The 43,702-nt window shown below is 70.8% G+C and carries 38 protein-coding genes and 2 pseudogenes; 19 read left to right on the top strand and 21 right to left on the bottom strand.

Going from position 1 to position 43,702, the window contains the following annotated elements:
- Nucleotides 1–81: 81 nt before the first annotated feature.
- Nucleotides 82–888: an SAM-dependent methyltransferase gene (locus tag UWG_RS0113385; RefSeq protein WP_016907723.1), complete on the bottom strand. Its 807-nt coding sequence runs from the start codon at nucleotides 886–888 to the stop codon at nucleotides 82–84.
- Between the two features lie 236 nt (nucleotides 889–1,124).
- Here UWG_RS0113385 and UWG_RS0113380 point away from each other — a divergent pair, with 236 nt between their 5' ends.
- The 5 genes from UWG_RS0113380 (at nucleotide 1,125) to UWG_RS0113360 (ending at nucleotide 4,683) form a co-directional block, all read left to right on the top strand.
- A complete protein-coding gene (locus UWG_RS0113380; protein ID WP_016907722.1) occupies nucleotides 1,125–1,577 on the top strand; it encodes a hypothetical protein in 453 nt (150 codons plus the stop codon).
- Nucleotides 1,578–1,587: 10 nt separating this feature from the next.
- Complete coding sequence (locus UWG_RS0113375; protein ID WP_016907721.1) at nucleotides 1,588–2,805, top strand: hypothetical protein; 1,218 nt, start codon at nucleotides 1,588–1,590, stop codon at nucleotides 2,803–2,805.
- A 108-nt stretch (nucleotides 2,806–2,913) separates the two neighbouring features.
- Complete coding sequence (locus tag UWG_RS0113370; protein WP_016907720.1) at nucleotides 2,914–3,615, top strand: hypothetical protein; 702 nt, start codon at nucleotides 2,914–2,916, stop codon at nucleotides 3,613–3,615.
- Nucleotides 3,602–4,060 (top strand): hypothetical protein, encoded by a 459-nt coding sequence (locus tag UWG_RS0113365; RefSeq protein ID WP_016907719.1) that lies wholly within the window; start codon nucleotides 3,602–3,604, stop codon nucleotides 4,058–4,060. Before UWG_RS0113370 ends, UWG_RS0113365 begins: the two co-directional genes overlap by 14 nt.
- Nucleotides 4,057–4,683: a hypothetical protein gene (locus UWG_RS0113360; protein ID WP_016907718.1), complete on the top strand. Its 627-nt coding sequence runs from the start codon at nucleotides 4,057–4,059 to the stop codon at nucleotides 4,681–4,683. The genes UWG_RS0113365 and UWG_RS0113360 overlap by 4 nt, the downstream gene beginning before the upstream one ends.
- Nucleotides 4,684–4,716: 33 nt before the next feature.
- Here the strand turns inward: UWG_RS0113360 and UWG_RS0113355 are convergent, their stop codons facing one another.
- Together UWG_RS0113355 and UWG_RS0113350 are read right to left on the bottom strand one after the other, a co-directional pair.
- On the bottom strand, nucleotides 4,717–4,908 hold the full coding sequence (locus tag UWG_RS0113355; RefSeq protein ID WP_016907717.1) for a hypothetical protein: 192 nt from the start codon (nucleotides 4,906–4,908) through the stop codon (nucleotides 4,717–4,719).
- 10 nt (nucleotides 4,909–4,918) lie between these two features.
- Nucleotides 4,919–5,770 (bottom strand): helix-turn-helix domain-containing protein, encoded by an 852-nt coding sequence (locus UWG_RS0113350; protein WP_029391420.1) that lies wholly within the window; start codon nucleotides 5,768–5,770, stop codon nucleotides 4,919–4,921.
- Nucleotides 5,771–6,057: 287 nt separating this feature from the next.
- On the opposite strand from UWG_RS0113350, the gene UWG_RS0113345 reads away from it, so the two are divergent.
- Nucleotides 6,058–6,597, top strand: a complete 540-nt coding sequence (locus tag UWG_RS0113345) for an ATP-binding protein (protein ID WP_157838557.1) — start codon at nucleotides 6,058–6,060, stop codon at nucleotides 6,595–6,597.
- On the opposite strand, the gene UWG_RS0113340 is transcribed toward UWG_RS0113345, so the two are convergent.
- The 4 genes from UWG_RS0113340 to UWG_RS0113325 form a co-directional block, all read right to left on the bottom strand.
- The gene (locus tag UWG_RS0113340) at nucleotides 6,594–7,406 is read right to left on the bottom strand and encodes an NPP1 family protein (protein WP_016907714.1); all 813 of its coding nucleotides are present in this window, start codon (nucleotides 7,404–7,406) and stop codon (nucleotides 6,594–6,596) included. The two genes, UWG_RS0113345 and UWG_RS0113340, sit on opposite strands and share 4 nt — an antisense overlap.
- Before the next feature lie 160 nt (nucleotides 7,407–7,566).
- Entirely contained in the window at nucleotides 7,567–10,827 is a 3,261-nt protein-coding gene (locus tag UWG_RS0113335) for an amidohydrolase family protein (protein WP_016907713.1), read from the bottom strand.
- A 145-nt stretch (nucleotides 10,828–10,972) separates the two neighbouring features.
- Nucleotides 10,973–12,133, bottom strand: a complete 1,161-nt coding sequence (locus UWG_RS0113330; RefSeq protein ID WP_016907712.1) for a PP2C family protein-serine/threonine phosphatase — start codon at nucleotides 12,131–12,133, stop codon at nucleotides 10,973–10,975.
- A gap of 138 nt (nucleotides 12,134–12,271) precedes the next feature.
- Nucleotides 12,272–13,210: a 2-hydroxyacid dehydrogenase gene (locus tag UWG_RS0113325; RefSeq protein ID WP_016907711.1), complete on the bottom strand. Its 939-nt coding sequence runs from the start codon at nucleotides 13,208–13,210 to the stop codon at nucleotides 12,272–12,274.
- A 206-nt stretch (nucleotides 13,211–13,416) separates the two neighbouring features.
- Here UWG_RS0113325 and UWG_RS31435 point away from each other — a divergent pair.
- A pseudogene (locus UWG_RS31435) lies at nucleotides 13,417–14,817 on the top strand (MFS transporter).
- Nucleotides 14,798–15,559, top strand: coding sequence for an IclR family transcriptional regulator (locus tag UWG_RS0113315; RefSeq protein WP_237720077.1), 762 nt, complete (start codon nucleotides 14,798–14,800; stop codon nucleotides 15,557–15,559). The pseudogene UWG_RS31435 and the gene UWG_RS0113315 overlap by 20 nt, the downstream one beginning before the upstream one ends.
- 25 nt (nucleotides 15,560–15,584) lie before the next feature.
- Here UWG_RS0113315 and UWG_RS0113310 read toward each other — a convergent pair whose 3' ends face one another.
- On the bottom strand, nucleotides 15,585–16,457 hold the full coding sequence (locus UWG_RS0113310; protein ID WP_016907707.1) for an SAM-dependent methyltransferase: 873 nt from the start codon (nucleotides 16,455–16,457) through the stop codon (nucleotides 15,585–15,587).
- Nucleotides 16,458–16,754: 297 nt separating this feature from the next.
- Between UWG_RS0113310 and UWG_RS0113305 the strand changes: the two genes are divergently transcribed.
- A complete protein-coding gene (locus UWG_RS0113305; RefSeq protein WP_016907706.1) occupies nucleotides 16,755–17,978 on the top strand; it encodes an MFS transporter in 1,224 nt (407 codons plus the stop codon).
- Nucleotides 17,979–17,986: 8 nt separating this feature from the next.
- Here UWG_RS0113305 and UWG_RS0113300 read toward each other — a convergent pair whose 3' ends face one another.
- From UWG_RS0113300 to UWG_RS0113280, 5 genes are all read right to left on the bottom strand, one after another.
- Nucleotides 17,987–18,814 (bottom strand): alpha/beta fold hydrolase, encoded by an 828-nt coding sequence (locus UWG_RS0113300; protein WP_016907705.1) that lies wholly within the window; start codon nucleotides 18,812–18,814, stop codon nucleotides 17,987–17,989.
- 273 nt (nucleotides 18,815–19,087) lie between these two features.
- A complete protein-coding gene (locus tag UWG_RS0113295) occupies nucleotides 19,088–19,786 on the bottom strand; it encodes a C39 family peptidase (protein ID WP_016907704.1) in 699 nt (232 codons plus the stop codon).
- Nucleotides 19,787–20,187: 401 nt separating this feature from the next.
- Complete coding sequence (locus tag UWG_RS0113290) at nucleotides 20,188–20,718, bottom strand: hypothetical protein (protein WP_016907703.1); 531 nt, start codon at nucleotides 20,716–20,718, stop codon at nucleotides 20,188–20,190.
- Between the two features lie 127 nt (nucleotides 20,719–20,845).
- Nucleotides 20,846–22,834: a DUF6571 family protein gene (locus UWG_RS0113285; RefSeq protein ID WP_157838556.1), complete on the bottom strand. Its 1,989-nt coding sequence runs from the start codon at nucleotides 22,832–22,834 to the stop codon at nucleotides 20,846–20,848.
- Nucleotides 22,835–22,977: 143 nt separating this feature from the next.
- Nucleotides 22,978–23,379, bottom strand: coding sequence for a hypothetical protein (locus UWG_RS0113280; RefSeq protein ID WP_016907701.1), 402 nt, complete (start codon nucleotides 23,377–23,379; stop codon nucleotides 22,978–22,980).
- A gap of 359 nt (nucleotides 23,380–23,738) precedes the next feature.
- Between UWG_RS0113280 and UWG_RS0113275 the strand changes: the two genes are divergently transcribed.
- Complete coding sequence (locus UWG_RS0113275; RefSeq protein WP_016907700.1) at nucleotides 23,739–24,380, top strand: hypothetical protein; 642 nt, start codon at nucleotides 23,739–23,741, stop codon at nucleotides 24,378–24,380.
- A 55-nt stretch (nucleotides 24,381–24,435) separates the two neighbouring features.
- Here UWG_RS0113275 and UWG_RS33040 read toward each other — a convergent pair whose 3' ends face one another.
- On the bottom strand, nucleotides 24,436–24,870 hold the full coding sequence (locus UWG_RS33040) for a hypothetical protein (protein WP_157838555.1): 435 nt from the start codon (nucleotides 24,868–24,870) through the stop codon (nucleotides 24,436–24,438).
- A 686-nt stretch (nucleotides 24,871–25,556) separates the two neighbouring features.
- Nucleotides 25,557–25,733: a hypothetical protein gene (locus tag UWG_RS33375; RefSeq protein ID WP_193386446.1), complete on the bottom strand. Its 177-nt coding sequence runs from the start codon at nucleotides 25,731–25,733 to the stop codon at nucleotides 25,557–25,559.
- 133 nt (nucleotides 25,734–25,866) lie between these two features.
- Between UWG_RS33375 and UWG_RS0113265 the strand changes: the two genes are divergently transcribed.
- Nucleotides 25,867–26,607, top strand: coding sequence for a prepilin peptidase (locus tag UWG_RS0113265; RefSeq protein ID WP_016907699.1), 741 nt, complete (start codon nucleotides 25,867–25,869; stop codon nucleotides 26,605–26,607).
- A 390-nt stretch (nucleotides 26,608–26,997) separates the two neighbouring features.
- Here the strand turns inward: UWG_RS0113265 and mgrA are convergent, their stop codons facing one another.
- Nucleotides 26,998–28,047 (bottom strand): L-glyceraldehyde 3-phosphate reductase, encoded by a 1,050-nt coding sequence (gene mgrA / locus UWG_RS0113260; RefSeq protein WP_016907698.1) that lies wholly within the window; start codon nucleotides 28,045–28,047, stop codon nucleotides 26,998–27,000.
- A 107-nt stretch (nucleotides 28,048–28,154) separates the two neighbouring features.
- Here mgrA and UWG_RS0113255 point away from each other — a divergent pair, with 107 nt between their 5' ends.
- The 4 genes from UWG_RS0113255 to UWG_RS0113240 all read left to right on the top strand — a co-directional run bounded on the left by UWG_RS0113255 (nucleotide 28,155) and on the right by UWG_RS0113240 (nucleotide 33,811).
- Nucleotides 28,155–28,916 (top strand): isoprenyl transferase, encoded by a 762-nt coding sequence (locus UWG_RS0113255; RefSeq protein WP_016907697.1) that lies wholly within the window; start codon nucleotides 28,155–28,157, stop codon nucleotides 28,914–28,916.
- A 363-nt stretch (nucleotides 28,917–29,279) separates the two neighbouring features.
- Entirely contained in the window at nucleotides 29,280–30,596 is a 1,317-nt protein-coding gene (locus UWG_RS0113250) for a PhoH family protein (RefSeq protein WP_016907696.1), read from the top strand.
- 723 nt (nucleotides 30,597–31,319) lie between these two features.
- Nucleotides 31,320–32,066, top strand: coding sequence for an aggregation-promoting factor C-terminal-like domain-containing protein (locus tag UWG_RS0113245; RefSeq protein WP_033196117.1), 747 nt, complete (start codon nucleotides 31,320–31,322; stop codon nucleotides 32,064–32,066).
- Nucleotides 32,067–32,371: 305 nt separating this feature from the next.
- Nucleotides 32,372–33,811 (top strand): AI-2E family transporter, encoded by a 1,440-nt coding sequence (locus tag UWG_RS0113240; protein ID WP_016907694.1) that lies wholly within the window; start codon nucleotides 32,372–32,374, stop codon nucleotides 33,809–33,811.
- Nucleotides 33,812–33,833: 22 nt separating this feature from the next.
- On the opposite strand, the gene UWG_RS0113235 is transcribed toward UWG_RS0113240, so the two are convergent.
- A complete protein-coding gene (locus tag UWG_RS0113235; protein WP_016907693.1) occupies nucleotides 33,834–35,558 on the bottom strand; it encodes an alpha/beta hydrolase in 1,725 nt (574 codons plus the stop codon).
- Between the two features lie 426 nt (nucleotides 35,559–35,984).
- Here UWG_RS0113235 and UWG_RS0113230 point away from each other — a divergent pair, with 426 nt between their 5' ends.
- Nucleotides 35,985–36,950 (top strand): SPFH domain-containing protein, encoded by a 966-nt coding sequence (locus UWG_RS0113230; RefSeq protein ID WP_016907692.1) that lies wholly within the window; start codon nucleotides 35,985–35,987, stop codon nucleotides 36,948–36,950.
- Entirely contained in the window at nucleotides 36,947–37,201 is a 255-nt protein-coding gene (locus UWG_RS0113225; RefSeq protein WP_016907691.1) for a type II toxin-antitoxin system antitoxin, read from the top strand. The genes UWG_RS0113230 and UWG_RS0113225 overlap by 4 nt, the downstream gene beginning before the upstream one ends.
- 138 nt (nucleotides 37,202–37,339) lie before the next feature.
- Here the strand turns inward: UWG_RS0113225 and UWG_RS30010 are convergent, their stop codons facing one another.
- A complete protein-coding gene (locus UWG_RS30010) occupies nucleotides 37,340–38,341 on the bottom strand; it encodes a hydrogen peroxide-inducible genes activator (RefSeq protein WP_078495650.1) in 1,002 nt (333 codons plus the stop codon).
- Nucleotides 38,342–38,523: 182 nt separating this feature from the next.
- Between UWG_RS30010 and UWG_RS0113215 the strand changes: the two genes are divergently transcribed.
- Together UWG_RS0113215 and UWG_RS0113210 are read left to right on the top strand one after the other, a co-directional pair.
- Nucleotides 38,524–39,078: a peroxiredoxin gene (locus UWG_RS0113215; protein WP_019545326.1), complete on the top strand. Its 555-nt coding sequence runs from the start codon at nucleotides 38,524–38,526 to the stop codon at nucleotides 39,076–39,078.
- A 6-nt stretch (nucleotides 39,079–39,084) separates the two neighbouring features.
- On the top strand, nucleotides 39,085–39,615 hold the full coding sequence (locus UWG_RS0113210) for an alkyl hydroperoxide reductase (protein WP_016907688.1): 531 nt from the start codon (nucleotides 39,085–39,087) through the stop codon (nucleotides 39,613–39,615).
- 66 nt (nucleotides 39,616–39,681) lie between these two features.
- Here UWG_RS0113210 and UWG_RS0113205 read toward each other — a convergent pair whose 3' ends face one another.
- The 3 genes and pseudogenes from UWG_RS0113205 to UWG_RS30005 all read right to left on the bottom strand — a co-directional run.
- Nucleotides 39,682–41,973, bottom strand: a complete 2,292-nt coding sequence (locus tag UWG_RS0113205) for a SpoIIE family protein phosphatase (RefSeq protein ID WP_016907687.1) — start codon at nucleotides 41,971–41,973, stop codon at nucleotides 39,682–39,684.
- A gap of 29 nt (nucleotides 41,974–42,002) precedes the next feature.
- Nucleotides 42,003–42,632 carry a class I SAM-dependent DNA methyltransferase gene (locus UWG_RS0113200; RefSeq protein WP_050988566.1) on the bottom strand — a complete coding sequence of 210 codons (630 nt, stop codon included), beginning with the start codon at nucleotides 42,630–42,632 and terminating at the stop codon, nucleotides 42,003–42,005.
- 414 nt (nucleotides 42,633–43,046) lie between these two features.
- Nucleotides 43,047–43,702 (bottom strand): annotated as a pseudogene (locus tag UWG_RS30005) (ribonuclease FAU-1 family protein); the annotation flags it as partial.

Here is a 43,702-nt window from a genome sequence, read left to right as displayed (position 1 = left end):
CGGCGGGCACGGACCGGCCGACGCACACGGCGCGGGCTGCCACGTCCGCCGACCGCAACGACAGCCCGGCGCCGTACCGGGTCAGGGCTTGCGCGCGACGAGGCCGAACTGGGCCACCTCCGCGCCCTGTTCGCCCTCGGGGCGCCAGGCCGAGCAGGAGACGATGCCGGGGGAGAGGAGTTCGAGCCCCTCGGTGAAGCTCTCGATCTCGGCGCGGCTGCGCGCCGTGATGGGCGGCTCGGCGTTCTCGTTCCAGAAGGCCATGGCGTCCGCGTTGCCCTCGCCGCCCAACTCCTGGGTCGGGTGCGAGAGGGCGAGGTAACTCCCCGACGGCACCGCCGACACGAGGCGCCGCACGATGCCGCGCGCCTCGTCGGTGTCGAGCACGAAGTTGAGGACGCCGAGCAGTATCACGCCGACGGGGCGGTCGAAGCGGAGCGTCTCGGAGGCGGCTTCCAGGATGGCGTCCGGGCAGTGCGCGTCCGCGTCCGCGTAGGCCGTCGCGCCCTCCGGCGTGCTGGTGAGGAGTGCGCGGGCGTGGGTGAGGACGGTGGGATCGTTGTCGACGTAGACGATGCGCGCCTCCGGCGCGTGGCGCTGGGCGACCTCGTGGGTGTTCTCGGCGGTTGGCAGCCCGGTCCCGATGTCGAGGAACTGCCGCACGCCTGCCTCCTCGGTGAGGAAGCGGACGACGTGCCCGAGGAACCGCCGGTCGGCGCGGGCGACTTCGCCGATCGCGGGGTAGACGCCCGTGACGTGGTCCCCGACGGCTCGGTCGACGTCGTAGTAGTCCTTGCCGCCGAGCCAGTAGTTCCACACGCGCGCGTTGTGCGCCACGGTTCCGGTGCCCGCCGCGCCCGTCCGGGCTTCCTCGCTGCTGTCGCTCACGTGCGCTCCTCCCACTCGGTGGTGTGAATCACCTTCATCATGCACCGCACCGTTCCCGGCCCGGCGCCCGGGCGCCGGGCACGCCGACGGGCGGACCGCCCGCCGATTCGGCCTGCACCCCGCCCTGTCAACGAGCGAGCACGCTGGGTAAGTTGGGCCGCGACCGCGAGGGGAGGGCCGCCCGTACTCGTGCCGGGCCCGCCCCGCCGTGTGCGACGTCTACAAGGGAGCAGTACATGACGTTCGAGGAAGAGTGGACGAGCCTCGTGCGCCGCCAGGAGGGCGCGGACTCCACCGGTATGCGGCTCAACGAGGCCGGCGGCGGCTCGTACGGCAGCTATTCGCCCGACCTCGTCGTCCGCGACGACGAGTTGGGGAAGATCGGCAACCAGGCGGCCTCCCTCTTCCGGCAGATACAGAAGAAGGCCGACGAGGCCCGCGAGGAGACGTCCACCGCGGCCAACGACCTCACCGGCCAGGACCTCGCCATGGGCGCGGCCCTCCTCGCCGTGCACGACGCCTGGAACACGCAGACCGGCACCGTCAAGGAGGCCTGCGCCCACATCTCCAACCACCTCGACTACACGGGCAAGTTGCACGACCGGGACGAGGACAAGATCCGCACCTCGATGCGGGACGCGGGCGGGCACCTCATGACTCCGTCACGCATACGCGACCACATCGACTGAGGGGGAGCCGATGGCCGGCGAACCGCTGCGTTTCCAGACTCTGGACAACCTCGAACTCGGCAAGCTGAAGCGCGCCGCCGACGCATGGACGTCGATGGAGAGCGATCTTCAGGAGATCGGCGACGGCGGCGAGGGAACCACCGCGGCGACCCTGGAGCGGACCAGCCGCAACGCCGATTGGAAGGGCGAAAACGCGGCCGTCACGCAGAGGTTCACGCGCAGGACCGCCGAGCAGATCCGCGCGATGGCCGACCACGCCGAGAGCGTCCGCGATGTGCTCAGGAACGCGCACACCGCGTTCGAGGCGTTCAAGAAGCAACTGGACCGGCAGGTGGAGGACGCCGCGGAGAGGCACATCCGCGTGCTTCCCAACGGCACCGTCGAACCGGTGGAGGATCTCTCCGAGGGGGACACTCCGTCACCGCTCGTCCTCTCGCGGGTCAAGCAGAACATCGACCGCATACTCGCGGGAGCGGGCAGCGCCGACGAGGCGGCCCGCAGCAGCCTGGCAGAGCTCGCCGAGGACCGCCACGCTTTTCCGAAGACGACATCGAGCGCGGACCGCAATCTCCTTGAGGAGATCGCCGAATCCGCCAAGGGGCAGGTCGTTCCTCCAAAGGACGACGGGCTGCAACTGGCGTCGTGGGGGTACGGGCACCTCAACACGGCAGCGGGTACGACGGTTTCGTGGTTCACCAATGTCGAACACGGGCATTTCGCACCGCGCGTCAACGGCCAGTTCGCTCCGATCGCACCGACGGTCCTTGGACGCACGCGGCAGGCCCTCGACTCGAAGAACTTCATCCCGAAGGCCAACAGGGCGGTCCAGCACAACAAATGGGCGACAACGGGCAAATGGGCCGGTCGTGCCGGCAATGTGGTGGGGGGCGTCAGCTCTGCCTACGGGCAGTGGACGGATGATGCGGGGCGCGGCTACGGCACCAGTGAACGCGTTAGCCGGGCTGCCTTGCGCGGCGGGGCTGTAGGCGTGGGCGGTTGGGCCGGTGCGGCGGGCGGGGCAAAGCTTGGTGGCGCGATCGGTACGGCGGTGGGCGGCCCCGTCGGCACTGTGGTTGGAGGCTTCCTCGGAGGCGCGGTCGGCGGGATCGTGGGTTCTGGGCTGGGCTCCGAGGCAGCTGATCACATCGTCGATGCTGGTGGAAAGTTCTTTGGTGGTGTCGGAGACGGCCTGGGTAAGGTCGGCGACAAGCTGAAGTTTTGGGATTGAGGGGCTGTGTTCGTCTTCGTAATTGGCATGGTGGGCGCCGGCCTCATAGCGTTCACAGCGTGGTCATGGCGTGGCCGCAGCGGTCGGGCACGTTGGTGGACGCGCGAGGTGCAGGGAGAGTACGGCGTTCTCGTCGTGTTGCCGTCCGGGGGGCTCCTCTGCCTCGGAGGCGCGCTAGCGAATGTCGACGCGCTGTTCATCCCTGGCGGGGTCTTGATGATGGCCAGTTTCCTCGTCTTTGTATGGGGCTTCCTGGTGACGACCATTGCCATTGCGTGGTGGCCGATTCACCGGCTGTGGGGCCCGCGTTGGTATATCCGGATGAGTAAGCAGGAGCGTTCGGACGCGCTCACTGGTCAGTTCGCGACGGCGGCTCGGCGTGCCAGTGCTGGGAGTGCGGGTCCAGCTCCGGAGTGGCTGGGTGCCGTGGTGTCGACTTGGGGCGCGGGCATGGTCGTTGACGCGGAGACGCGTGAGCGCCCGGACAAGGTCTCGCGTCGGGGGACGGTTGCGGGGCAGCTTGCGGCCGGTGAGGGTGGTGTGTGGTTCGCCCCGAATGGTGCGCTGAGTGCGGAGTGGACGGACCGCGCCCAATTCGCAGCTCGCTGGGAGGAGTTGCGCGACGTCCGGCGTGTACCTGCCCGTGCGGGTGTGGACGGCGTGCGCCGGCACGGTTTCCTCTACCGCTCCTGGTTCCCCCGGCTCGTCGTCACGACCGATGCCGGCGACCATCTCTTCGAGGTCAACTTCGGACAGGCCCGCCGAGCGGCGGACACCCTCAACCGTGAACGGACTCGTGTTGCGCGCTGAACACTCGCTGGGATTCACCTTGGACGCCCCCGACTCCTGGGAGGCCGTCCACGACCCGAGCCCTGGAGTCGCGTTGGCGTTCCTCGCTCCGGAGGCCGCCGCGTTCCGGCCCAACGTCGTGGCGACCGTCGGGCCGACCACGGCCGAGAGCGGCGACCTCGGCGCCTGGCAGCGTGCGGCGGCCGACGGCCTGGGCGAAAGCGTCGATGATTTCCAACTCCTCGACGCGGAGGTGGACGAGGAAGGGTTCCGCCAGCTCGCCGTGTACGTCGACGCGCACAGGTCGCTGACGCTGGAGCAGTGGGCGTGGCGCTGGCAGCGTCCGGGCCTCGACACTCTCGACGTGACCCTGTCGGCGACCGTCCCGACGCTCCTGTACGACACGATGGCCGACGAGTTGGCCACCGTCGCCGCAAGTTGGCGCTCCCTCGGGGAGGCGGAGTGAGACTCAACGCCGGGACCCCACGCGACGGCATCGTCCTCACCGAGGGCCGTCTCGAAGCCCTGCGGAACGCGCCTCCGGACGACGATCCGGTGGCCACCGCCGCTCTCACCGTCCTCGACGACCCGCTCGCCGAGGTCGTCGTGGAGGCGACGGGACCGGACGGACGCCGGGCCGCCGCCTTCGCCCTCGGGGCCGAACTCTGCTCAGTCATCCTCACCCGCCCCACGCACGACCCCGAACTCGCCGCCGTCACACCGGAGTCGATCCCGGCCGTCGTCGCCCGAACGGTCGGCCTGGGCCCCGCACCGTACGTCGACACCCCGCCGCTCACCGTCCCCGAGGCCGACATCGACGCGCTCGCCGTCCCGCCGCCGCAGGTCTCATCGGCGCTCGCCGCACACCCCGTGGGCACGGCGCTGCGTGAAGGCCCCTGGCGACTGTGGCGCTTGCAGGCAGCGGCCCCCAGCGAGGAGGGCGACGGATCGGCGCTCGGCGCACGTCTGGACGTCCTGGGCGCGCGCGGCTACGGATGGTGGGTACTGGAGGAGTCGGCGCAGGGCGTCCTCCTCTCGCCCACGACGGCGACGGCGCTGTGGCGGGGGCTCAGCGGGCTGCTGGGGTGAGTCCGCCAACTGCCGCCTGGGCTCGGCGACTTCTCACAGCAGGTGGTCCGCCTTGCCGGCTTTGATCTCCAGGATGAGGCTGCGGAGGGCTTCGCGGGTGTCGGAGAGGGCATTCTGTTCTTCTCCGGCTACGGCGATGTAAGCGTTGCCGTCCTCGTCGGTGCCGAGGCGGAAGCAGTTGACGCCCGCGCCGCAGTAGGGGTCTTCCCAGGCGATGTTGTCCATGGCTCGTTCCTCACATGTCGCGTTCGATACCGGCGATGAACTCCTGGGAGCTGCGACGTCCCAGAGAACTGGCTTTCATCGAATCCAGTTGAGCCCGGTAGGCCGCCAGTTGAGTCGGCTCGGACAGGAACTCGGCACGTAGCGAAGTGTCGAGGGCGACCGTATCCAGCTGGTGCGGCGACTCCTCGAAGTAGGTGACGGACTGACCGGCTCCTCTGAATGCCCCCGCATGGAAGGGGATGACGTAGATCGCGGCTCGGTCGTCCTCTGAGACTTCCAGTAGACGTCGAAGCTGTTCTTTGGCGGTGCTCCGTCCGCCGAACTGCATGCGGACTGCTGCCTCGTGGAGCACGACCTCAAGGGACTGTGTGCCACGTCGAAACCAAGCGGTCTGTCTGTCCAGCCGGTGTTGGACCCGTGCCTCCACGTCGACGGAGTCGAATTGAGGCAAAGCCAGGCCGAATACCACACGGGCGTGGGCTTCCGTTTGGAGAAGCCCAGGCAGATGCACGGTCAGTCCGAAACGAATGCTCTCAGCGTGGTGTTCGAGTTCGGCCACGTCGAGAAACCCCGTTGGCAGGTGGCCGTGGTACTGGTCCCACCAGCCTGCTTTGCCGGATACGGCCATGTCGGAGAGCGCAGACACCAACCCGGTGTCAGTACACCCGTAGTTGAAGGCGAGTGCACGTACTCTTGCCGAGCTGACGCCGGACCTGCCCGACTCCATGTTCGGGATGTTGGTGCGAGGTACATCGAGCAGCTTCGCGGCGGCTTCGGTGGTCATCCCGGCGGCTTCCCGCAGCCGCCGCATCTCAAGGCCGAGGCGTCGTTGCCTCTGCGATGGTCTGCTCCTCGGAGCCATGGTCTCTCCCGTGTGGTTGTCCCAGAGTGATTGTGCCGCTACTGCGTGCCGAGAGTCCATCGGCTGACTCGGTAGTACACGTACTAGGATTTCCGCTACAGTTGGTAACGCACCGACTACACAACCGAGTCGGAAGCGCATCGCGCGAGCCTGCCCGCACGCCTCTGCCCTGGAGGGAGTGGGCCCGCGCCGGGGAGACAGGCCACCGGCCGTCGCGTACAGGTGCGTTCAGCGGGGCGGGGCGCGATGGCCCGTCCCGGATCGCCGGCTCACCAGAGGGAGTCCGCATGTCCCTGGCCACGTCATTGCTCTGTTCGCCTCCGCAGTCCCTGTGTCCGTCGACGGTGGACCCCTCGCTGCCCGGCGTCGACACCTTCGCCTACGAGCTGCTGCTGCCCTGCTCGTTGGCGGCCCCCGCGCTCGCCCGTTCCGTCGTCTCCGTGCTGCTGCGCTCGCACGGCCTCGAAGCGGCGCGGGACGCCGTCCTCCAGGTCACAGGCGAACTCCTCGCCGCGGCCTGCCGGTTCGGGGGCGGGGCCGAACTGCGGCTCTCGCTCTCCTGGCAGGACGACGAGGTGTGGACGGTCGTGCACGACGGCCACCTCCCGCACCGCAACCCGCGCCTGGGCGCCCGCTGCGAGGCCCGCCGGGAGGACGCGCTCGCTCTCCTCGCCCGCGTCGTCGACTCCTGCGCGGGGGAGTGGGGCCACGAGGCGTCCCCCGGCCCGCGCGCGGGGACGCGCAGTTGGGCGGTGCTCGGGTACGCCGGCGCGTGCGCGTACGGGAGCGGCGCGGGGCGCGGTGCCGTGGGTACGTCGGTCCGCTAGGCGTGCGGGTCGAAGGGAATCCCCTCCGGCTTGGCCGCTGCCAGGTGGTCGTCGAAGGTGGAGTCCTTGATGCCGAGGGTGGCCGAGCCGAAGTCGGCTGCGGTGAGGGTGTCGCGGAGGCCCTCGGGATAGCCGTCCCAGCCGACGAGTGCGGGGTACTGCCAGGCGCCCTTGTGGTTCTCCGGGGGTTCGTCGCCGCCGTCGTTCTTGGCGGCGCGGAAGCAGTGGGTGCTCACGCCGTCCTTGTGGTAGACGACCTTCGGGTGGGCGTCCTCGAAGGGAAGGTCGTCGCGCCCGTGGACGGTGAACCCGCCGTGGGCCGAGGTGGAGACGTACTCCGCGGCGTCGCCGCCCTCGGGCACCCACACCACGACGTGCTCCCAGTCGTGCCGGTGGCCCGCGCTGCCGCCGCCGTGTGCGGCCTGGTCCTTCTCGAAATAGGAGGCGTAGACGACGGCGCACCAGTCGTTGTTGCACTTGGTGCGGGAGTAGACGTTGGTGTTCTCCAGGTCCGACTCGTCGCGGCAGTTGCCGTTCATGTCGCCGCCGAGCTTCAGCCCCGGCGCGATGGTGCCGTCTGGGCTGATCGCGGGGGTGGCGTAGCAGCCGTCCTTGTCGTAGTCGTAGGCGGGTTGGAAGCTGAGTTCCAGGTCGGTCGCGTTCTGCGGCAGTGCTTCGGGCGGGTCGGCGAGCGCCGTCCCCGGGACGGCCAGCACCAGCGCGAAGGCCCCTGCGACGACGGCGGGAACCCTCCGGTGCCAACCGGCGCGACGCGTGCTGCTCTGCTTCGGCGTTCTCGGCTTCTTCATCCGGACACTCCAACGTGGGGGGAGCAGTGCGGAGTTCACGCTCCCCCGCAAAAGCGCCCGTGCCAAGAGCGCCTCGATGAACGCACGTTGAAGGCCGGACGTGCGCAGCCACCGAACGGCCGGCGCACGGAGCCGAGTTGGCGCGTCTCGTTACACCCCGTCACACCCCCGCGTCGCAGCACCCGCCCCGGCGAAGCTGCCGCCCGACCGCCCGCCAGTGCTCCTCGCCCGAGCCGTCCGACCGCGAACCGCCCCCGGACGCACCGGACTCCGGGTACGCCTCGACGAGCTCCCGCTGCCACACCACCTCCCCGCCGCAGACGGTCCCCGCGGTGCGCACGAGCGCGTCGAAGTCCTCGAAGGGATCGCCGTCGATCAGCGCGAGGTCGCCGAACTTGCCGCGTTCGACGGTGCCGAGCACCCGCCCGGCACCGAAGACCCGCGCCGGTACGGAGGTGGCGAGGCGCAGCACGGCCGCCGTCGAAAGCCCGCTGCGGTGCAGCGCCCGCAGCGCCAGATGGAGGTGGAGCCCGACGGGTACGAGCGGCTGGTCGGTGCCGAGGGCGACGAGCCCGCCGGCGTCCGACACCCGCCGGTAGACGGCGCATTCGCGGTCGAGCGTGGCGAGTTCGGCCTCGGTCGGAGCCTTCCCCGCGCCCTCCCGCACGGCGAGTGCGTCCCAGGGCGGCATCATGCGCGTCACCCGCGGGTCGTCGGCGAGGGACGGGTCGGCGCCGAGGAGAGGCCCCGCGGTGAACGGTGTCGCGACGAGGTGGAAGTCCCCGGTGGCCGAGTAGATCTCGGTGATGTCCCCGTAGGCGTGCCCGGTGGCCGTCGTGGCGTGGCCGAACTCCAGGCGCTGGGTCGCCTGGAGGTGGGTGGTGAGGTCCTGCCCCAACTGCACGCCGGGCGTGCACAGGTGGCTGCCGGCGCGGGCGCCGAGCTCCTCGTGCGCGAAGCGCGCCGCCTCGGCCATCAGCCAACCGGGGGCGCGTACGTACGTCTTGACGAAGTCCCAGTCGAGCCCGGTGGCCCGGGTGAGGGAGCGGCGCAGGCCCTCTTCGGTGCGGTGGGCGCGCCCCATGGAGTAGGCGACGCGTGCGCCGTCGAGGAGTTCCCCCGTGGCGAGCAGTCGCGGCCCGGTGAGCGCTGCTTCGGCGGTCGCTTCGCGGACGCGGGCCTGCTCGTAGGCGAAGCCGCCGAGCGAGACGGCCGTGGTGATGCCGTAGGCGCGCTGGGTGGTGGTCTGCCGGCCGCCGTACGTCGACTGCCAGGGGTGGGTGTGCGCGTCCCACAGGCCGGGGACGACGGTGTGCTCGGAGGCGTCGACGCGGCGCCGCGCGTGCCGCCTGCGGTGCGGGGAGACGTCGGTGATCCGGCCCTTGCGTAGCGTGATGTCGACGTCCTCGCGCACGCGTTCGCCGGTGCCGTCCCACAACCTCCCCGCGTGGACGACGAGTTCGTCGGCCCCGCGCCCGGCCCCGCGCCGCAGGGAGAGCGGCACGGTCCTGGCGTGCCCCGACGCGACGTCGAGGAGCCGGAGGCGGCCGGCGGAGAGGTAGAGGAGGCGGCGCGAGTCGCCGGACCAACTCGGGTGGTCGGCCGCCTCGTCGGTGAGCCTCCGCGGTTTCCCCTCGGGCGTGCCGTCGGCGCGTACGGGCAGCAGCCACAGCGCCGACTCCACGACGACGGCGAGGTGCCGCCCGTCGGGCGACCACACGGGTCCGCCGTCGTACCGCTCCGAGAGCGAGGTGTGGGGAGCCGCGAGGTGGCGGCGGTCCTCGCCGGTCGCCGCGTCGACGAGGCGGATGAGGTTGTAGCCCTCGCGGAAGCGGTGGTTGAGCCGGTTGCGGTCGCAGAGCGCCAGGTAGCGCCCGTCCGGCGACCAGCTCGGACGGCCGGGCAGCCCGCCCTCGCCCATGGGCGCGGCGAGGTGCCGCTCGTTTCCCCCGGGGAGGTCGCGGACGAGGAGTCGGCCCTCCATGTCGAGGGCGGCGAGGCGTTCTCCGTCCGGGGAGAGCGAGGGGAAGACGCGTCCCCCGGTGGCGAGTACCGTCTCCTCGCCGGTCCGCAGGTCGAGCCGGTGGACGGCGAGAAGGCCGTCGCCCTTCCCGCCGTCGACGGAGTAGACGAGCGAGCGCCCGTCCGCGCTCCACGAGGGCGCGAGGAGGTAGCCGGTGCGGGGAGCCGTGGCCCGCTCGGTCGGGGCGCCTCCTGAAGTGCTCACCGTGTAGAGGGAGTTGAGGGCGCAGAAGGCGATCTGCCGGCCGTCGGGCGAGAGCGCGGGCAGGTGGACGCCTCTGACGGGTTGCCTGCCTTCGCGTTCGAAGGAGAATCGCTTTCCCCGGTAGTGGGGCCGCTCGACGGGCAGCCGCGCGGCGAACGGGATCCGCTCGGCCTCGCCCGGGCGGCGTACGTCGAGGACGCGGAACTGCCCGCCGACGGTGAGGAGAAGCTGCTCGGCCGACGTCCAGCGCGGCGGGACGGGCGCCAAGTCCCCCTCGACGTCCACCGGTTCACCGCCGACGACGAGCGTGCACGAGGACTCGGGCGCAGCCGTCGTCCGCAGGTACGCCAGTCGGCCCTCGGGCGAGACGGCCGGCGTCATCACCTCGGCCTCGCTCTCGTCGGTGTGCTCGGTCCGCACGTCACCGCCGCCGGCCGGCACCGACGCGACGGTGCGCGCCCGCAGCACCTCGCCGTCCTCCCCCTCGACGACGGCGGCGCGGACGAAAAGCACCCGCTCGCCGCCTGCGGACCACGTCGGGTCGAAGTCCTCCCAGGCGCCGTCCTGCCCCGGCCCCGACTGTCCCGGCGCACCGGTGAGCCTGGTGAGGGTGCCGCTCGCCAGCTCCAGCACCCAGATGCGGTACGGGCTCCCCGCGACATCGTCCCCGCCGCGCTCCGAGGCGAAGGCGAGGCGGGTGCCGTCGGGGGACCAGGCGGGGCCGCGGTCGTCGCCGCGTCCCTCGGTGCGCCGGCGCGGACGGGAGCCGTCGGCGTCGAGCGTCCAGAGGTGGAAGCCGCCGCCGCGGTACGCACAGACCGCGAGCTGCTTGCCGTCGGGCGAGAACTCGGGGCGTGTGGGCTCCAGTTCGGGTGGGGAGAGGCGCTGCGCGGCGCCGCCGTCGCGCGGGACGGACCACAGGATGTTCTGCACCTCGGCGACGAGGCGGTCCCCCGAAGGCGAGAGCGTGGCGGCCCCGTTGGTCGCCGAGGTGAAGGAGAGCGCACCGCGGCGCGTGGACGGGGAGGGCGCGGCGACGGCCTCGGCGGCCGGGAGCGCGGTGACGGCGGCGGTACCGGCCGACGCCTGGAGGAAGCGGCGCCGCGAGAGCGGGGGCAGCTTGCGGCCCTCGGCGTCCGGCGGCTCTGCGGGTTCGGTGACGGTTGCCGGTACGGAGCGGTCAGTTGATGCCATCGGTACTCCCCGGGCCAATGCTCCACCGCGCGGCGGATGCGACGCCCGCATGGTGCCGGGCGGCGAGGGGGCGGTCAACACCGCGGGTGTACCGGTGCGTCGAAGGCGCAGGGGACGCGCTCGGCGGCGCCTGCCGCCGAGCGGTTCACGCCTCGCGGTCGTGCACCACTTCCTCGCGCGGCGGCGCCGACGCCGGTGCTGCGCCCTCCCGCCCGCCGTCCTGCCGCCGCGCCACGACGAGGATCGCCATGTCGTCCTGGCGCTCGCCCCCCGTCCATTCCAGCACCCTGTCGACGAGCGTGTCGGCGAGCGTGCGCGGCGCTGAGGGGACCGTCCCTGAGAGACCGCGGCGCGGGTCGAAGAAGGTGCCCGCGGTGTTGCGTGCCTCCGTGACCCCGTCGGTGACGAGGAGCAGCGCCTCCCCTGTCCGGAGCGCGACCCGGTCCGTGTGCGCGTGCCCGCCCGGGGCCAGCCCGGTGGCCAGCGGCAGGTCGGGGCGGGTGGGCTCCAGCGGCGTCACGTATCCGCGGCCGAGGAGGTACGGGGGCGTGTGCCCGCGGTTGTGGAGGAGGAGCGAATCGGCGTCGTGCGAGAACTGGAGAAGCAGCGCGGTCGCGAAATCCTCCAGCGACTCCACGCTGCGGCCGCGCCGCTCGTTCTCCCGGACGAGGACGCCGTCGAGGTGGGCGGCGAGCTCGGGGAGTGTCGGCACGTGCTGGGCCGCCTCGCGGAAGGCGCCGACCGCGACGGAGACCGAAGCCACCGCCTCCAGCCCCTTGCCCCGGACGTCGCCGATGATCGCGCGGACGCCGAACGGGGTCTCCTGGAGGGCGTAGAAGTCCCCGCCGACGGCGGTGCCCGCCCGCGCCGTGACGTACCGGTCGGCGGCCCGCAGCGGCCCGACCGCCGCGGGCGGCGTCGGCAGCACGGCGCGCTGCGCCGCCTCCGCGACGTCGCGTACGAAGGCGAGGCTGCGGCCCTGCGCGTCGGAGAGGCGCTTGAGCCCCAGTCCGACGATGCTCACCAGCAGCACCGCGAGCCCGTCGGTGGCCCACACGGCGGTTGAGAGGTCCTGGGCGAAGGCCACCCCCACGGCCGTGAGGCAGGTCATGACGGCGAAGAAGACGCTCCAGCCGAAGGAGAGCACCATGATGGCGAGGAGCGGCGTGCACGCGAGGAGCGGTTCCCCGAAGTGCGGGCGCGGCCCGTAGACACTGGCGACCGCGCCCGCCGCGAGGAGCGAGGCCGGCGCGAGCCAGGGCGCCCGCGCCGCGGCCCGCACCACCGCTTTCCGCAACCCGTCCATCCGCACCTCGCCGCGCCCGGCCGGGCACCGGGCTTCCGTACCGCTCTCCGCCCAGTCAACGCGCTCCGGCCGTCGAGCGCGCGGCGGGTACCGCCATCAGGAGCGGCGGGTGGCCGACCGGCGTCCGGTCACCGGGAGTCAGGACCCCCGGGGGAACGCGTTCGCCAGCGGCTCCCCGGCGGCGAACCGCCGCACCTGCTCGACGACGAAGCGCTCGGCCCGCGGCCTGAAGGAGGCGGCACCGCCGCCGACGTGCGGCGTCACGAGCACCCCCGGTGACGTGCGCAACGGGTGATCGGCCGGCAGCGGCTCGGGCTCCGTGACGTCGAGGGCGGCGCGGAGGCGGCCCGCCGCCGTCTCGGCGAGGAGCGCCTCGGTGTCGAGCGTCCGCCCGCGGCCGACGTTGACGACGAGCGCCCCGTCCGGGAGGGCGGCGAGCTCCGGCTCGCCGAGGAGGCCGACCGTCGAGGCGTTCTCCGGGACCACCAGGACGACGACGTCCACCTCCGGCAGCAGCTTCGGAAGGTCGTCGACGGCGTGCACGCCGGGGCGCGCACGCCGGGCTATCCGTACCACCTCCGCCTCGCAGGCGAGCAGCCTGCGCTCCAGCGCCTCCCCGATCGCGCCGTACCCGACGATCGCGACGCGCGCGTCGGCGAGGCCGGGAAGGAAGTGCGGCGCCCACCGTCCGGCCCGCTGGTCCTCGACCCACCGCGGCAGGTCGCGCTGCGCGGCGAGGACGAGGCCGAGCGCGTGTTCCGCGGTGCTCGCGTCGTGGAGCCCCCGCCCGTTGTGGAGGGCCACCCCCGCGGGAAGGCGCGGCTCCAGCTTCTCGACGCCGGCGCTGAGCGACTGCACCGCGCGCAGCCCGGGCAGCCGCGGCAGCAGGGCCTCGGTGCCGGGCGCCGCGTACGGCACGACCCAGAACCCGACGCGGTCCAGCTCGGGTTGGGACAGCTCGGGGCCCGCACCGCTCCCGTCCCACACGTGGACGCGGAGGCCCGCGGGCCAGCTTCCGTGGCTCCGGTCGAGGTCCGGCCAGGGGAGGAGGACGTCGGGCGCGGCGGGGTCGGTCACGGGGTGCCTTTCTTCGTGGTCCTGGTGGCGCGGCGGCCGACGGGACGACGCCGGTGCTGTGGCGGCGGGTTGGGTGTCGTTCCGCCCAACGCACCTCGCCGGTGCGGATGTTCCCCGCGTTCTCCATTGACCGGCCACGCGTCCCTTCGTACCGTCTTCCCGCTCAGTGAAACACTTTCCATGTAGCGGAAATAAGGGGGTCCGGGATGACTGCCGCGTCACCCTCCCGTCCCGGCGGAGGGTTCTGGTCCTCCGTACGCGCCCGGCACCTGATGCCGATCGCCTTCGTCACGTACTCGCTCGCGTACCTCGACAAGTCCAACTACTCCATCGCCTCGGCCGGCGGCATGGCCGACGAGCTCGGCCTCACGGCCGCGCAGGACTCGCTCATCGCGGCCTCGTTCTTCCTCGGCTACTTCCTCTTCCAGATCCCCGGCACCATCTACGCGGAGCAGCGCAGCGCCCGCCGGCTCATCGCCTGGTCGACCGTCGCGTGGGGCCTGCTCGCCGTGGTCCAGGGTCTGTTGAGCAGTCCGACGCAGCTCGTCGCGGTGCGCTTCCTGCTTGGCGTCGTCGAGGGCGCGGTGCTGCCGTCGCTGGTGATGCTGCTGAGCAGGTGGTTCACGAAGGGGGAGCGGGGGAGGGCCAACACCTTCCTCATCCTCGGCAACCCCCTCACCGTCATGTGGCTCTCCGCGGTCTCCGGGTGGCTCGTCTCCGTCTCCGACTGGCGGATGATGTTCGTCGTCGAGGGCGTCCCGTCCGTCGTGTGAGGGCTGCTCTGCCTCAAGTTCGTCAACGACCGCCCGCAGGACGCGCGTTGGCTGCCCGAGGCCGAACGCACCGAGCTCGCCGCGCGGTTGGCGGCCGAGGAGCCGGCGCCCACCGGGACCGCCGACGCCGGGTCGACGGCCGAGCAGTACGCACGCGTGCTCCGGGCGCGGCCGGTGCTGGTGATGGCGGCACAGTACTTCTTCTGGTCGTTCGGGATGTACGGGTTCGTCTTCTGGCTGCCCGCGATCGTCAAGCAGGGCTCGGGCGAGGGCATCGGCACCACCGGCCTCCTCTCCGCGATCCCGTACGCCTTCGCCGTCGCTGCGATGCTCCTCAACTCCCATGTCTCCGACCGCACGGGGCGCCGCCGCGCCGCGGTCTGGCCGTGGCTCGCGGCCGGCGCCCTCGCGCTCTTCGGCTCCTACCTCGCCGGCGGCAACTTCCCGCTGGCGCTGACGCTCCTCGTCGTCGCGGGACTGTGCATGTACGCGCCGTACGGGCCGTACTTCGCACTCGTCTCCGAGCTCGCTCCCGCCGGGGTCTCGGGGGCGGCCGTCGCGCTCGTCAACTCCCTGGGTGCGCTGGGTTCCTTCGCCGGCACGTACCTCGTCGGATGGGTGCGCGGCACCGAGTTGGGGAACGCGGGAGGGTTCGGTTTCATGGCTGTCTGCACGCTCGTCTCCGCGGCGCTGATGCCGGCGATCCGGGAACCCGGTGCCCCCGCGAAGGCGTTGGGTACGGTGAACGCCCCCGCCTCCGAGCCGCCCGGCGGGCCGGCGCCGGAGGCCCCAGCGCAGCGAGGTGAACCCCGCGGTGAGTCAACCACCCGGTGACGACATGCTCGGCCGCGGGCTCCGCCTGCTCACCGTCCTCTCCCGGCACTCCCGGGGGATGGGCGTCAGCGCCGTGGCCCGCGCCGCCGAACTGCCCGTCAGCAGCGCCCACCGGCTCCTCGCCCGGCTCGTCGCGGAGGGCTTCGTCTCCTACGACGCGGACACCCGCCGCTACGCCCTCGGCGTCCGCGTCCTGGAGCTGTCCCGCGGCTTCCAGCGCTCGTCCGCCGGGTACTCGGCGGCGGCGGGACCCGTCCAGCGCCTCGCGGCCCGCACCGGACTCCCCGTCCTCACCGGCGTCCTCGACGGCGCCGAGATCCTCCTCGTCCTCACCGCCGAGGGCACCCAGCACATACAGCTGCGCAGCGCCGAGGGCACGAGAAACCCGTGGTACGCCACGTCGATGGGGAAGCTCCTCGCCGCCGGCCTCGCCGAGGAGGAGCGCGAGCAGCTCCTCGCGGCGAAGCTCGTCCCCGTCACCCCGCGCACCTGCACCGACGCGGACGTGCTCCGCGAGGAGCTGGCGCGCGTCCGCGAGCGCGGCTGGGCCGAGGTCGACGAGGAGAACGAGATCGGCGTCCGCTCCATAGCCGTCCCCGTCCCCGACCCGGAGGGCCTCCGCGAGACGCCGCTCACCCTCTCCCTCGGCGCGACGGTCGTCCTCACTCCCGGCTCCGAACTCCGCTCGCTGCTGCCGGAGTTGCGCGCCTGCGCGGACGAAGTCGCGGCGCGGCTGCGCTGAGGCACCACTCCGCGACCTCGCACTCTCACCGCTTCCGGGCCATCACCCCGTACCCGGGACACTGCGCGTCGGTGGAGACGGCGGCAGGCGCCAGCCGCGCCGGACGCCCCGGCCACCACCGGTGCACCGGCTGTACCCCGGGCTCCACCAGCTCGATGCCCGCGCCGGTGACCAGCTCCTCGACCTCCTCGCGGGAGCGCGTCCTGGCGGGCAGGTTGCGGCTCCGGTAGAACTCGGCCGCCTCCTCCACGCCCTCGTCGTAGTCCCCGCTCGCGTGCGAGAGCACCAGGTGGCTGCCGGGTGCGAGCGGCTCCATCAGCGTGCGCAGCAGCTCGCTCGGCCCGTCCTCGTCCGTGATGAAGTGGAAGATCGCCACGACGAAGAGCGCCACCGGGCGGCTGAGGTCCAGCACCGGCTCGGGCCCCGCCAGACAGGGGTGGTTCAGGATGTCCTGCGGCTTCCGCAGGTCCGCCTCGATGTAGTCCACCCGCCCCTGCGGCGAACTCGTCAACAGGGCCTGCGCGTACGTCATCACGATCGGGTCGTTGTCGGTGTAGAGGACGCGCGCCTGCGGCTGGTAGTACTGGGCGATCTGGTGGGTGTTCGGCTCCGTCGGGATGCCGGTGCCGATGTCGATGAACTGGTCGATGCCCTGCTCGCGGGCGAGGTGCTCGACGGCGACGTGCAGGAAGTGACGGTTGGCCCGGGCCCCGCTCGCGACGTTCGGCCAGAGGCGCATCGTCTCCGACGCCGCCTCGCGGTCGGCCTCGAAGTGATCCTTTCCGCCCAGGTAGTAGTCGTACATCCGCGCCACCTGCGGCTTCCCCTGATCCGAAACGGGGTTCGCCGCCGTCGGCCCGGGGCCGCTCGTGGACATCCAACCCGACTGCTCCGCCATCGAGGCTCCTCTCATCACCGCATCCGTGGAGCAACACCCTCTCTCAACATCAACTCACTGTGAAACCCGGGGGGTTGCTTTTCCCGCAGCTGAGAGGTCTGACGCTTCGTCCGCGCTCGCCGTTCCACCGGGACAGGTATGGCACACGTCATACCCGGACTTCCGCCGAGCGGGAATGCACAGCAGCCGATCGCTGCTGTACGACGACTGTGCCCGCACACCCGGCCGACGGCGTCCGTGGTGCACGCGGCCGTCCCCCAGCACGATCCGCCCCCGCCGACCGGAGGTTCACCCGTCATGCCCCTGGCCCTGCTCGCCCTCGCCGTCGCCGCCTTCGGGATCGGCACGACGGAGTTCGTGATGATGGGCCTCCTGCCGCAGGTCGCCGACGCGCTCGGGACGTCGGTACCGCGCGCGGGCAACCTCGTCTCGGCCTACGCACTCGGCGTCGTCGTCGGCGCTCCGCTGCTCACCGCCGTCGGGGCGCGGATACCGCACAAGCGGTTGCTGCTGCTCCTCAGCGGCCTCTTCGTCGTCGGCAACACCGCCTCGGCGCTCGCCCCCGGCTTCGGCACCCTCTTCACCGCCCGCGTCCTCGCCGGGCTGCCGCACGGTGCGCTCTTCGGTGTGGGCGCGGTCGTCGCCGCGCGGCTCGTGGCGCCCGAGCGGGCGGCGCGCGCGGTGGCGACGATGTTCCTCGGGCTGACGGTCGCCAACATCGTCGGCGTACCCGCCGCCACGGCGCTCGGGCAGAACCTCGGATGGCGCGTCACCTTCCTCGCCGTTGCCGGGATCGGCCTCGTCGCGATGGCCGCCATCGCCGCGCTCGTACCGCACCAGCCGCGCGGACCGCAGGCCGGGATCAGGCAGGAGCTGCGGGCGATGGCCGACCGGCAGGTGGTGCTCGGACTCTTCACCGCCGTCCTCGGCTTCGGCGGCTGCTTCGCCGTCTACAGCTACCTCGTGCCGATGCTCACCGAGGTGACGGGCCTCGCCGAGTCGTCGACGACGTGGGTCCTCGCCCTCTACGGGATCGGCATGACCCTCGGCACCCTCGTGGCGGGACCGCTCACCGACCGCGCCCTGCGCCCCACGCTCTACGGCGGCCTGCTGGCGCTCGCCGCGGCGCTGACCGCCTTCTTCTTCGCCGTCCACTCGGCGCCCGCCGCCATGGCGACGGTCGTGCTGATCGGTGCCGTCGGCGCCCTCATCACGACGCCGCTCCAGATGCTCCTCATGGCGAAGGCGGAGAACGCGCCGACGATGGCGGCGGCCTCCAACCACTCCGCGTTCAACCTCGCCAACGCGGGCGGGGCCTGGCTCGGCGGGATCGTCATCTCGCTCGGTTGGGGCTGGACGTCGCCTGCGCTCGTCGGCGCCGCGCTCGCCGTCGTCGGTCTGGGACTCGCCGTCGTCGGCGGCTTCCTCGACCGGGGCGAGCGCGGGCACTCGCGCGTCGTCGCCGGCGGGCAGGCGGAGGGCGACGCCGAGGCGGCGTCCGCGACCGTCACCGGACGCTGAGCCTCCGCTCAGGAGCGGAGGAAGCCGAGCAGGTCCCGGCCGAGCGGCTCGCGGTAGCTGCGCATGCCGGCGAAGGCGTGCGGAGCGCCCGGGTAGACCCGGAGCGCCGCGCCGGGGACGAGCGAGGCGGACCTGCGGCCCGTCGCCTCCAGCGGCGCGATCTGGTCCTCGTCCCCGTGCAGGACGAGCGTCGGGACGTCGACCCGGCGGAGGTCCTCGGTGAGGTCGGCGCCGAAGAGCGACTCGACGCCCTCCGAGGCGCCCTTGGTCCCGAGCGCCATGCTCATGAGCCAGTACGCCTCGCGCTCCTGACTGGTGACGGTGTGCCCCGGGCGGTTGGCGCCGAAGAACGTCCGGGTGAGCGCCTGGAAGAAGCCGGAGCGACGGGTGCGCATCGACTCCCGCACCGTGTCGAGGACGCTCGGCGCCAGCCCGAGCGGGTTCGCCTCCGTCCGCCGGACCTGCGGGGAGACCGACCCGAGCAGTACGACCCGCGCGACGCGCGACGTCCCGTGCCGACCGACGTAGCGGGCGATCTCGCTGCCGCCCGCCGAGTGCCCGACGAGCGTGACCTCGCGGAGTCCGAGCGCCTCGATGACCTGCGCGAGGTCGTCCGCGTAGGTGTTGAGGTCGTTGCCGCGCCACGTCTGCGTCGAGCGCCCGTGGCCCCGCCGGTCGTGCGCGACGGCGTGGAACCCGTGGGAGGCGACGAGCGCCATGTGCGCGTCCCACACGTCGGCGTGGAGCGGCCAGCCGTGGCTGAAGACCACAGGAGGCCCGGTTCCGGACTCCTTGTAGAAGATCTTCGCCCCGTCGTAGGTCGTCACGCTCGCCATCGGGTCTCCTCGGTACAAGCCGACGCAGCACGCCCGGCCCCGAGCCGACGGCCTCGCGGCCTCCGACACGGCGGCGCGCACTCGGCAGCGCACGGCGACGAACGCCCGCGCACCGGTCTGCTTCCGCGACTCTCACGACGGTAGAGGAGGGGGCGGATGCGTGCAAAAGGGGGAAAAGCGGACGAGGGTGAACTCGGGCTTCGCCGCGTGGTGGCGCGATCGAGGGAACGCGAGCGGGCCCGGCGCCCCGCGGGTGCCGGGCCCGGCGGCGGTTCAGGCCGCGTAGCCCTTCGGTGGTATGAGCGTGGCGAGTTGGTCGAAGGAGAGCCAGTAGATCTGGTTGCCGGAGAACGAGGCCGGGTCGGCGATGAGCACCGACTGGTTGGCGTCGTCGTAGCCGATGACCGTGAAGTAGTGGTAGATCGTCTGGTCCGACGGGTAGCCGGGAGGCTGGTTGCCGGGCGGCGCGACGATGTTGGTGACGAGCGGGTACCCGTTGTCGACGTCGGTGACGACGTCCTGCCACAGCAGGTCCCGTTCTTCCTGCGTCGGCGGGTCGTTGGGCATGTACTTCGACTCGTACCAGCCCTCCCCGAGGTTGGCATTGAGCACCTCGGTCACCTGGCTGATGTCGTCCGTCCCGTTCTCCGTCGTGCCGAGCTGCGCCGCCAGGTCGGCCTGGCTTGGCGGGGCGGTGCGCGCCGAGAGGGCGATACGGGTCGCGGCGGGACCGCACCAGTACCCCGTCTCCTGCACCTGGTAGTCGACTTCGAGCGTCTTCGACGCCTGCGTCCGCGTCGCCTCCGTGTGCAACCGGTCCCCGCTGCGGGCGACTTCGACCTGCGCCGCCGAGGCCCCCGCGAGGCCGGAGACATGCGTGGTGCCGGCCCCGGAGTCGGCCGCCGCGACCCCGGGCGCGACGAGCATGGCCGCCGTGACGGCGAGCGGAACGGCGATCGTTCTGATGCGCATCGGTGGGCTCCTCCTGTGGGGGAAGGATGAATTGAGGCGAGCATGCCATCGGATGCGCTACGCGGGTAGAGGTGTGGAGGTGGTGGGTGGGGGCGGTGGTGGTGCGAACTCGGGTGCGTGCGTGAGGCATTGGCGATGCCCGCTCCGCAACGGGCATGCCCCGGGGCTTGAAGCGGTAGCGGCGCACGGCCGCTGATTATCGGCTCCGTCCTCAGGTGGCCCTGCTGTACGTGTACTTGGGGCGGGCGTTGCGGCAGCCTAAGGCCCTTTTGTGCGCGAGGTGGGAACTTGGCGGCGAAGCGGACGAGGATTTCTCGGTGCACCATGAGAGCTGCCCATCACCGGGTGGTCATGCTCAGCGTTGCCGACTCGCCTGTCCCCGTGCCTTCGCCCTGCGGTGGTCAAGCGCCGCGGCAGCCCCGAGCCTTCATCGCGTTGGGAAAGTAATTCTTGGCGAACCGAACAAGGTCTTTGCGGTATTTGTCGGTTGCCTTCTCCACCACCACTTCATCGTGCCAGAGTTTCACTATGATTACATATTCCCCATCTTCGATATTTGCTGTCGACTCGGGGCGAAATTTGCAGTGGGCATGGGCGATGATACCGGTGTCGCCAACAGCCGCCTCGTGGCCGATGGATATCCTCTCAGGATTTTCGAGACGTTTCACGGTGCTGCCGAGCGCCTTCAGCGGGTCGATGCCGTCGGGGGCCAGTTCGTCCCTAATCCTTATTTCGTGCCCTTCTCCGGTCTTGACGATGCACTCACGCCCATGGTATTCCGGCATCGTGTCATTGCGCGTCTCGTGGTACTCGTCGTCAGCAGGAAGCAAATTTTCGAGCAGTTCCGGATCCACCTTCGCGCCGCACACCTTGTCAGGGGCGTCGACGCCGCCGATACCGCAACTAGGCAGGCTGAAGCTCAGCGTCGCCACGAAGACCAGATATCCAAGGCGACGCCGTTTCGGTTTCAAGAGACACTTAAAAACGGAATATCGAGCGTCCACCGGGATGCTCTCCCTCCGATTGCACATGGCGAGTCGTGTGTCGGTTGCGGTGCCCCTACGGCTTTTCGCCGGCGCTGCGGCGGAATGCCTTTTGACCTTCGTCAACACCTGACAGGTGATCAGACCTGTCGTCGTACTTTTCGAGCTTTTCTTCCTTCGAGAGGTTGTCATCGTACCGCCCGGTGATGTCGTTCCAGTAGTCGAAAAGCTCGTAGCTCTTGGCGGTCCTGGTCTGTCCTGAAGATTCCATGTCCTCGCTGTGCGCCTCGTTGATCTCTTCCTCTTTATGCATTCGCCACTGCTCGGTTAGGCTGTCAACTCCCCGCTGTGCTACGTCTCCGACCACGGGAATTTCCCCGACAACGCTTCCGAATCCGTGGTAGGCCATCCGGGCCGTCCAAGCAGGGTCGTCCTTGTCCGTCTCCAAAGCCTGATACCGGGCTTCCTCCATGAAGCCGAGCGTCGTTCCCGCTTTTGTCAGAGCGGCATTCTGTGCTTTGTCGGACGTATCGCCGATATCATTCATGTCCCGAGCGATGTGCTGGGCAATTCCGTCCTGCAGGATGCCGTGAGCCTGCGGGTCCCGGGAAATCTGTTTCGTGACTTGAGCCAGGTCGCCGTGGTCGACGTACCGCTCGTCCCCAGGCCCCGGGTCCTGGATCGACATGGTCTCGTTGATTCCGTTCCCGTGGTTGACGAGCAACTTCGCCATGTCGTCGCGGAGTTCGGGCGCCATCTCGTCCTTCTGCTCGCCGAGGACGGACAGGGCGTTGTCGAGCACCCGCTTGTGTCCGGAGTCGTGGGTGACGTAATCCGCTCCCTTCTCATCCGGGTCCACCCCGCTCCCACCCGCGAACAACGCATCCCCCAGGGCGTTGACGGAAGCGCGTCCCTTGAGCTCGGACCTGTCCGGGTTGTGCGGGGAGTCCTCCGGGTAGTACTCGCGGTCGTTGAGGAGGTACTTGGCCGTCTCCTTGTCGTCGAAGAGCTCGCTCGCGAACTCCGGATTGTGGCTGGTTGCCTTGAGGAAGCCCGTCATCGGGTCGGTCATCGGGTCCTTGCCCGAGTGGTTGATGACGGGGCTGCCGCCCGCCGGGTTGGCCCAGAGGCCGGCCGGGTCGAAAGCGCCCTTCGTCTTCTCCTTCTCGAACTTCAGCAAGGCGTCGCCGTACTGGTCGAGGAAGTCGGTGTCGAACTTCCCCTTGCCCATCAGGGCGCTGGCGTACTGGAACCCCCAGCCCTTCGCCATGATGTCGGGGTGCCCGAACTGCTTTGAACCGGCTTCGATGAAGTTCTTCTTCCACTCCTCCATCGCCGGGGTGTCGACGTGGGAAGCGGTGGCGAGGGTCAGACTGAGTTGGTCCTGAACGCGGCCCAGCGCGTCGGAGCGGGCGCCCGTCGGGGTGTCGCCCTGCCCCGGATCGGCGACGCTCCTCCAGAACTGGAGCACGCCCTCCGGGCCCATTTCGGTCGCGAGCTTCTCGGCGAACGCCGGGTTGTTGTGCTGGCGCTCCAACAGCTCTTCCAACTGGGCCAGTTGGGGGCCGGTGAGTTTGTCCTTGCGGCGCATGAGGCCGGCCGCTTCCTCTGCGTCCTTGGCGCCCTGCTCCGAGTCGGCGTCCTCAAGACTCTTGTAGGAGATGTCCGCGAAGCTGTACGGGTCCTTGGCAAGCTTCTCCAGACCACGGCGGGCGATGCCGTTGTCGTGTCCTGCATCTTCAAGAATCTTGTCGATCCGTGCCTTTACTCCGTCGATCGTGCCCTGTGTCGGGGGCTTCGCATCCGGGTTCTGACCCGAGGGGCCGATCGGCACGATCTTGCCGTCGGAGAGGACGAGCACGTCCTTCTTCGCCGCGTCCTCGACCTCGTTCTGCAAATCCGTCTTGTGGCCCTGGAACGCCGAGTGCGCGCCGCTGAGCACGACGCGGACGCTTTCCGCCTGCTCGGCCATCTTGCGGACCTGCTCTGCGGTCTGCTTGGTGAACTTCTGGGTGATCTGGGCGTTCGCCCCCGACCAGTCGGCCCCCGCGGTCATGCGTTCCAACTGGGCCGCCGTCGCCCCCTTCGGCGATGTCGCCCAGTTTCGTCCGCATGTCCGTCCAGGCGTCGACGGCCTTCTTCAACTTCCCCAGTTTCAAAGTGTCGAGAGCCTGAAAACTCAACCGCTCCGTGGCCATAGGTTCCCCCTCAGCCTATGTAGTCCTGGATACGGGACGGCGTCATGTTCTTGCCGGCCACATCGCGCATCTCCGTACGGATCTTGTCCTCGTCCTGGTCGTGCGACTTGCGCGTGAAGTCGAGGTGGTTGGAGATGTGGGCGCACGCCTCCTTGACGGTGCCCGTCTGGGTGTTCCACGCATCGTGCACGGCGAGGAGCGCCGAGCCCATGTCGACCTCCTGGTTGGTGAGGCTCGTGGCCGCTTCGAAGGTCTCCTCGCGCGCCTCGTCCCCTTCCTTCTGGATCTTCCGGAAGAGGGACGCCGCGGTATTGCCGATCTTGCCGAGTTGGTCGTCGTGGACGACGAGGTCGGGACTGTAGCTGCTGCCCGACGGAGCCGTGTCCGGTGTGGTGGCCTGGTTGAGCTGCATCCCGGTCGACTGGCGTTCCTGCGAACTTCTGACCAGATCCGACCACTCTTCTTCAAACGACATCCGCTCCCCCTCTGCGTCGGCCCGCCGCTTGCTCGAACGTCCGTTTTGGACAGGGCTATGTTAGCCACGCCGCACGACGGTGTTCGCGTCAAAGCGCCTTGGTGCAACGCCGGTGGTCGCACACCAACAGGGACTCGTACCGCCCCGCACGCACCAGTGGCGGACCGCTCCTTGCTGGGTAGGGATCGGACGCCCGCCACCTCGTAGCGCACAAGAACCCGACGGCGAAGTGAACGCCGGTCAAGGAAAGTTGGCGGGACGGGACCGGAGACGGCGCGGTGAGAAGGGACGGGCGGGTGTCGGGGGCGAAGCCGGGACGTACAGCGGAGAAGGACGCGTCGCGAGAGGCCACGCGCGGGGACCCTGCCTCGACAGCCCCGCCACACGAACGCGACTCCCCGACACGGACGGACCGGCCGTCCTCTTCGACCGCACGCCGAACGTCGACCGCCCCGCGCCTTACTGCCGAGAACGGCACCAACCCTCTCCGCACCACCGTCGGTTGGGCCACCGGCATCGCCCACGCGCTCGGCTTCGCGGTCCTCCTCGTCACGGAGCTCTTCCGCGACGACCTGGCGGGCGTGAACGCCGTGACGGCGCCCGGCGCCCGACTCCCCGAGTACGCCCAGGGGTTCGGCGAACTGCGGGAAGTCCTGCTCGGCGAGGGCTGGTACACGTACGCCGTCGACCTCTGGGAGCACCTCACCTTCGGCGAACCACGCGCCGCGCTGTGGGCGGCGGTCTGTGCGGCCCTCGTCGTGCGCCTCAACCGGGAGGGGCCGCCGCGCACCCAGTGCGGGCTCTCCGTCGTCTCGGCCGCCTACTCTCTCGTCGCCTGCGTCGTCGGTGTTCCGTACCTGGCGCTTGCGGGCTGGTTCGCGCTGCCGTTCGTGCTCCTCGCCGGCGGGATCGCGGTGACGATGGCGACGCGGAGATGACGCCTCGACTCCTCCGTGTCGGCGGGGTCCCCCCGCACAGGGCGGCCCCGGCCGGTTACCGGGCGTCCACCGTGCAGATGACCTTCTCCCCGCGTGCGACCCGCCATGTCCAGTACTGCCTGTCGTCGCCCGGGCCCTTCGCGCAGAAGCCCTGCGGTATCCGGGCAGGCGGGTCGCCATGAACGCCGACGACCCGCAGCAGGCGATCGAAGTTCCCGACGGGCCTGCTCCCGCACGTGGGGGCCGACATCAGCGCAGCCCGAAGCGACTCCCCACCGTCGGAGGCGAGTAGACAATCCCCCGCACGGAACCGACGCTCCAGACAGAGCGCGAGGCCCCTACCGCCGGGCGCGACCCACTCGGCGAGCCCGTCGCCCTCCGGGCACTCGCCGCGCTCACGCACCTCCGCGACGCGTATGCGGGCGTCCTCGGCCGAGCACCTCACCTTCGCCCGCCGAGGCGACGACTCGGCCCAATCCGCTGCTCCCACGCGGACGTTGAGGCAGACCCCCGCCCCGACCCCCTCGAACCCGGCATCCGCCCCGGGAGGCAGCGCGGTGCTCCGCGGGCTGCGCGGCGGGCCACTGCTCGGTGGACCGCTCGCCGGCTCCGAGGCCGTGGGGGAGTGCGGCCCGGGCGGTGAAAGCGGCACGCTCGGCCGGGCGTCGGGCTCGCCGGGACCTGACGGGGACGGGGAAGCCGTGTGCACGTTGGGGCTGGACGCGGGTGGCGGAGCGGAGTCGTCGACGGTGCCGGCGGTGCTCACCACCTTGGGGAGCACCAACGTCGCGAACAGGGCAGCCGCGAGGAGCAGCCGCCCCCGTCCACGACGCGCCCGCTCGCGGCCCACGTCCTCGAACTCGTCCTCCTCTGCGGAGGGTTCACCTTCCCGCGGCCCGCCCGCCTCCTCGTCCCCCTCCGTCGACCCGGCGAGTGCAGCCCGTGGGCTGTCGGCGTCCGCCGAACCCTCCTGCCCTCCGGAACCGGAGGTCTCCCTTCCGCCGCGGCCTCGCAAGAGTGCGGCGCCCCGACCCCTCCACGCTCTCCTCACCGGGCCCTCCGCCTTCCACCCGTCCTGCGATCACCTCAGGTCATCGTCGCTCCCCGGTGCCCCAACGGACGACCCCCTTGCAGGCGTTGGCACGATCCGGACCGATCAGCCCGCCCCCGGCGCCCTCAGGCAGCCCGCACCACCTCCGCCCTGACAGCCGCTCGCCAGGCGGCGCGAAGACGGTCCAACTCGGCGAGCTCCTCGGGCGTCCAGGACGTGCGCCCGGCGACGAAGTGTCGGATCGCTTCGTTGGCCGCTGTTGCCGAAGGGGCGTCGTGCGGCGGCTGCGGAGTCCCGTTCATGTCTTACAGAGTAGGCCCGCCCACTGACATCGCCGCCCGACGACAAGGCGCCGGAACGGAGCAACAGGGCTCCGCACCACCGCACCGAAACAGCCCCGCCACACGCCCAGTTGACACGGCGTAGGCTCGCCCCGTGACCACCTGGCTCACCCTCCTCGCCGCCGCGTACGGCGCACTCACGGCCGCACTGCTCCCGCGCGCCCGCTACCGGCTCGCAGCCCCCGAAGGCGCCCCGCCGCGCACGAGCTGCCCGGACGGCCATCCCCTCGGTCCGGCACCCCGCTCGTGGCTCGGTCGCGCCCGCTGTACCGAGTGCGGCCCTGCTTCGTCCTACGGACCAGGGACCGCAGGGTTCGCCGTGTGCGGGGCGGCGATCTGCGCAGCGCTCGCGGCCGCCGTCGGTCCCCGCCCCGAGCTCGCGGCCTGGCTCCTCGCCACCCCCCTCTGCCTCCTCCTCGCCTCGGTCGACCGCGAGACCCGGCGACTGCCCGACGTGCTCACGCTGCCCCTGGCCCTGCTCACTGCCACCGCCCTCGCCTGCGCCGCGCTCTTCCCGCGCGCAGGGGGCGACTGGCGGACGGCACTCCTCGGCGGCGCCGCCCTCGCCTTCGCCTACGGCGCCATCCACTTCGCCAACCCGGCCGCCCTCGGCTACGGCGACGTCAAGCTCGCGCTCGCGCTCGGGGTCGCTCTTGGGTGGTACGGCTGGGGAGCGCTCTTGCTGGGCGCACTTCTCGGGTGGTTGCCCGCAGGCGTGTGGGGCGCTGTGCTCTTGCTCACCCGGAGACGCTCCCGGCAGGCGGATATCGCCCTCGGCCCCTCCCTGCTGTGCGGCGCGTTGGCGACGGTGCTCCTCCACGGACTGGCCGCCTGAGGACCGGGCCAAAAACGACACGGTCGCGAAGGGGCACAACACCCGCTGTGAGGGGCTATGGTGGAACCCCCCCCTCGGGCCGGTCCGTATCCCCCCACGGACCGGCCCGCTTTCTTTTCCGGTGTCTGCAGCGCGCGCCTTCTTTCTCCTGGTCAGCCCCGGTTTTCTGGTGCTCGGAGCCTCCGTCGGAGGCGTCCGCGCGCAGAGGGGAGCCCGTCGATGCCGCCATGCACTTGGTCACTCACTGTGAGCGAGTGCACGCGCTGGGGTGGTCGACGGGGGCGCGGACGCCACCACACCACTCCTGTTCCGATCCGAGCGCGGCCTCGGCAGGGATTGAATCCGGCCGAACCCGCATGAAGCCCGGCCGGTGGTCGGCAAGCCGAAGGCTCAGGAATCGCTGCTGCGCGCCCAGATGTTGGCGCCCGGCTCCGAGACGGCGAACTCGTCGATCCGGGCGAGCTCCTCCTCGCTCAGCGAGCCGCCGCTCAACGCCGTGACGTTCGCCTCCAACTGGGCGACGCTGCTCGCCCCGATCAGCGCCGACGTCATCCGCGGATCGCGGAGCACCCACTGGAGCGCGAGCTGCGCCAGCGTCTGCCCGCGCCTCGTGGCGATCTCGTCGAGGCCCCGCAGACGGCGACGGACCTCCTCGGTGAGGAGCCCCGCGTCGAGCGAGGTGCCGCGCGAGGCTCGCGAGCCGGCGGGGATGCCGGTGAGGTAGCGGTCGGTGAGGAGGCCCTGAGCGAGAGGGGCGAAGGAGATGCAGCCCATGCCCTCCGCCTCCAGCGCGTCGAGGAGCCCGTCCTCCTCCGTCCAGCGGTTGATCATCGAGTACGAGGGCTGGTGGATCAGCGCGGGCACGCCCATCTCGCGGAGCAGGGCCGCGGCCTGCCGGGTGCGCTGCGCGTTGTACGAGGAGACGCCGGCGTAGAGCGCCTTGCCCTGGTGGACGGCGGTCGCCAGGGCGCCCATCGTCTCCTCGAGCGGGGTGTCCGGGTCGAAGCGGTGCGAGTAGAAGATGTCGACGTACTCGAGGCCCATCCGCCGCAGCGAGGCGTCGAGGGAGGAGAGCAGGTACTTGCGGGAGCCCCACTCGCCGTACGGCCCCGGGTGCATCAGGTAGCCGGCCTTGGTGGAGATGACGAGTTCGTCACGGTAGGGACGGAAGTCCTGGGCGAAGAGCTTGCCGAAGTTGAGCTCGGCCGAGCCCGGGGGCGGCCCGTAGTTGTTGGCGAGGTCGAAGTGGGTGACGCCCAGGTCGAAGGCGCGCCGCAGGATCGCTCGCTGCGTCTCCAGGGAGCGGTCGTCCCCGAAGTTGTGCCAGAGTCCGAGGGATATCGCCGGAAGCTTCAGCCCGGATCGTCCCGTACGCCGGTACTCCATGGCGTCGTAGCGCTCCGGGGAGGCGGTGTAGGGCGCGTGTGTGTCGTCAGTCATGTGCCAATTCTTATCAACGACCGCCTGAACAGCCCGGCTTCAGCCGAACGGGTGGGCGGCAGTAAGGTTCTCGAATCCCGGACTCGGCATGGAGGGCTGGCCATCCAATGAAGCTGCGCGACCTGGTGTACAAGCTCTATGCGCGTCGGGTGGAGGACCGCCTCGACCACACCAGGGTGCCCAAGCACATCGGCGTCATCCTCGACGGGAACCGGCGCTGGGCGCGGGCCTCCGGCGGCACCGCGGAGCAGGGGCATCAGGCCGGGGCCGAGAAGATCCAGGAGCTGCTCGGCTGGTGCGCGGAGACGGACGTCGAGGTCGTCACGCTCTGGCTTCTCTCCACCGACAACCTCACCCGTCCGGAGAACGAGCTGCTGCCGCTCGTCGGCATCATCGAGGACACCGTCCGCGACCTCGCCTCCGACGGCCGCTGGCGCGTCCACCACGTCGGCCAGTTGGACCTGCTCCCGGGCCGTACCCAGCAGGTGCTCAAGGAGGCCGAGGAGCAGGCGGGCGAGGTCGACGGGATACTCGTCAACGTCGCCGTCGGGTACGGCGGCCGCCAGGAGATCACCGACGCGGTGCGCTCCCTGCTGAGCGACCGTGCGGCACGGGGCGCCAGCCTCGGCCGGCTCGCCGAGGAGCTCACCGTCGAGGACATCTCCGAGCACCTCTACACCCGCGGCCAGCCCGACCCGGACCTCGTCATCAGGACCAGCGGCGAGCAGCGGCTGTCCGGATTCATGCTGTGGCAGAGCGCACACTCGGAGTACTACTTCTGCGAGGTCTTCTGGCCGGCCTTCCGCAAGGTCGACTTCCTCCGCGCCCTCCGCGACTACGCGGCACGCAACCGGAGGTACGGCGGCTGAGCGGCGGATACGCCCGTCGGAACGGCCAACTCCCCCTCGACACGACGAGATCGACGCTCCGGAGGCGGAGCGCTTCCACCCGCGCGGTGACGTCACATCAGGTGACCGTCGCCCGCGGGCATATGCCGTTGCATGCATGCCAGCCGACCGGGGAATACCCCCTCAAGGCCGCACCCTCTCCAGAGGGTTCGGCCGCCGGGAGGCCCGTTTGCAATCCACGGACGCGCGCACCCGCCGTGCACGGCGCACGCCGGTTGCCAGGGGCGTGAAGGGCCGGTCGCCGGCCCGCGCGCGGGCCGAGTCCGGTTTCTTCCTCCGCGACGCCGTCGCTCCCCGACCTCATCCGAGGGGGTACGTCCACCCGTGGTGACAAGCAAGAAGCGCAGCGAGGCCGAGCGCCGCACCTATGTCATCGACACCAGCGTGCTGCTCGCCGACCCGGCGGCCATGGACCGGTTCGAGGAGCACGAGGTCGTGCTCCCCGTGGTCGTCGTCACCGAACTGGAGGCCAAGCGCCACCACCCCGAGCTCGGGTTCTTCGCCAGGCAGGCGCTCCGCCGCCTCGACGAGTACCGCGTCAAACACGGCAGGCTCGACGCCCCTCTCCCCGTCGGGGACGTGGGCGGCACCCTGCGCGTCGAGCTCAACCACTCGGACACGACGGTGCTCCCCGCCGGTTTCCGCCTCGGTGACAACGACTCGCGCATCCTCGCCGTCGCCAGGAACCTCCAGGCGGAGGGGGCCGACGTCACCGTCGTCTCCAAGGACCTGCCGCTGCGGATCAAGGCGTCGGCCGTGGGACTGGTCGCGGAGGAGTACCGGGCGGAGCTCGTCGGTGTCGACTCCGGCTGGACGGGCATGACCGAACTCACCCTGCCGGGCGAGGAGATCGACGAGCTCTTCGCGGCGGAGAGCGTCCACGTGCCGGAAGCGGCGGAGATCCCCGTCCACACCGGGTTGGTGCTCCAGTCGGAGAAGGGGCGCGCGCTCGGCCGGGTCACCCCCGACCGCCGGATCAAGCTCGTACGCGGGGACCGCGAGGCGTTCGGCATCAAGGGGCGCAGCGCCGAGCAGCGGATCGCGCTCGACCTGCTGCTCGATCCGGAGGTCGGCATCCTCTCCCTCGGGGGCCGCGCCGGGACGGGCAAGAGCGCGCTCGCTCTCTGCGCAGGTCTGGAAGCGGTGCTGGAGAGGCGGCAGCACAGCAAGGTGATGGTCTTTCGCCCGATGTACGCCGTCGGCGGCCAGGACCTCGGGTACCTCCCCGGGACCGAGGCCGAGAAGATGAACCCGTGGGGCCAGGCGGTCCTCGACACCCTCTCCGCCGTCACCAGCCGGGAGGTGATCGAGGAGGTCCACGCCCGCGGCATGCTGGAGGTCCTCCCGCTCACGCACATCCGCGGGCGCTCCCTCCACGACGCTTTCGTCATCGTCGACGAGGCCCAATCCCTGGAGCGCAACGTCCTGTTGACGGTCCTCTCCCGGGTGGGCACCGGTTCGCGGGTGGTCCTCACCCACGACGTGGCGCAGCGCGACAACCTCCGTGTCGGCCGGTACGACGGCGTCGTCGCCGTGGTGGAGAAGCTGAAGGGGCACCCCCTCTTCGCACACGTCACTCTCACTCGGTCCGAGCGCTCGCCGATCGCGGCGTTGGTGACGGAGATGCTGGAGGGGATGTAGTCCGACGGCCGTCGACGTGCCGCCCGGGGCGAGGTGTTCGGCCCGGGCGGCCGTCGGCGGGTGCCTTCGGAATCCGTGGGGCCCGGTGGAACCCGTAGAAACGGACGGACGCCGCATTCCGCAGCCGAATCGGCGAATCCCGCACGATCCGGCGAACTCCCGTACACAGCGGGGGACTCGGGAGCATCCGATCGAGTGGACCTCTCGGCGCTTCGCCGTAGTCGGCCGATACGGTCCGTCAGGTACCCGGCACACAGCGCGCGTACGGGCGGGTATATGCTGAGACCGCCTCGTTGAGCTGGGGGTTTCCGCGGCTCCGAGGTAGCGGGGCGTAGCCCGAAGTCCCTTGCGGGGATGGGGAGTCGCGAGGGCGGGCACCCTAGCGGTGGCGGGGGCGACGCGCCCGTATTTCCGGCTATCCACCAGGCCAAACCCCCTGTGAGCTTTCCCACTCGGCACGGAATTGCCTCGGCCCACGCGCTTCCGGCAGGGTGTGGGTTCTGTCAGGCCCCGCATACGGCACATCCGCACCCCCGAGGGTGTTGCACCACCGCTCACCACTGAGCATTAGAACTGAAAACCCGTCACCGCCGTATGCCGCCCGAAGTACCACGCGGGTTCTCCTTGCGAGGGGACCCAACCGGGCCGGTACCTCCCGTGGCCATGTACGAGGGAGGTCAGTGCCAGGGGCACGATTGCGCCCGCGAGGTCACCCCAGCGGGCATGTTGGAAGGAAACCGTGTGACTGCTCGGATCTCGGTCCGGGGATTCGCCGTGGCGTCCGCCACCGCGGTCACCACCGTCGGCGCCGTCGTCGGTGTGGCCTCGGGCAGCGACCAGGGCCAGACGACGACAGACGTCGAGGCCACCGCTGCTGACGCGACGCTCCTCGCTGACATACCAGCCGGTCAGCAGACCCAGGCACAGACCGCTTCGCTGACTCAGCAGGCCGACTCCGCGTCGACCGCCGCCCAGGCAGAGGCGAAGAAGACCGCAGAGGAGGCCGCACGCAAGCAGGCGGCCGAGGACGCGGCAGCGAAGCGGAAAGCAGCCGAGGAAAAGAAGAGGAAGGCTGCGGAGAAGAAGGCCAAGGAGCGGGAGGAGCAGCTCGCCAGCCAGTCTGCGAGCCGTTCCGACGACCGCTCCGACGCCGGTGACTTCGAGCAGCAGTCCTCGTACTCCGTCGCCGAAATCAAGTCGATGGCCCAGCAGATCGTCGGCGGCGGCCAGTACCAGTGCTTCTCGGAGATCGTGGAGCGGGAGTCCGGCTGGAACTACCAGGCGAGCAACCCTTCCTCCGGTGCCTACGGCCTCGTGCAGGCGCTCCCCGGCAGCAAGATGGCCTCCGCGGGCGCCGACTGGCGTACCAACCCGGCCACGCAGATAAAGTGGGGCCTCAACTACATGAACGACCGGTATGGCAGCCCGTGCGACGCATGGAGCTTCTGGCAGGCCAACAACTATTACTGATCGGGACGTGAGGCAGTCGCACTGCCGAACTCCGGGCGCTGCTGCGCCTACCCGGTGAGGTAGGCGAACGCCCTCTCTCAGTCGAACGTGATGCCCCCGGCGGGAGTTCCCGCCGGGGGCATCACGTGTCTCATACGTCGCGCCCGGCCCGGGGGCAACCGTCCCCGCCTGTAACGTCGTCCTAGGTCGGAGGACCGGCGCGAGCTCGTACAGGGCCTGCCGTCGGAAAGGGCTCGGTGGCGAGTGCCGTACGTCCGGCACTGCGGGAGCGAGCGACGGAGAGCAACGGGGGCGGAGGAAACCGGATGACGAGCAGCTTGGACAGGTTGCGGACCGGGATGCGGCGCATGGCCGCCCGGGCTGCGGAGTGGCGCGCGGAGGCGAGCGCCGAGCGTTCGCCGAACGACCCGCCCACCGACGCTCCCGGCGGAGTAACCCGCGACGCGGCCGAAGAGGCCGAGCAGTTGCGTGTTCCTCCGCCGCCCGTCTACGCGCCTGCCGTCTCCGCACGGCCCGAGCCTGCCGCCGCCGTGCCGTGGGGGGTTCGGGTGGCCGCCGAGGCGGGTTGGCGGCTGCTGGTGCTCGCCGGCGTCGTCTTCGTGCTGATGAAGATCGTGAGCGCGGTCAGCCTCGTCGTCGTCGCGTTCTCGGCGGGGCTGCTGATCACCGCGCTCCTCCAGCCGACCACGCGTCAGCTCCGCAAGTGGGGGATGGGGCAGGGCAGCGCGACGGCTCTCACCTTCATCGGCGGCTTCGTCGTCATGGGCCTCGTCGGCTGGTTCGTCGTCTGGCAGGTGATGGAGAACCTCGACACCCTCACCGACAAGGTGCAGGCGGGTATCGAGGAGCTCAAGTCCTGGGCGCTGGAAGGTCCGTTCCACGTCTCCGAGGACCAGATCAACGACATCGCCAGCAACCTCAGCAACTGGATCGGCAACAACACCAACGAGCTGACCTCCGCCGGCCTCGAGGGCGTCGGCTATCTCGTCGAGTTCTTCACGGGCGCGTTCCTGGCCATGTTCGTGACCCTCTTCCTCCTCTACGACGGGCGGAAGATCTGGGCCTGGGTGCTGAAATTCGTCCCCTTCGCGGCGCGCGAGGGCATCGCGGGGGCCGGGCCCCGCGCTTGGCGCACGCTCACCGGGTACGTGCGCGGCACGGTGATAGTCGCCCTCATCGACGCGGTCTTCATCGGGATCGGCATCTACTTCCTCGACGTGCCGATGGCGGTGCCGCTCGCCGTCTTCATCTTCCTCTTCGCCTTCATCCCGATCATCGGTGCCGTCGTCTCCGGGGCGCTCGCCGTGCTCGTCGCGCTCGTCACCAACGGGTTCGTCACCGCGCTGCTGGTGCTCGCCGTCGTCCTCGCCGTGCAGCAGATCGAGAGCCATGTGCTGCAGCCGTTCATCCTCGGACGGCTGGTCCAGGTGCATCCGCTCGCCGTGGTGCTCGCGGTGACGGGCGGAAGCCTGATCGCCGGGATTCCGGGCGCTGTTGTGGCGGTGCCGCTCGTCGCCGTCTCGAACACGGTCGTCGTCTACCTCAAGGCGTACGCGGAGGAACAGGCGCGGCGGCAGGTGCAGGCAGCCGGCGCTCCAGGGGGCGGGGGCGGCCCTGGAGGTGAAGCGGAGCCCGAACCGCCGCACGAACCCGCGGGCCGGGCCGAGGCGGACTCCGGTGCCGGCGAGGGGAGTTCGGGCTCCTCCGGCACGGGCGACGGCGCCGAAGGCGGGTCCAGGGGCTGACACCGAGGCGTCCGGCTTCGGGTCAGTACGGTGCCTCGCGCGCGTCCATGAAGCGCTTCAGCTTCGCCGTGTCCGCCTCGGCCCAGCCCGCCGGAGGCACGACCGAGGCCCACGCCTCCACCGAGGCCGTGCCGTAGCGGTGGCCGTGCGGTGCCTCGACGCCGTAGGAGACGGCCATGTCCACCGTCGTCTGCCAGAAGGTGACGAAGGGGAACCACGTGACCTCCTCGGTGATGTCGCGGCCCAGCGGCTCCTTGAGCCACTGCGGGCGGGTGAGCGCCAGTTGCGGCGACCACCAGGCGATGGCGTCCGAGGCGTTCTGGAGGTAGACGACCCTGGGGTGCCGCCACGTGCCGGACGGCGCCGCGAGGTCCTTCTCCGGCCACTGCGCGAAACGGAAGTTGCGGCCGTTCCGGTACTCGGGGAGCCAGACGGGGGTGTCGGGGTCCCGGTGCTCCGTCACCTCCTCCCTGATCGGGGAGAAGTTGGGGGAGCCGGCGAGGACGGCGCCGTCCACCTTGGAGAGCAGGTCGTCCGGACTCTCGAAGGCCGCCTCCACCCCGTAGGCACCGAGGCTCTCGCCGAAGACGACGAGCTTCGGACGGTCCTCCTCCGGGACCTGGAGCCAGCGCTCCCGCACCGCCGCGACGAGCGCGCGGTTGGCGCGGCCCGCCTGCTCCTTGTCGACGAGGAAGCTGACCCAGCTCGGCAGGTAGGAGTACTGCATCGCCACGATCGCCGTATCGCCCCCGTGCAGGAACTCCAGCGGTTCGGCGTCCGTCGAGTTGATCCAGCCCATGCCCGTGGTGCCGGCTACGGCGAGGACCTCGCGGTCGAAGGCGCCCGTCCGCTCCAGCTCGTCGACGGCGAGCCGCGCGCCCTCGGTGAAGTCGTCGAAGGTGCGCCGGCCGACGTAGACGCGTATCGGCTCCTGTGCCCGCCGGTCCGTGACGGACGTGATGCGCTCGGCCGAGGGGACGGAGCCGGTGAAGTTCCGTCCCTCGTAGCCCAGTTCCTCCCAGGAGATCAGGGAGTCCGGGCTGCCGGAGACGTAAGGGGAGCCCGACTGGACGATGCCCTCCTTCGTCCCCTTGTCCGTGCTCTCGGCGATACGTGCCGCGATGTCGATCACGCCGCGGTCGAAGACGACGTCCCTCGCGCCGAAGACGACGACGAGAGCGCTGATCACGAGACCCCCGAGGATCGCCACCGGCCGCGGGACGAAGCGTCCCAGCAGCCTGATCAGCTTGCGGGTGCCCAGACGCACGACCCGGGCGACGGCGAGCAGCGCGAAGCAGATGATGATCGCCATGACGGCGATCATCATCGAGTGCCAGGTGAGCGTCTCCGGCATCTCCTGGAGGCGCCGCAGTTCGCGCTGCATGCGGGCGCTCTCGGAGAGCGTGAGGATCGTCAGCCCGACGCTCAGCACGTAGTACGCCTGCCATGCGTACGCACGCCACCGCTCGCGCGGCCGTAGTCGGGGGAAGCGGTGCAGCAGCGGCCGGAGTGCGGAGCGGAACGCCCAGTCGAGGAGGGCGCCTATCGCGTAGCCGATCGCTGCGGTGATGCCGCCGATCACGCCTTGGAGGTACCACGGTCTAGGGACGAGCGACGGCGTGAGCGAGAGCCAGAAGAAGACGGTGGCGAAGCAGAGCGCGGTGAGACCCGGCCAGCGACGTACCACCGAGGACGGGCTCGGCGGGTCCAGGTACGGGCGTGCAGCGAAGGCGAGCGTGCGCCGCACGAGGGGAGTTCGCCAGAGGCTCCTGGTGCGGGTCGAGAGCGCCTCTTCGGCTTGGCGAAGGGCTCGGTCGTGCCGCATCTTCGCCCCCCAGCCGTCTTTCGTACTCGCGCAGCGGTCATCTGTGCGAGCGGCGTCAACCGTAGCGGATCCGGACCCGCCCCCAGTGACGCGGAGGGAAAGGGGCTGGTTGCCTCGCTCTCGGGTCGGCCTCCTGGCCGTCTCGTGCGTGGTCGAGCGACGGTGCGGCGGCGGGAGTCGGCTGTGTCGACGGCGTGCACGGCCACGGCAGCGGAGCAAGCCGGGTCCCGGCCGGACCCCCGTACTGGCCAGGACCGCGACTTGCGGGTAAAGTGTTATCACATTGCTAGGCCAGCGCTAGCGGAGCCTTGTTCGAGCGCTGGCGAGAACCAGAGAACCGGGGGAAAGATGTCCGTCAACGACACTCCTGCAGACAGCAACGAAGCCCGACCGCCCGCCGGTCAGGCCGGGAAGCCGCAGTCACCCGTCGCTGAGGTCGCGGCCCACAGCATCCACGGCGGTCTCGCACTGCTGGTCGGCCTCCTCGGAGTGCTGATCAGCATCGCGATGGTGATCAGCGGCGGCATCCTCGCCAATGGCGGGACGACGGCCGGGGGAGCGGTACTGATCGTCGTCGGCGTGCTGCTGCTGATCGGCTCCGTCTTCCTCACCGCCGGCCTGAACATGGTCGCTCCGGGCGAGGCCAGGGTCGTCCAGCTCTTCGGGCGCTACACGGGCACCATCCGGACGGACGGGCTGCGTTGGGTGAACCCGCTGACGAGCCGGAGCAAGATCTCCACCCGGGTTCGCAACCACGAGACCGCCGTGCTGAAGGTCAACGACGCCTACGGCAACCCGATCGAGCTCGCCGCCGTCGTGGTCTGGCAGGTGAAGGACACCGCTCAGGCGACGTTCTCCGTCGACGACTACGTGGAGTTCGTCTCCACCCAGACCGAGGCGGCCGTCCGGCACATCGCCATCGAGTACCCGTACGACGCGCACGAGGCGTCCGAACTCTCCCTGCGCGGCAACGCGGAGGAGATCACGGAGAAGCTCGCCGAGGAGCTGACGCAGCGAGTGAGCGCGGCCGGGGTGGCGATCGTGGAGTCGCGGTTCACGCACCTCGCCTACGCACCCGAGATCGCCTCGGCGATGCTCCAGCGCCAGCAGGCCGGTGCGGTCGTGGCGGCGCGGCAGCAGATCGTCGAGGGCGCCTGCGGGATGGTCGAGGACGCGCTCGCGCGCATCACGGCGCAGGACTTCGTCGTGCTCGACGAGGAACGCAAGGCGTCGATGGTCAGCAACCTGCTCGTGGTGCTCTGCGGCGACCGCTCCCCGCAGCCCGTGATGAACACGAGTTCGCTCTACCAGTGACCTCCGCCGAAGAGGGCGCAGGGCGTCGGCCGCGGCAGCGCAAGCAGGTGCTGCTGCGGCTGGACCCGGCCGTCCACGACGCGCTCGCCAAGTGGGCCGCCGACGAACTCCGGTCCACCAACGCGCAGATCGACTTCGTGCTCAGACGCGCCCTCGCCGACGCCGGCCGCCTCCCTCGCCACGCCCGTCCCCATCCGCGGCGCGGGCGGCCGCCGAAAGACCCGTCCGAGGAGGACGAAGACCCGCATTGAGCGGGCCGACCGCCTCCTCCCTGTGCAAGATCGGTGCGGCCTCCGTGCGAACGGGGGCCGCCGTGCGTTTCCCGGCCCGGCGGAACCGCGGCGGCCCCCGTCGCGCCGACCGGCTGCGGCCGTGGCGACCGGAAGCTGTCACCGAGCGTCCGCGGCCTTGACGTCGACGGGGCGTACGGGGCGTACGGGAAGGTCGCGCACGGCGCCGCGGAGTGCCTCGGCGAAGTCGCTGAACTCCGAGCTCCGCGCGGCCCCGGTACGCATCACGGCCGCTACCCTCCGGGACGGCGCGGGTTCGGCGAAGTACGAGGTGGTGAGCGTGTGGTTGCGCGCCGTCTCGACCCGCTGCGCCGACCTGGGCAGCAGGGTGACGCCCATGCCGCCCGCGACGAGTTGGACGAGCGTGGAGAGTCCCGCCGCTGCGGTGGTGGCGACGCCTTCCTCGCGGCCCGCCTCCCGGCAGACGTCGAGCGCCTGGTCGCGGAGGCAGTGCCCTTCGTCGAGCAGGAGGAGGGGGAGTTCGCGAAGCATAGACCTCGGGACGTCGCTGCGCCCGCCGTCGGGGTGGCCGCGAGGGGTGACGAGTACGAAGTCCTCGTCGTACAGATGTATTTCCGTGAGGCCGTGACCGCCGGTGCCGTGCGGCAGGGGGAGCGGTACGGCCAGCAGGAGCAGGTCGAGACGGCCGTGGCCGAGCCCTTCGAGGAGGGAGGCCGTCTGTTCCTCGTGCACCTGGAGATCGAGGTCCGGATAGACGTCCTGGACCAACTGGAGGACGGCCGGCAGCAGATAGGGCGCGACGGTGGGGATTACTCCGAGTCGCAGAACCCCGGTGAAGGGCGCCCGTGCCGCCTCGGCCTCCTCCAACAGCTCACCGACGGCGTAGAGAACGCCCTTCGTGCGCGTGGCGATGCGCTCCCCCGCAGGTGAGAGCAGTACCTTGCGCGTCGTACGCTCCAGCAGCGTCACGCCGAGCGTCTCCTCGAGCGCCGCTACCGCACCGGAGAGCGCGGGCTGGCTCAAGCCTACGGCGCTTGCAGCCTCGCGGAAGTGAAGATGTTCGGCGACGGCGGCGAAGGCGCGGAGCTGCGCCAGAGTGGGCTGCCGACCCCGTTGAGCTGCGGCGGGTGGGGCGGACACTGATAACTACCTCCGATCAACGCCACCAACTCTAGCTATTTCCGCGATCAATGTTCGCTGTGGCAATGTAGGCCCCGTCCAACCCCCGAGGAATGCCGTCAGATCCGAAGTAACTACGTGAAGCACGCATTGCGCGGCGAAAGTTGAAGGATTCGGACATTCCGATCAGCAAGGAGTACGTGTTGCTCACTGTCGGTGACAAGTTCCCCGAGTTCGACCTGACTGCCTGCGTCTCGCTCGAGAAGGGCAAGGAGTTCGAGCAGATCGACCACAAGACCCACGAGGGCAAGTGGAAGGTCGTCTTCGCCTGGCCGAAGGACTTCACGTTCGTCTGCCCGACCGAGATCGCCGCGTTCGGCAAGCTGAACGAGGAGTTCGCCGACCGCGACGCCCAGATCCTCGGCTTCTCGCTCGACTCGGAGTTCGTGCACCACGCGTGGCGCAAGGACCACCCGGACCTGACCGACCTGCCCTTCCCGATGATGGCCGACACCAAGCGCGAGCTCTCGACGGCCCTCGGCATCCTCGGCGACGACGGCTTCGCGCAGCGTGCCGTCTTCATCGTCGACCAGAACAACGAGATCCAGTTCACCATGGTGACCGCCGGCTCCGTCGGGCGTAACCCCAAGGAGGTCCTGCGGGTCCTCGACGCGCTCCAGACCGACGAGCTCTGCCCCTGCAACTGGACCCAGGGCGACGAGACCCTCGACCCGGTCGCGCTGCTGGCGGGTGAGTGACGAACCATGGCACTCGATGACCTCAAGCAGGCCCTTCCGGAGTACGCGAAGGACCTCAAGCTCAACCTCGGTTCCGTCATAGGCAATTCGGAGCTGCCCAAGCAGCAGCTCTGGGGCACCGTGCTCGCCTGCGCCCTCGCGTCCCGCTCCGGGATCGTGCTGCGTGCGCTGGAGCCGGAGGCCAAGGAGAACCTCAGCGCCGAGGCGTACGGTGCCGCCAAGTCGGCCGCCGCCATCATGGCGATGAACAACGTCTTCTACCGGACCCGCCACCTGCTGTCCGACCCGGAGTACGGCACGATGCGCGCCGGTCTGCGGATGAACGTGATCGGCAACCCCGGTGTCGAGAAGACGGACTTCGAGCTGTGGTCGCTCGCCGTCTCGGCGATCAACGGCTGCGGCCAGTGCCTCGACTCGCACGAGCAGGTGCTCCGCAAGGGCGGCGTCGACCGCGAGACCATCCAGGAGGCGTTCAAGATCGCCGCCGTCGTCCAGGCCGTCGGCGCGACCCTGGAGTCCGAGGCCCAGCTCGCCTGAGCCGCCGTCGCGCACCGTGTGGGCCGTCCCGGAGACTCCGGGGCGGCCCACACGTGCGTAGGCGGACTACTCCCCCCGAGGGATGGGGAGTTCGAACCACACGACCTTGCCCGTGGAGAGGCGGGTGGCGCCCCAGCGGCGAGCCAGCCGGTTGACGAGGTAGAGGCCGCGTCCTCCCTCGTCCGTCGCGCGTGCCTGGCGGAGCCTGGGCAGTTGGGGCACGTCGTCGCCGACCTCGCAGCGGAGCAGGTCGGTGCGGAGGAGCCGGAGGGTTATCGGGCGCTCCGCGTACCGCACGGCGTTGGTGACGACCTCGCTGACGAGGAGTTCCACCTGGTCCGTCAGCTCGGTGAGGCCCCAGCGCGCGAGCGCACGCCGGGCGAGACGGCGTGCCTGACCCGCCGTCTGCGCCCTCGGGTCCAAATACCAGTAGGCGACGTCGCTGGGCGTGATGCCGTCGAACCTCGCTGCGAGCAGGGCGATGTCGTCGTCCCGGTCGCCGGGGCCCAGTATGTCCAGGACCTCGTCGCAGAGCGGTTCGAGAGGCGCGGCGGCGCCGGGGCGCGTGAGGCGGGCCGTCGCCGCGAGCTTTTCGCGGAGGTGCTCGATCCCCGTCCACACGTCGCGCTGGCGGGACTCGACGAGGCCGTCCGTGTAGAGGAGCAGCGTGGCGCCTGCCGGGGCGTCCAGCTCGACGGCTTCGAAGTCCACGCCTCCTACGCCGATCGGTGCCCCGGCCGGTATACGCAGCACCTCGGCGCGGCCGCTGCGATGGAGCATCACCGGCGGCGGATGCCCGGCGTTGGCGACGACGATCCGGTGGGCGACCGGGTCGTACACGGCGTAGAGGCAGGTGGCCATGCGGTCGCTGCCGAGCCGCTGCGCCTGCTCGTCGAGGTGGTGGAGGACTTCCTGCGGTGGGAGGTCGAGCCCTGCCAGCGTCTGGGCCGTGGTGCGCAGTTGACCCATGATCGCGGCGGACGTCATCGAGTGACCCATGACGTCCCCGACGACGAGCGCGACGCGGCTTCCGGGGAGCGGGATGGCGTCGTACCAGTCGCCGCCCACGCGAGCCGTCTCGGCGGCCGGCAGGTAGCGGCTGGCGAGCTGGACGCCCGTCGGCTGCGGGAGTTCGTCGGGGAGCATGGTGCGCTGGAGCTCGTCGGCGATGTACGCCTCGCGGCCGTAGAGCACCGCCTTGTCGACGCCGAGCGCGGTGTGCGTCGCCAACTGCGCGGCGATCAGCAGGTCGTCCTGCTCGAACTCCGGCCGGTCGGGGCGGCGCAGGAAGACCGCGGCGCCGATGACGCGGCGCCTGCCCCGCAGCGGGGCGAGGATCGCACGCCGGCCCGCGGGCAACTGCCTGTCCGGACCCAGCAGTTCGGGGAGCGCGGCGCTCACGGGGGAGGCGTCGGCGAAGACGGGGCGTACGCCGCGGAGCACCTCGGCGAGAGGGCCGCCCGTGTGCACCTCGGCGAGCTCCGCCGCGGCGGGGAGGAGACCGCTCGCGGGGCGGGCCGCCTGTTCGGGCGCGGAGGTCGGCAGGGGGTTTGGCAGGGTCTCGGCGCCGGGTTGGCCGCCGAGGGCGTGCGGGTACTCGGGGATGCGGTCGCTGCGCCGCAGTCGGAGGACGAAGGGGCCTGTCGGCCGCTCGTCGCCGACGGGGAGCGGGTCGCGGAGGTAGACGAGGATGGCGTCCGAGTAAGCAGGGACGGTGGCGCGGCAGAGGCCGAGGACCGTCTCGTCGAGGTCGACGCCGCGTGCGATACGCCGCGTCGCGGCGCCGACGAAGCGGAGCCGGTCGCCACCGCGGCGCTCGCGCTCGCTCGGTTCGCTCTCCGAGCCGCCGGACGCGGGGGCGTCGGACGGCGCGGGGGAGGCCGGCTGCTCCGGGGCGCCGGTGGGTGCGGGGATCGACGGCTGCTCGCCCGAAGTGCTGCCCGCGCGCGAACCGCCTTTGCCGGCGGCCCGTTTGCGCGTGCCCTTGCCCTTCGCACCGGAAGAGCCGCGCCCACCGGAACGCCGCGTCTCCTTCTGCGGCTCCTCGCCCGGGGCGTCGGCGGCCTCGGCGCCGCGGCCGGACTTTCTCCCGCGCGAGCTTCCGCAGGACTTGCGCCCGCGGCCCGTCGACCCTCCGGCGCTGCTGCCGGAGGGCGAACTCCCCGCCGTACGCGGTCTCGTACGGGCCGCGGGCAGGGGTGTCTCCTCGACGCCTTCGGGCTGAGGGCTGCTGCCCTGCTCGCGCCTGAAGTCGCCGTCGCCCGTCTCACCCCTCGCGGAGGGGGACGACTCGGCTGTGCTCGCCGCAGGCTTCTCGTGCTCCGTCACGCGTTCGGTTTCCATCCATCCGGGGCGCATCCGCGCGCCCAGCGCTAGGTGCTCGGTTGTTAGGGGCGTCGCCGGCAGTGCAGGAAGAGCTGGATCTCCGGAGGGACGTCCGTGCTCGCAGGTGCGTAGGAGACGGCCTCCTCGTCGACGACGTCGAAGCCGGCCTCGTCGACGATCCGGCGGAGATCGTCCCGCAGGTGTCCCGATACCCGGATCGTGTTGCCCAGGAACGGAATGGCGAAGTCGTTGACGTCGGCCTCGACCATGCCGAGAGCGAGCGGGCCCCCGCCGCGGATCTGCCGGTGGAGCATGGCGAGCGCGTGGGGAATCTCCGAGCGCGGCAGCATGAGCAGGGAGAAGTAGGCGGCCGCGCCGTCGAACGGACCCAGGTCGCTCGCCTCCATGTCCGCGATGTCCACGCGGTGGAACGACGCCTCGGGGACGTGCTCGCGACAGAGCTTCAGCATGCCCTCCGAGAGGTCGACGCCGATCACCTCGTGCCCCGCGTCGACGAGTTGCCGCGCCGTCGGCAGGCCGGTGCCGCAGCCGAGGTCGAGAAGGCGGGAGCCGGCGGGGAGCTGCTCGGCGAGCCAGCTTCCCGAGACCACCTGTGCGTCCTTGTGCGGGAACGCCTCGTCGTAGCGGTCGCCGATGGAGTCGAACGCCTCGGCCTGACCGGTGCGGTCTATGTCCGCACGCTCGAAGACGCCGTACGGAGAGGGGCCCTCCTCGGGCGTGACCGCGGCGCCCTGCGCGGGGACGTCCGGCCGCTGCTCGGTGCCCGACCCGCCCGTGCCTGCCGCGGGTGCTCCTCCGGTGCTGCTCACCACTGGGTTCCTCTCCGGCCGTCCGCCAAGTCCCCGAAGGGTGAGGGGAGTTGTGTAGAAATACGAGTACGGACGTTGATCCTACGTTTGCGGTACGGGGGCATATCAAGGGGCGCTCTGAGGTCGGTCCGGGTGAATGTTGAACGGTGTGCCGTGCGCGTCCGGCTCCGCACCGGCTGCGTTCGTGGTCGGCGCCGCTTCCGGGACCGGAGGGGCATCCGGGCGCGGGGGAGGCGCCGGGGGGAGCGCAGCCGAGCGTCTTTGGGGCGCCAGTGCAGCACGGTCCCAGTCCTCGGGCAACTCCGGTACCGGCCAGTCGGGTCGGGGGCGCCAGCGGTGCCAGCCGTCGCAGAACGGCGGCCTCCACTCGGCGACCGCCCGGCGTGCGCGCTCCAGCGCCCAGCGCACCTGGGTGCGCTGGGCGCGGCCCATGAGCCCGGCGCGCTGCGCGGCCTCGAACTCGTCCTCGTCGAGGAGCTCGGTGGTGCCGTCGGAGCGCACCGAGAGGTCGAGGAAGTGGTCCTCCGAGTCGACGCCGCCGACCCAACGGGTGCGCGGCGCCTCGAGGTTGACGTAGTAGTTGCGGAACCGCCAGCCGGGCTCCCAGAAGAGCCAGACGGACCAGGGTTCGTCGGCGAGCGCCAGCTTCAGCACTCCCGTGCCCCGCCAGGTCGTGCGGACCGTGGTGCGAGCCCTGGTGTAGCGGTCGGCGAGCGGTGCGCGGTGGAGCGGGGTGCCGTCGGCGAGGACGGGCTTGATGCAGACGGTCCCGGGAGCGAGCCAGACCGCGAGCAGCTCGGAGGTGTCCCTGACGACCGTGACCGGGCGGCAGATGTGGAAGCCGGCCCGGGAGTCGGCGAGTTCGGGAAGGTGCCGGGTGTTGGCGCGGTAGCGCCAGAGGATCGCGCTCCCCGACGCCCAACGGGTGCACG

It is taken from the genome of Streptomyces xiaopingdaonensis (assembly GCF_000262345.1).
Taxonomy (GTDB): Bacteria; Actinomycetota; Actinomycetes; order Streptomycetales; family Streptomycetaceae; genus Streptomyces; species Streptomyces xiaopingdaonensis.
Note: the sequence above shows the minus strand (reverse complement) of the source record. Positions and strands in the feature narration are given on the sequence as shown.

Excerpts from the sequence above, each read along its gene's own strand:
- UWG_RS0113375 (WP_016907721.1), top strand. The coding sequence starts at position 1,588 with ATGGCCGGCGAACCGCTGCGTTTCCAGACTCTGGACAACCTCGAACTC.
- UWG_RS0113280 (WP_016907701.1), bottom strand. The coding sequence starts at position 23,379 with ATGCAGCTCAACCAGGCCACCACACCGGACACGGCTCCGTCGGGCAGC.
- UWG_RS0113230 (WP_016907692.1), top strand. The coding sequence starts at position 35,985 with ATGTCCGTCAACGACACTCCTGCAGACAGCAACGAAGCCCGACCGCCC.
- UWG_RS0113295 (WP_016907704.1), bottom strand. The coding sequence starts at position 19,786 with ATGCGCATCAGAACGATCGCCGTTCCGCTCGCCGTCACGGCGGCCATG.
- UWG_RS0113340 (WP_016907714.1), bottom strand. The coding sequence starts at position 7,406 with ATGAAGAAGCCGAGAACGCCGAAGCAGAGCAGCACGCGTCGCGCCGGT.
- UWG_RS0113380 (WP_016907722.1), top strand. The coding sequence starts at position 1,125 with ATGACGTTCGAGGAAGAGTGGACGAGCCTCGTGCGCCGCCAGGAGGGC.
- mgrA (WP_016907698.1), bottom strand. The coding sequence starts at position 28,047 with ATGACTGACGACACACACGCGCCCTACACCGCCTCCCCGGAGCGCTAC.
- UWG_RS0113205 (WP_016907687.1), bottom strand. The coding sequence starts at position 41,973 with ATGCGCCCCGGATGGATGGAAACCGAACGCGTGACGGAGCACGAGAAG.
- UWG_RS0113335 (WP_016907713.1), bottom strand. The coding sequence starts at position 10,827 with ATGGCATCAACTGACCGCTCCGTACCGGCAACCGTCACCGAACCCGCA.
- UWG_RS0113355 (WP_016907717.1), bottom strand. The coding sequence starts at position 4,908 with ATGGACAACATCGCCTGGGAAGACCCCTACTGCGGCGCGGGCGTCAAC.
- UWG_RS0113255 (WP_016907697.1), top strand. The coding sequence starts at position 28,155 with ATGAAGCTGCGCGACCTGGTGTACAAGCTCTATGCGCGTCGGGTGGAG.
- UWG_RS33375 (WP_193386446.1), bottom strand. The coding sequence starts at position 25,733 with ATGAACGGGACTCCGCAGCCGCCGCACGACGCCCCTTCGGCAACAGCG.
- UWG_RS0113310 (WP_016907707.1), bottom strand. The coding sequence starts at position 16,457 with ATGGCGGAGCAGTCGGGTTGGATGTCCACGAGCGGCCCCGGGCCGACG.
- UWG_RS0113345 (WP_157838557.1), top strand. The coding sequence starts at position 6,058 with ATGTCCCTGGCCACGTCATTGCTCTGTTCGCCTCCGCAGTCCCTGTGT.
- UWG_RS0113350 (WP_029391420.1), bottom strand. The coding sequence starts at position 5,770 with ATGGCTCCGAGGAGCAGACCATCGCAGAGGCAACGACGCCTCGGCCTT.
- UWG_RS0113305 (WP_016907706.1), top strand. The coding sequence starts at position 16,755 with ATGCCCCTGGCCCTGCTCGCCCTCGCCGTCGCCGCCTTCGGGATCGGC.
- UWG_RS0113300 (WP_016907705.1), bottom strand. The coding sequence starts at position 18,814 with ATGGCGAGCGTGACGACCTACGACGGGGCGAAGATCTTCTACAAGGAG.
- UWG_RS0113210 (WP_016907688.1), top strand. The coding sequence starts at position 39,085 with ATGGCACTCGATGACCTCAAGCAGGCCCTTCCGGAGTACGCGAAGGAC.
- UWG_RS0113245 (WP_033196117.1), top strand. The coding sequence starts at position 31,320 with ATGTTGGAAGGAAACCGTGTGACTGCTCGGATCTCGGTCCGGGGATTC.
- UWG_RS0113330 (WP_016907712.1), bottom strand. The coding sequence starts at position 12,133 with ATGGACGGGTTGCGGAAAGCGGTGGTGCGGGCCGCGGCGCGGGCGCCC.
- UWG_RS0113240 (WP_016907694.1), top strand. The coding sequence starts at position 32,372 with ATGACGAGCAGCTTGGACAGGTTGCGGACCGGGATGCGGCGCATGGCC.